Annotated in this window: 45 protein-coding genes (2 of these 45 cut by a window edge); 13 read left to right on the top strand and 32 right to left on the bottom strand. The window is 42.5% G+C overall.

What is annotated here, in order from left to right:
• Together rcsC and gyrA are read right to left on the bottom strand one after the other, a co-directional pair.
• On the bottom strand, nucleotides 1-1,947 hold the 5' portion of the coding sequence (rcsC, locus tag PR709_RS00720) for a two-component system sensor histidine kinase RcsC (RefSeq protein ID WP_404824112.1). The gene continues 834 nt to the left of window position 1, outside the view; only the first 1,947 of its 2,781 coding nucleotides appear in the window; its start codon is at nucleotides 1,945-1,947; its stop codon lies beyond the left edge, outside the window.
• A gap of 192 nt (nucleotides 1,948-2,139) precedes the next feature.
• On the bottom strand, nucleotides 2,140-4,743 hold the full coding sequence (gene gyrA / locus PR709_RS00715; protein WP_040133282.1) for a DNA topoisomerase (ATP-hydrolyzing) subunit A: 2,604 nt from the start codon (nucleotides 4,741-4,743) through the stop codon (nucleotides 2,140-2,142).
• 243 nt (nucleotides 4,744-4,986) lie between these two features.
• Between gyrA and ubiG the strand changes: the two genes are divergently transcribed.
• The 4 genes from ubiG (at nucleotide 4,987) to yfaE (ending at nucleotide 9,750) form a co-directional block, all read left to right on the top strand.
• Nucleotides 4,987-5,709 carry a bifunctional 2-polyprenyl-6-hydroxyphenol methylase/3-demethylubiquinol 3-O-methyltransferase UbiG gene (ubiG, locus tag PR709_RS00710; RefSeq protein WP_004921073.1) on the top strand — a complete coding sequence of 241 codons (723 nt, stop codon included), beginning with the start codon at nucleotides 4,987-4,989 and terminating at the stop codon, nucleotides 5,707-5,709.
• A gap of 335 nt (nucleotides 5,710-6,044) precedes the next feature.
• Nucleotides 6,045-8,336, top strand: a complete 2,292-nt coding sequence (gene nrdA, locus PR709_RS00705) for a class 1a ribonucleoside-diphosphate reductase subunit alpha (RefSeq protein ID WP_004921074.1) — start codon at nucleotides 6,045-6,047, stop codon at nucleotides 8,334-8,336.
• A gap of 11 nt (nucleotides 8,337-8,347) precedes the next feature.
• Nucleotides 8,348-9,484: a class Ia ribonucleoside-diphosphate reductase subunit beta gene (gene nrdB / locus PR709_RS00700; protein WP_004921075.1), complete on the top strand. Its 1,137-nt coding sequence runs from the start codon at nucleotides 8,348-8,350 to the stop codon at nucleotides 9,482-9,484.
• Between the two features lie 2 nt (nucleotides 9,485-9,486).
• Complete coding sequence (gene yfaE / locus PR709_RS00695) at nucleotides 9,487-9,750, top strand: class I ribonucleotide reductase maintenance protein YfaE (protein WP_014656251.1); 264 nt, start codon at nucleotides 9,487-9,489, stop codon at nucleotides 9,748-9,750.
• Nucleotides 9,751-9,812: 62 nt separating this feature from the next.
• Here the strand turns inward: yfaE and PR709_RS00690 are convergent, their stop codons facing one another.
• Nucleotides 9,813-11,153, bottom strand: a complete 1,341-nt coding sequence (locus PR709_RS00690) for an anaerobic C4-dicarboxylate transporter (protein WP_004921077.1) — start codon at nucleotides 11,151-11,153, stop codon at nucleotides 9,813-9,815.
• Between the two features lie 486 nt (nucleotides 11,154-11,639).
• On the opposite strand from PR709_RS00690, the gene tyrP reads away from it, so the two are divergent.
• Nucleotides 11,640-12,800: a tyrosine transporter TyrP gene (gene tyrP, locus PR709_RS00685; RefSeq protein WP_230084765.1), complete on the top strand. Its 1,161-nt coding sequence runs from the start codon at nucleotides 11,640-11,642 to the stop codon at nucleotides 12,798-12,800.
• 141 nt (nucleotides 12,801-12,941) lie between these two features.
• On the opposite strand, the gene PR709_RS00680 is transcribed toward tyrP, so the two are convergent.
• The gene (locus tag PR709_RS00680; protein ID WP_004921080.1) at nucleotides 12,942-13,490 is read right to left on the bottom strand and encodes a YfaZ family outer membrane protein; all 549 of its coding nucleotides are present in this window, start codon (nucleotides 13,488-13,490) and stop codon (nucleotides 12,942-12,944) included.
• 298 nt (nucleotides 13,491-13,788) lie between these two features.
• On the opposite strand from PR709_RS00680, the gene PR709_RS00675 reads away from it, so the two are divergent.
• On the top strand, nucleotides 13,789-15,228 hold the full coding sequence (locus PR709_RS00675; protein ID WP_004921082.1) for a catalase: 1,440 nt from the start codon (nucleotides 13,789-13,791) through the stop codon (nucleotides 15,226-15,228).
• 153 nt (nucleotides 15,229-15,381) lie between these two features.
• On the opposite strand, the gene menE is transcribed toward PR709_RS00675, so the two are convergent.
• The 6 genes from menE to PR709_RS00645 all read right to left on the bottom strand — a co-directional run bounded on the left by menE (nucleotide 15,382) and on the right by PR709_RS00645 (nucleotide 22,535).
• Nucleotides 15,382-16,818: an o-succinylbenzoate--CoA ligase gene (menE, locus tag PR709_RS00670; protein ID WP_004921083.1), complete on the bottom strand. Its 1,437-nt coding sequence runs from the start codon at nucleotides 16,816-16,818 to the stop codon at nucleotides 15,382-15,384.
• The gene (gene menC / locus PR709_RS00665) at nucleotides 16,806-17,777 is read right to left on the bottom strand and encodes an o-succinylbenzoate synthase (protein WP_004921085.1); all 972 of its coding nucleotides are present in this window, start codon (nucleotides 17,775-17,777) and stop codon (nucleotides 16,806-16,808) included. The genes menE and menC overlap by 13 nt, the downstream gene beginning before the upstream one ends.
• Nucleotides 17,777-18,634 (bottom strand): 1,4-dihydroxy-2-naphthoyl-CoA synthase, encoded by an 858-nt coding sequence (menB, locus tag PR709_RS00660; RefSeq protein WP_004921088.1) that lies wholly within the window; start codon nucleotides 18,632-18,634, stop codon nucleotides 17,777-17,779. Before menB ends, menC begins: the two co-directional genes overlap by 1 nt.
• 12 nt (nucleotides 18,635-18,646) lie before the next feature.
• Nucleotides 18,647-19,411, bottom strand: coding sequence for a 2-succinyl-6-hydroxy-2,4-cyclohexadiene-1-carboxylate synthase (menH, locus tag PR709_RS00655; protein WP_004921090.1), 765 nt, complete (start codon nucleotides 19,409-19,411; stop codon nucleotides 18,647-18,649).
• Nucleotides 19,411-21,084: a 2-succinyl-5-enolpyruvyl-6-hydroxy-3-cyclohexene-1-carboxylic-acid synthase gene (gene menD / locus PR709_RS00650; protein WP_040133287.1), complete on the bottom strand. Its 1,674-nt coding sequence runs from the start codon at nucleotides 21,082-21,084 to the stop codon at nucleotides 19,411-19,413. Before menD ends, menH begins: the two co-directional genes overlap by 1 nt.
• 119 nt (nucleotides 21,085-21,203) lie before the next feature.
• Entirely contained in the window at nucleotides 21,204-22,535 is a 1,332-nt protein-coding gene (locus tag PR709_RS00645; RefSeq protein WP_004921096.1) for an isochorismate synthase, read from the bottom strand.
• A gap of 803 nt (nucleotides 22,536-23,338) precedes the next feature.
• On the opposite strand from PR709_RS00645, the gene PR709_RS00640 reads away from it, so the two are divergent.
• Nucleotides 23,339-24,541, top strand: a complete 1,203-nt coding sequence (locus PR709_RS00640) for an alpha-xenorhabdolysin family binary toxin subunit A (RefSeq protein WP_249890811.1) — start codon at nucleotides 23,339-23,341, stop codon at nucleotides 24,539-24,541.
• Complete coding sequence (locus PR709_RS00635; RefSeq protein WP_004921101.1) at nucleotides 24,534-25,562, top strand: alpha-xenorhabdolysin family binary toxin subunit B; 1,029 nt, start codon at nucleotides 24,534-24,536, stop codon at nucleotides 25,560-25,562. Before PR709_RS00640 ends, PR709_RS00635 begins: the two co-directional genes overlap by 8 nt.
• A 54-nt stretch (nucleotides 25,563-25,616) precedes the next feature.
• Here PR709_RS00635 and nuoN read toward each other — a convergent pair whose 3' ends face one another.
• The 14 genes from nuoN to PR709_RS00565 form a co-directional block, all read right to left on the bottom strand.
• The gene (nuoN, locus tag PR709_RS00630; protein WP_004921103.1) at nucleotides 25,617-27,080 is read right to left on the bottom strand and encodes an NADH-quinone oxidoreductase subunit NuoN; all 1,464 of its coding nucleotides are present in this window, start codon (nucleotides 27,078-27,080) and stop codon (nucleotides 25,617-25,619) included.
• 6 nt (nucleotides 27,081-27,086) lie between these two features.
• On the bottom strand, nucleotides 27,087-28,607 hold the full coding sequence (gene nuoM / locus PR709_RS00625) for an NADH-quinone oxidoreductase subunit M (RefSeq protein WP_004921104.1): 1,521 nt from the start codon (nucleotides 28,605-28,607) through the stop codon (nucleotides 27,087-27,089).
• Nucleotides 28,608-28,626: 19 nt separating this feature from the next.
• Nucleotides 28,627-30,483: an NADH-quinone oxidoreductase subunit L gene (gene nuoL, locus PR709_RS00620; protein ID WP_272570686.1), complete on the bottom strand. Its 1,857-nt coding sequence runs from the start codon at nucleotides 30,481-30,483 to the stop codon at nucleotides 28,627-28,629.
• Nucleotides 30,480-30,782, bottom strand: coding sequence for an NADH-quinone oxidoreductase subunit NuoK (gene nuoK / locus PR709_RS00615; RefSeq protein WP_004921109.1), 303 nt, complete (start codon nucleotides 30,780-30,782; stop codon nucleotides 30,480-30,482). Before nuoK ends, nuoL begins: the two co-directional genes overlap by 4 nt.
• Nucleotides 30,782-31,327 (bottom strand): NADH-quinone oxidoreductase subunit J, encoded by a 546-nt coding sequence (nuoJ, locus tag PR709_RS00610; RefSeq protein WP_004921110.1) that lies wholly within the window; start codon nucleotides 31,325-31,327, stop codon nucleotides 30,782-30,784. The genes nuoK and nuoJ overlap by 1 nt, the downstream gene beginning before the upstream one ends.
• 12 nt (nucleotides 31,328-31,339) lie before the next feature.
• Entirely contained in the window at nucleotides 31,340-31,882 is a 543-nt protein-coding gene (gene nuoI, locus PR709_RS00605) for an NADH-quinone oxidoreductase subunit NuoI (protein WP_004921112.1), read from the bottom strand.
• A 14-nt stretch (nucleotides 31,883-31,896) separates the two neighbouring features.
• Complete coding sequence (gene nuoH / locus PR709_RS00600) at nucleotides 31,897-32,874, bottom strand: NADH-quinone oxidoreductase subunit NuoH (RefSeq protein WP_014656260.1); 978 nt, start codon at nucleotides 32,872-32,874, stop codon at nucleotides 31,897-31,899.
• Nucleotides 32,874-35,606, bottom strand: a complete 2,733-nt coding sequence (gene nuoG / locus PR709_RS00595) for an NADH-quinone oxidoreductase subunit NuoG (RefSeq protein WP_004921119.1) — start codon at nucleotides 35,604-35,606, stop codon at nucleotides 32,874-32,876. The genes nuoH and nuoG overlap by 1 nt, the downstream gene beginning before the upstream one ends.
• Nucleotides 35,607-35,696: 90 nt before the next feature.
• On the bottom strand, nucleotides 35,697-37,055 hold the full coding sequence (gene nuoF / locus PR709_RS00590) for an NADH-quinone oxidoreductase subunit NuoF (protein ID WP_004921121.1): 1,359 nt from the start codon (nucleotides 37,053-37,055) through the stop codon (nucleotides 35,697-35,699).
• A complete protein-coding gene (gene nuoE / locus PR709_RS00585) occupies nucleotides 37,052-37,594 on the bottom strand; it encodes an NADH-quinone oxidoreductase subunit NuoE (RefSeq protein ID WP_004921124.1) in 543 nt (180 codons plus the stop codon). Before nuoE ends, nuoF begins: the two co-directional genes overlap by 4 nt.
• A 2-nt stretch (nucleotides 37,595-37,596) precedes the next feature.
• Complete coding sequence (nuoC, locus tag PR709_RS00580; protein WP_004921126.1) at nucleotides 37,597-39,396, bottom strand: NADH-quinone oxidoreductase subunit C/D; 1,800 nt, start codon at nucleotides 39,394-39,396, stop codon at nucleotides 37,597-37,599.
• Between the two features lie 73 nt (nucleotides 39,397-39,469).
• Entirely contained in the window at nucleotides 39,470-40,144 is a 675-nt protein-coding gene (locus PR709_RS00575) for a NuoB/complex I 20 kDa subunit family protein (protein ID WP_004921127.1), read from the bottom strand.
• A gap of 18 nt (nucleotides 40,145-40,162) precedes the next feature.
• On the bottom strand, nucleotides 40,163-40,606 hold the full coding sequence (locus tag PR709_RS00570; RefSeq protein ID WP_004921129.1) for an NADH-quinone oxidoreductase subunit A: 444 nt from the start codon (nucleotides 40,604-40,606) through the stop codon (nucleotides 40,163-40,165).
• A 746-nt stretch (nucleotides 40,607-41,352) separates the two neighbouring features.
• Nucleotides 41,353-42,282 (bottom strand): LysR family transcriptional regulator, encoded by a 930-nt coding sequence (locus PR709_RS00565; protein WP_014656264.1) that lies wholly within the window; start codon nucleotides 42,280-42,282, stop codon nucleotides 41,353-41,355.
• Nucleotides 42,283-43,054: 772 nt separating this feature from the next.
• Between PR709_RS00565 and PR709_RS00560 the strand changes: the two genes are divergently transcribed.
• Nucleotides 43,055-44,269, top strand: a complete 1,215-nt coding sequence (locus PR709_RS00560) for a pyridoxal phosphate-dependent aminotransferase (RefSeq protein WP_014656265.1) — start codon at nucleotides 43,055-43,057, stop codon at nucleotides 44,267-44,269.
• A gap of 527 nt (nucleotides 44,270-44,796) precedes the next feature.
• On the opposite strand, the gene PR709_RS00555 is transcribed toward PR709_RS00560, so the two are convergent.
• Nucleotides 44,797-45,156: a hypothetical protein gene (locus PR709_RS00555; protein WP_004921139.1), complete on the bottom strand. Its 360-nt coding sequence runs from the start codon at nucleotides 45,154-45,156 to the stop codon at nucleotides 44,797-44,799.
• Between the two features lie 212 nt (nucleotides 45,157-45,368).
• Between PR709_RS00555 and yfbR the strand changes: the two genes are divergently transcribed.
• Complete coding sequence (yfbR, locus tag PR709_RS00550; protein WP_004921141.1) at nucleotides 45,369-45,950, top strand: 5'-deoxynucleotidase; 582 nt, start codon at nucleotides 45,369-45,371, stop codon at nucleotides 45,948-45,950.
• Between the two features lie 337 nt (nucleotides 45,951-46,287).
• On the opposite strand, the gene PR709_RS00545 is transcribed toward yfbR, so the two are convergent.
• The 4 genes from PR709_RS00545 to yfbV form a co-directional block, all read right to left on the bottom strand.
• Nucleotides 46,288-48,117, bottom strand: coding sequence for an SLC13 family permease (locus tag PR709_RS00545; RefSeq protein WP_014656267.1), 1,830 nt, complete (start codon nucleotides 48,115-48,117; stop codon nucleotides 46,288-46,290).
• 87 nt (nucleotides 48,118-48,204) lie between these two features.
• A complete protein-coding gene (locus tag PR709_RS00540) occupies nucleotides 48,205-48,879 on the bottom strand; it encodes a sugar phosphatase (protein WP_004921145.1) in 675 nt (224 codons plus the stop codon).
• Nucleotides 48,880-48,899: 20 nt separating this feature from the next.
• Nucleotides 48,900-49,394 (bottom strand): YfbU family protein, encoded by a 495-nt coding sequence (locus PR709_RS00535; RefSeq protein ID WP_014656269.1) that lies wholly within the window; start codon nucleotides 49,392-49,394, stop codon nucleotides 48,900-48,902.
• 127 nt (nucleotides 49,395-49,521) lie between these two features.
• Nucleotides 49,522-49,977, bottom strand: coding sequence for a terminus macrodomain insulation protein YfbV (yfbV, locus tag PR709_RS00530; RefSeq protein ID WP_004921149.1), 456 nt, complete (start codon nucleotides 49,975-49,977; stop codon nucleotides 49,522-49,524).
• Between the two features lie 603 nt (nucleotides 49,978-50,580).
• On the opposite strand from yfbV, the gene ackA reads away from it, so the two are divergent.
• The 3 genes from ackA (at nucleotide 50,581) to PR709_RS00515 (ending at nucleotide 55,364) form a co-directional block, all read left to right on the top strand.
• The gene (ackA, locus tag PR709_RS00525) at nucleotides 50,581-51,783 is read left to right on the top strand and encodes an acetate kinase (RefSeq protein WP_004921151.1); all 1,203 of its coding nucleotides are present in this window, start codon (nucleotides 50,581-50,583) and stop codon (nucleotides 51,781-51,783) included.
• Between the two features lie 82 nt (nucleotides 51,784-51,865).
• On the top strand, nucleotides 51,866-54,010 hold the full coding sequence (gene pta / locus PR709_RS00520; protein WP_014656270.1) for a phosphate acetyltransferase: 2,145 nt from the start codon (nucleotides 51,866-51,868) through the stop codon (nucleotides 54,008-54,010).
• 190 nt (nucleotides 54,011-54,200) lie between these two features.
• Complete coding sequence (locus tag PR709_RS00515; RefSeq protein ID WP_004921155.1) at nucleotides 54,201-55,364, top strand: YopT-type cysteine protease domain-containing protein; 1,164 nt, start codon at nucleotides 54,201-54,203, stop codon at nucleotides 55,362-55,364.
• 119 nt (nucleotides 55,365-55,483) lie between these two features.
• On the opposite strand, the gene PR709_RS00510 is transcribed toward PR709_RS00515, so the two are convergent.
• The 3 genes in view from PR709_RS00510 to PR709_RS00500 are tightly spaced (at most 18 nt apart) and all read right to left on the bottom strand, a layout consistent with a single transcriptional unit that may run on beyond the window.
• The gene (locus PR709_RS00510) at nucleotides 55,484-56,938 is read right to left on the bottom strand and encodes a sodium:solute symporter family protein (RefSeq protein WP_004921157.1); all 1,455 of its coding nucleotides are present in this window, start codon (nucleotides 56,936-56,938) and stop codon (nucleotides 55,484-55,486) included.
• The gene (locus PR709_RS00505; protein WP_004921159.1) at nucleotides 56,935-57,132 is read right to left on the bottom strand and encodes a DUF3311 domain-containing protein; all 198 of its coding nucleotides are present in this window, start codon (nucleotides 57,130-57,132) and stop codon (nucleotides 56,935-56,937) included. Before PR709_RS00505 ends, PR709_RS00510 begins: the two co-directional genes overlap by 4 nt.
• Before the next feature lie 18 nt (nucleotides 57,133-57,150).
• Nucleotides 57,151-57,671, bottom strand: the final stretch of a protein-coding gene (locus PR709_RS00500) for a M24 family metallopeptidase (protein ID WP_272570685.1). Its footprint extends 715 nt past the window's final position; 521 of the gene's 1,236 nt are visible here — the last part of the coding sequence; its start codon lies beyond the right edge, outside the window; the stop codon is at nucleotides 57,151-57,153.

Genomic DNA, 57,671 nt, shown 5'->3' with positions numbered 1-57,671 from the left:
ATCCATCAAGTTAATCAACTTTTCACAGATTGCTAACCCTAAACCTGTACCTTTATGCCCCAAATTATTTTGGTCATGCACTTGGAAGAAGGGATCAAAAAGTTGTAACACAACCGCTTGCGGCATGCCTATCCCTGAGTCTTTAATTTCAATCTTTAAATAGTTTTCGTCACGCCAAACATAGAAAAAGACAAAACCAGAATCTGTGAATTTAATACTATTATTGATGATATTCGATATCACCTGCTGTAGCCTTACCGCATCACTCAATAGCAAATCAGGCACATTAGGTTCAATAAAGGAATAAAGCGCTATCTGTTTTTTCGCGACTAAAGGCAAGTAGTTAGCTAAGACAAAAGCAAAAACATCACGGCAATTAAATAGTTTATATTCAATGTTTAGTTGATTAGATTCAATTTTTGAAAAATCCAATATATCACTGATAATTTGCAGCAACAGTGAGGATGAATTATCCATCGTGGTTACAAGACGATTCGCTTTATCGGATAACTCAAGCCGCTGTAATAATTCAATATTACCGATAATACCATATAGTGGCGTACGTAATTCATGACTCACCGTTGCCAAGAACATGGATTTAGCATGGTTAGCCTGTTCCGCAGCATCAGCCACATCTTGTAAGGATTTCTCCATCTGAACACGGATACTAATATCAATCAGTACGCATATAGCAACATCTTCGTTTTGATAACGCGAATTAACAAAGCTTATTTGTAGATGCGTACTACTACTAGTCACAACATCAATGTAATTACTCGATTTTTGGCGAATAATTGTCAGTATGCGCTGTTTATCATCTTCACTTAATAAGCGGAAATAATCGTGAGCTAATTCATTACTCAGAATGTTGCCACCATCGCTTAACCTTAGAATGATGATGCCGACAGGCGCCGATGCTACAATTTTATGGTTAAACTGTTCATGCTCTTCAAGGCGAATAGCGGTATTCGCGGCTGGCACTAGCATTTTGCGCTCTAACAACCAAATGAGGAAAAAGATCAGGCAGCCAGAGGTGATATTAATAACGATACTATAAAAAATGGACGCTCTATGCTCTGCAAATATCTCGCTGGTGGGAACAGCATACACCACTGTCATTAATGATGGCGATAAGCGCTTTTTAAAAATCAGTTTTGAATAATCGGAGCTAAAGCCAAAAAAACTAGGCTCAGAAATAGAGAGTAAATTGGAATTTTTAGGATTCAAGTCCGTTGGGTAATATAAAACCGGTTGGTTATACGAATTAAGGACGACCACTTCAAAGGATTTATTCGAACGTTGTATAAATTGATTTAAGCTGATTGTTCTCTCTAAACCAATAAACCCATACAGAAGGCTACTCACATAAATAGGTTGGATCAGATACAACTGCCCTGAATCGGTTTGAGCACCATGAACAATCGTATATAAGTTACGCTCTTGCCCTTGTAATCTTAGGCTTTGATAGGAACGTATATTTTCGTAGCCAACCTTTTTTAAGATCTCAATGTCAGATACGGTCGTACGGATTGGAAAATCCATCATGCAGTAACTCTTAGAGCCTATTACAAAGACATGATTTAACCCTTGCGGAGCAGCAATACTGTCTTTCCAAAAATAAATGAGTTGTTCGAATGCGTTTAGGTAATCACTGGTTCTATTTTTAAAATAGGTACAATCCGCCTCGGGTGATAATGGGTACAGGCTATAGGATCCCGTGGCAGGTAATGTGACGTAATTTGGTTCATTTTCCAGTCGCTCTTCATGTTGTTCAGTCATAAACTGGATAGAGCGCAATGTGGTACCGGTTTGCAAAATGAACGCCTGCATATTTTCAAACCCTGAATAAAACTGCTGGCGTATATCTGACTTGCTTTCATTAAATTGGGTATAAAGGAAGAATAAGGTAATAAAAACCCCCATTCCCCATAGCATTAAGCCGAGGATACGGAATAAATCACGGGATAATCGTAATGATGTTCTAAATGACGGTAAATATCTCAAGATCTATCCTACACAGGCTATGTTACTGTGACTGAGTATACTCGATAAAAGTTGTAAAAAGCGATAGTTGTTAAACTGGATGGTTAGATAGCAAAACGGGCGGTAAACCGCCCGTCGAATCAATGACCCATACATTTATTCAGGCGTATTGGTTCCCATGTCTGTGCTAGGTATATCCTCTGCACCTGCTTCATCAGAATTTTCATCTTCCTCTGTTTCAGCGACACGTTGTAAACCAACAACTTTTTCTTCTTCCGCTGTTCTAATCAGCGTCACACCTTGTGTATTACGGCCAACAACACTAACTTCCGAAACGCGTGTACGCACTAAAGTACCAGCATTCGTGATCATCATAATCTGATCGGTTTCATCCACTTGGATAGCCCCAACCACATTACCATTACGCTCACTGACTTTAATTGAAATCACACCTTGAGTTGCCCGCGATTTCGTTGGGTACTCTTGCTCAGCTGTCCGTTTACCATAACCGTTTTCAGTCACAGTTAAGATATGGCCTTCGCCGCGAGGGATAATCAGTGAAACCACTTTGTCTTCATCGGCTAGACGAATACCACGTACCCCAGTTGCAGTACGTCCCATCGGGCGAACCGCATCTTCAGCAAAACGAACAACCTTACCTTGAGCAGAGAACAGCATGACTTCATTTGAACCATTGGTTAAATCAACACCAATCAATTCATCGCCTTCATTGAGGTTAACGGCAATAATACCGGCACTTCTTGGGCGGCTAAAGTCTTGCAATGCCGTTTTCTTCACCGTACCACTCGCCGTTGCCATAAAGACATAGTAGCCTTCTTCGTATTCACGAACTGGCAAGATAGCGGTAATACGCTCATCTTGTTCAAGTGGCAACAGATTCACAATTGGACGACCCCGTGCTCCACGGCTGGCCTCTGGTAATTGGTAAACTTTCATCCAATATAGGCGACCACGGCTAGAGAAGCATAGGATGGTGTCGTGGGTATTCGCCACCAGCAAGCGCTCAATAAAGTCTTCTTCTTTAATGCGTGCTGCCGATTTACCTTTACCGCCACGGCGTTGCGCTTCGTAATCAGACAGTGGTTGATATTTCACATAGCCTTGGTGAGACAGTGTTACCACCACATCTTCTTGGCTAATCAAATCTTCAATGTTGATATCCGCTGTATTTTCGGTGATCTCAGTACGACGAGCATCATTATACAGTTCACGGATAGCTTCTAACTCTTCGCGAATAACTTCCATTAAACGCTCAGGGCTACGTAGAATATACAACAGTTCTTCGATTTGCTTCAGAAGATCACGGTATTCTTCCAGCAGTTTCTCATGCTCAAGCCCGGTCAGTTTTTGCAGACGCAAATCCAAAATCGCTTGGGCTTGTTGCTCAGTCAGATAGTATTGACCGTCGTGTACGCCATATTGTTCTTCAAGCCATTCTGGGCGTGCTGCATCATCACCGGCACGCTCAAGCATCGCTGCCACATTACCAAGATCCCAAGGGCGTGCGATCAACCCTGCCTTCGCTTCTGCTGGCGTCGGTGCACGACGAATTAACTCGATAATAGGATCAATGTTAGCTAATGCAACGGCTAATGCTTCAAGAATATGTGCTCGTTCACGTGCTTTACGCAATTCAAAAATAGTGCGGCGAGTCACCACTTCACGGCGGTGGCGAACGAACGCAGCAATAATATCTTTTAAATTAAGGATTTTCGGTTGGCCTTGATGCAAGGCTACCATATTAATGCCGAACGAGACTTGAAGCTGAGTCAGCGAGTAAAGATTGTTAAGGACAACCTCTCCTACCGCATCACGTTTCACTTCAATCACGATACGCATGCCGTCTTTATCAGACTCATCGCGTAATGCACTAATTCCTTCAACACGTTTTTCTTTAACGAGTTCAGCTATTTTCTCAATAAGACGAGCTTTGTTTACCTGATAAGGAATTTCGCTGACAATAATCGTTTCGCGGCCATTTTTTTCGTCAACTTCGACCTCAGCACGCGCACGAATATAGACCTTACCACGGCCAGTACGGTACGCATCGATAATTCCACGGCGACCATTAATGATAGCGGCAGTCGGGAAATCAGGCCCTGGGATGTGCTCCATCAGACCTTCAATGCTAATATCTTCATCATCTATATAAGCAAGGCAACCGCTGATCACTTCCCCTAGGTTGTGTGGAGGAATGTTCGTTGCCATCCCAACAGCAATACCTGACGAACCATTAACCAATAGGTTAGGGATTTTCGTAGGCATAACTTCAGGGATTTGCTCTGTACCATCATAGTTTGGGACGAAATCAACGGTCTCTTTTTCAAGATCCGCTAACATTTCATGGGCAATTTTCGCCATACGGATTTCCGTATAACGCATTGCAGCTGCGGAATCTCCGTCAACTGAACCAAAGTTCCCCTGACCATCTACCAGCATATAACGCATAGAAAAAGGCTGAGCAAGACGAACGATTGTCTCATAAACAGCGCTATCACCATGTGGATGGTATTTACCGATAACGTCCCCGACTATACGGGCAGATTTTTTATAGGGTTTATTCCAATCATTTCCCAATACATTCATCGCAAACAGTACTCTGCGGTGTACTGGCTTCAGTCCATCTCGAACATCTGGAAGCGCGCGCCCGACAATAACGGACATCGCATAATCCAAATACGAACTTTTGAGTTCTTCTTCGATATTGACCGGTGTGATTTCTCTGGCAATGTCGCTCATGGAACCACTGTCCCTCATAACTTCGGATTCAAAGGTTTAGAACTATACCACAATTCGCCAATTTAATAAAAAAAATGAGAAGTGAGTATTTGTCTTTCAAGCTATGTATAATAGCGGAAAAATGTCTTTATGTGTCCGTATACTTTGAGTTTATTGCGTAAGAGCAACAAAAAAACGTTTTATGGCCTCAATAAATTCGCGTATTAACGTTTGGACACCTATCTAGGAACAGGAGCTCCACTCATGAATGATACTTCAACCCCCGCGTATCAGAACGTCGATAAGCATGAAATTGAGAAGTTTGAAGCTATTGCTTCTCGCTGGTGGGATCTCGAAGGTGAATTTGCCCCACTTCATCGCATTAATCCGCTTCGCCTTGGCTATATTATGCAACGGGTTGATGGTTTATTTGGTAAGAAAGTACTTGATGTGGGCTGTGGTGGCGGAATTTTATCTGAAAGTATGGCACGTGAAGGTGCCGATGTGACGGGACTTGATATGGGGGCGGACCCACTGATGGTCGCACGCCTGCACTCATTAGAGTCAGGGATCCCTGTTGAATACGTACAAGAAACAGTAGAGCAGCACGCAGACAAATATCCACAAGCTTATGATGTCGTGACCTGCATGGAGATGTTGGAGCATGTGCCTGATCCACAGTCGGTCGTACGTGCGTGTGCTAAATTGGTCAAGCCCGGTGGGCATGTTATTTTTTCGACGATCAACCGCAATAAAAAAGCGTGGTTAATGGCGGTCGTTGCAGCGGAATATGTGATGAAAATGGTTCCGAAAGGCACCCACGATGCGAAAAAATTTATTCGCCCTTCTGAACTGATTTCGTGGGCAAACGAGGCTCAGCTAAAAGATAGGCATATCATGGGTTTACATTATAATCCACTCAAAGATAAATTCTATTTAGGCCCGAATGTGGACGTTAATTATATGCTCCATACTGTCAACGAATAAATAGCAAGCGTTACGTTCAAGAAAACAGCAAACGATCGCATTTTGCAAAATTTATTTTCGTCACCCTGTTGCGAGTTTCCACTTATAGAATTCCTTTTCTAGTGCAGCTTACCGACAAGGTGACGTTTTTTATCCCTACAGTTATCCACAGAAGACTCAGATTTGTGCACTTGATAAAACCGCTTATTAACATTATCTTGTTATAGTAAAATCAACAAACCACTACATATAGTATGTAATTTGAATCTAACACTACAAGTCTCATAGAGTTAATCTATGAGCTTTTTTGCGTTAGCAATATGCTATTTTGTAGGTCAACCAAGGTGTACTTGCTCATGAACCAGAGTCTGTTAGTCACAAAACGTGATGGACATAAAGAACGCATTGATCTCGATAAAATCCACAAGGTAATCACTTGGGCTGCTGAAGGCCTGAATAATGTATCTGTTTCTCAGGTGGAGTTACGTTCACAGATTCAGTTTTATGATGGGATCAGAACGTCTGATATTCATGAAACCATGATCAAAGCGGCTGCTGACCTTATTACTGGCGATACGCCTGACTATCAATATCTTGCGGCGCGTCTTGCAATATTCCATCTACGTAAAAAAGCGTATGGTCAATTTGAGCCACCCGCGCTGTACAAGCACGTCACTCGCCTTGTTGAAATGGGCAAATATGATAAGCATTTGCTGGAAGACTACTCACAAGAAGAGTTCGAGCAAATGGATAGTTTCATTGACCATTGGCGTGACATGAATTTCTCCTATGCTGCCGTCAAACAACTTGAAGGTAAGTATTTAGTACAAAACCGTGTTACGGGCGAGATTTATGAGAGTGCACAGTTCCTCTATATTCTCGTTGCTGCATGCTTGTTCTCTCATTATCCAAAAGAGACTCGCTTAGACTACATCCGTCGTTTCTATGATGCGGCTTCCACATTTAAGATTTCGCTACCAACACCAATCATGGCTGGTGTTCGTACACCAACTCGTCAATTCAGCTCTTGCGTATTGATTGAGTGTGGCGATAGCTTAGATTCTATCAACGCAACATCCAGTGCGATTGTTAAGTATGTGTCTCAACGTGCAGGTATCGGTGTAAACGCAGGCCGTATCCGTGCTTTAGGTAGCCCGATTCGTGGCGGTGAAGCATTCCATACTGGTTGTATCCCTTTTTATAAGCACTTCCAAACCGCCGTTAAGTCTTGTTCACAAGGCGGTGTGCGCGGTGGTGCAGCGACACTTTTCTACCCTTTATGGCATTTAGAAGTTGAAAGCCTATTAGTGCTGAAAAATAACCGTGGGGTTGAAGGTAACCGTGTTCGCCATATGGATTATGGTGTCCAAGTCAACAAATTGATGTATGAGCGTTTGATCAAAAACCAAGATATTACGCTGTTCAGCCCTTCTGATGTGCCTGGTTTATATGATGCTTTCTTTGCTGATCAGGATGAATTTGAGCGCCTGTATCTGGCTTATGAACAAGACGACAGCATCCGTAAATCCAGTGTTAAAGCGGTTGACCTCTTTTCATTAATGATGCAAGAGCGTGCATCAACAGGTCGTATCTATATTCAGAACGTTGACCACTGTAATACTCACAGCCCATTTGATCCTTTAGTTGCACCAGTGCGTCAATCAAACCTGTGTTTAGAGATTGCACTGCCGACAAAACCATTGAATAACATCAATGATGAAGAAGGTGAAATTGCGCTTTGTACGCTGTCAGCCTTTAACTTGGGTGCGATTGAAAACCTTGATGAATTAGAAGAGTTGGCCGTGCTTGCTGTACGTGCATTGGATGCCCTTCTCGATTATCAAGACTACCCGATTATTGCCGCGAAGAAAGGGGCAATGGGTCGCCGTACTTTAGGTATTGGCGTCATTAACTATGCTTATTATTTAGCCAAGCATGGTGTTCGCTATTCCGATGGCAGCGCCAACAATTTGACTCACAAAACCTTTGAAGCAATTCAATACTATCTATTGAAAGCCTCTAACGAATTGGCTAAAGAGCAAGGCGCTTGCCCTTGGTTCAATGAAACCACTTATTCAAAAGGTATTCTACCAATTGATACCTATAAGAAAGAGTTGGATAAATTGACTGATGAGCCTCTGCATTATGATTGGGAAACGTTACGTAAAGATATCCAACAATATGGTCTGCGTAACTCAACCTTATCAGCGTTGATGCCATCGGAAACATCATCACAGATCTCTAACGCAACCAATGGTATCGAGCCACCTCGTGGTTATATCAGCATTAAAGCATCTAAAGATGGTATTTTACGCCAAGTTGTACCTGATTATGAGAATCTTAAAGGTGCCTATGAGTTGTTATGGCAAATGCCTTCAAACAGTGGCTATTTGCAATTAGTCGGTATTATGCAGAAGTTTGTTGATCAGTCTATTTCTGCAAACACCAACTATGACCCAACGCGCTTTGCAACAGGCAAAGTACCAATGAATCAATTGCTAAAAGATTTATTGCTCGCCTATAAGTTTGGTGTGAAAACACTTTACTACCACAACACCCGCGATGGTGCGGAAGATGTTCAAGGTGATCTGGAAGAAGTTGTTGAGTCAGCGGATTCAGATTGTGAAGGCGGCGCGTGTAAAATTTAATAGGAATTGTCATGTCACATACTTACACCATTTTCTCACAAAAGAGAAATGACCAGTTACTTGAGCCGATGTTTTTCGGTCAACCTGTTAACGTTGCTCGTTACGACCAACAAAAGTATCCGATTTTCGAAAAGTTAATCGAGAAACAGCTTTCATTTTTCTGGCGTCCAGAAGAAGTTGACGTTTCCCGTGACCGCATTGACTATAATGGCTTGCCTGATCATGAGAAACACATATTTATTAGTAACCTGAAATACCAAACGCTGCTGGACTCTATTCAGGGTCGCAGCCCGAACGTGGCGTTATTGCCACTGATTTCAATTCCTGAATTAGAAACTTGGGTTGAAACTTGGTCATTTTCAGAGACGATCCATTCACGCTCTTACACTCATATTATCCGTAATATCGTGAATGATCCGGCAATCATCTTTGATGATATCGTTGAAAACGAAGAGATCTTAAAACGCGCTCGTGACATTTCTGCTTACTATGACACGCTGATTGAGATGACCAACTATTACCATATGTTTGGTGAAGGTACTCACACCTGCAATGGTAAACAAATCACAGTATCACTACGTGCACTGAAAAAACAGTTGTACCTGTGCCTAATGAGCGTAAATGCCTTAGAAGCTATCCGTTTCTATGTCAGTTTTGCTTGCTCATTTGCCTTTGCAGAGCGTGAGCTAATGGAAGGGAACGCAAAAATTATTAAACTGATTGCGCGTGATGAAGCCCTTCACTTAACAGGAACCCAGCATATGCTGAACTTGTTACGTTCTGGGCAGGATGATCCTGAAATGGCAGAGATTGCTGCTGAGTGCGAAGACGAGTGCTATAAACTGTTCGTGGATGCAGCTGAACAAGAAAAAGAGTGGGCTGAATATCTGTTCAGTGAAGGTTCTATGATTGGCCTAAATAAAGATATTCTGTGCCAATACGTGGAATATATCACCAATATCCGTATGCAAGCTGTTGGGTTAAAATTACCTTTTGAGGCACGCTCAAACCCAATCCCTTGGATCAACGCATGGTTGGTGTCTGACAACGTTCAAGTTGCGCCGCAAGAAGTCGAAGTTAGCTCTTATCTGGTTGGTCAGATTGACTCTGAAGTCAACACTGATGACCTGAGTGATTTCGAACTCTAATCATGGCTAGCCATAAAGTCACCCTGCGGCTCTCGCAGGGTGTGCAAGTACCTTACCACACCGAGATCCACACAAGCCTGCTTGAAGCACTTGAAGACAGCCGTATTCCTGTTGAATATCAGTGCCGAGAAGGCTATTGTGGCTCATGTCGAGTCATGCTATTAAAAGGGAAAGTGGGCTATAAACAAAAACCGCTTGCCTTTGTACAAGACGGTGAGATTTTACCTTGTTGTTGCCATCCCCTTTCTGACATCGAAATCGGTTAAAACCTCACAGCGATGACGCTCTCTTTACGCCATCGCTGTTAATTAAACACGTCACTTACAGATTATAGATAACCATATAATCCTGCAAATACCCATCCAAACACACAAGAGACACCAACACCAATGAGGCCGGGTAGAATGAAGCTGTGGTTAATCACAAATTTACCTATCCGAGTCGTACCGGAACGGTCAAATTGAATAGCGGCTAAATCACTTGGATAAGTCGGAAGAATATAATAACCATAGCAAGCAGGCGCAGATGCGATGATATAGGCAGGATCAACACCAATGCCGAGCGCTATCGGAACGACCGCAGCTAAAGCGGCTGCTTGTGAGTTCACAAATTTAGAGACCAATAAGAGGATCACGGCATAAGCCCATGGATAGTCTTTGACTAATGCCCCAAGCGTGCCTTTGATTTGATCCATATGCGCGCCAAACATTGTTTCTGCCATCCAAGCGATACCATATACGGCAACAATGGCAATCATTCCTGAACGAAAAACCTCATTTTTCGAAATCTGTGCCGGATTTGTTTTACAAATAATGATGATCAGCGCACCAGCGAGCAGCATAAACATCTGTATCACAAGTACCATTGACAGTGGTTTGCCATTAACCAATGGCCTTAATTCAGAAACTGCCCCCAAAATCGCAACAACCCCAATAGAAGCGAGGAAAATCCACATAGCAACCCAATTGATTTTCGGTAACTTTTTATCGAGTAGTGTCGCGCTGTCGCCATACACATATTCGTAATTTTCATGTACCGAAATAAACTTTTGGAATTCCGGATCTTTATCGAGATCTTTCCCTCTGAACCAACTGAAAATACCGATTGCCAGTATCCCGATTAGGGTCGATGGAATGGTAATCGCCAAGAGATCTAAAAATTCGAGCGATTTACCATTAATGGTGATGCCATTTAACATCGCCACTAAGGACACCACTGCAACAGAGACAGGGCTGGCAATAATCCCCATTTGTGCACCAATACTACTGGCCGCCATCGGTCTTTCAGGACGAATATTATTTTTTATCGCCGCGTCATAGATAATAGGAAGGATGGTATACACCACATGCCCTGTACCACACAAAATGGTTAAAATACAGGTAACAAAAGGTGCCACAATAGAGATGTATTTTGGATTTTTACGTAGTAGTCGTTCTGCAATTTGTAGCATGACATCCAAACCGCCTGATGCCTGTAGAGTCGCTGATGCTGCAACAACAGCGATGATCACAAGCATAACATCAACAGGCGGTTTTCCAGGAGGTAAACCAAAACCAAAAACGAGTATCACTAAGCCAACGCCGCCTAGCAGCCCGAGAGCCATTCCCCCTTTTCTTGCTCCGTAGAACAAGCAGACGAGGATAATGGCAAGTTGTATCAAAAAGTCCATAAGTTCATCCTTTCAATTAATGTTTCCTTACATTATCGGGATGAAAGATTGACACAGATTTGATTTATATTAACTGGTTAAAGAATTTAATCTTATTTTTCAATTCGATTTTCCCACCCCGTCACAAAATTTATCTTAGGTTCCTGAGATACTGTCCTGTTAATCTAAAACATCATATATATCAATCAATTAATTAACATCCGTTAACATTTAAAATCCGATGTATTTACCTTTAATCACCATATCAATAACGATTATTCATTAACTAGGACGAATAATTCGTTGCTATTTTCACCATTCCTTTATAAGAAATACGCGCGTGTGTAATTTTATGTTTACACTCATTGTAATTTAGATTTGACAGAAAAACTGTGATCGCATAATCTGCTCAGCTAATAAATCCACGACTTTTAATCAGAGGAATTTGTGAAAAATCGCACGCTAGGTAGCGTTTTAATCGTTGCAGGAACAACAATAGGTGCAGGGATGCTGGCTATGCCACTTGCCGCTGCGGGTGTCGGTTTCACAGGTATTGCATGCCTACTTGTCGGCCTATGGATGTTAATGAGTTATACCTCATTACTGCTCGTTGAGGTTTATCAATACAATCCACCAGATATGGGCTTGGGATCAATCGCGAAAAAATACCTTGGGCCTATTGGACAAATCGTCACAGGCTTAAGTATGTTACTTCTGATGTACGCGCTGACTACCGCTTATATTGGTGGCGCGGGTGTCCTGATCTCCAACAGCCTACTCTCGTGGTGGGATATTCATCTGTCGACCAAAACATCAATTATCTTATTTACGCTTATCGGTGGTGCTGTTGTTTGTATTGGTACGCACTCTGTCGATTTTATTAACCGCCTACTATTTACAGCTAAAATTATCTTTTTAGTCATTATGTTGGCTGTTATGTTACCCCACGTTGAAACCGTCAACTTAGGCAGTATGCCTGCTGAAAAAGGGCTACTGCTGGCGGCAGTGCCAGTCATCTTCACCTCATTTGGTTTCCATGGTAGCGTGCCTAGCCTTGTGAATTACATGAATGGCGATGTGCGTAAACTTCGTATCATTTTCATTACAGGGAGTGCGATCCCTTTAGTTGCCTATATCTTGTGGCAGATAGCCACTTTAGGGTCGATCCCTTCTAACACATTTTTAGGGATTTTGGCGCAAAAGTCTGGCCTAGATGGCTTACTCACCGCCATTCGTGATGTCGTTACGGCTCCACGCGTTAATATTGCCGTTAATCTGTTTATGGATTTAGCGCTAGCCACATCGTTTTTAGGGGTTGCTCTTGGTTTATTCGATTACCTTGCTGATTTATTTAAACGGAATGATAGCCTCATTGGGCGTATTCAGACAGGCTTGTTAACTTTTTTACCTCCGTTATTAGCAGCGTTATTTTTTAGTAGTTTCGTACAGGCGTTAACTTATGCGGCGGTTGCATTGTCTGTATTAGCCCTGATCATCCCCGCATTATTGACAATGCAAGTTAGAGCCGTTGAAAAACCTATCGATAAGCAAGCTCATTACCGAGTTAAAGGCGGCTCTACTCTGCTCCGTCTGGTTTTATTATGCGGTTTTGCAGTGATCATTATTCAATTTGCTATCGTTGCAGGCTACCTACCTAATGTAGGCTAAATTTAGCGTCAAAAACAAAGCTCGTACCGTTCACTAAACGGAAAAGCCCCCCAATAGCAACCAACTATTGGGGGGCTTTTGATATCCGATTTTATAGCGTCACTCCAAACTGTACGGGTTCCGCTATATTACAACCAGTAATTAGAAGCTTAGACCTGCTCCCACATACCAACCGTCAGCAATTTTGTTGCTTGGGTTGTCATGCGTACCTTTAATATCGATGACACGGTAGCCTGCATCAACTGAAAGCGGTTTAAATACAGTATAGCGTGCGCCGACTTTTGCTTCGGTATAAGATTGACTTCCCGATGTTAATGATGCCGGAGCACCATAAGCTTCACCATAAATATTCAAAGAAGGCATCACTTGCCATCCAAGACCGGCTCCACCTGCTAGCGCCATACCATCTTTATTGTCTTCAGGTGATAAATATAAGGCTTTACCACCAACATAGGCTGAAAATGGACCTAGAGGCAAACCAAAGGTTGCGCCTAAGCTACCCATTTGACCATCATGATCACTACGCGCCCATGAGCCATCAAATGCAAGGCCTGCGCCTTTAGTACCAATGCCTGCATTGAGTTCAGTATAATGCTTACCCACATTCGCATTAACAGAAACAGCTTGTGCAGCCCCGACGAACATCATTGATGATGCTGCCGCTGCAACGAGAAATAATCCTTTACGCATATCATTGCCCCATTAATAGAAGTTATTTAGTCATACTACAATATATAAATCCAATTCTCAGTAGTTATTACTGTTTTTTACTTTTCAGTCATTAAAACAACACCATTCACAACGACGCTGAGTATTCCTATTGATTTTTAATCAGTTATCACAGTAATTGGTACTATGTATTAGTTATACTTTAACTAATCAACTATAATCCAATGATAATAAGGCATTATGCATGGAAAGCATTATATTTCGAACGAAATAAATGCATTTTTTAGTTTTATTGTCTATAACTTACTGGAGTATTGTGATGAAAAAGAAAGGTCTCACGACTGCATCTGGCGCACCTGTTGTTGATAATAATAATGTGATGACGGCAGGCCCTCGCGGCCCTATGCTATTACAGGATGTTTGGTTTTTAGAAAAATTAGCCCATTTTGACCGTGAAGTTATTCCTGAGCGCCGTATGCATGCTAAAGGTTCAGGCGCATTCGGTACTTTTACTGTTACACATGATATTACCCGTTATACCCGTGCAAATATCTTTTCTGCTGTCGGTAAACAAACGGATATGTTCGCACGCTTTTCAACGGTTGCCGGTGAACGTGGTGCGGCAGACGCTGAGCGTGACATCCGTGGTTTTGCATTAAAATTTTACACAGAAGAAGGTAACTGGGATCTGGTTGGTAATAACACCCCTGTGTTCTATCTGCGTGACCCGCTGAAATTTCCGGATTTGAACCACGTGGTTAAACGCTGCCCATACAGTAATATGCGTTCAATGGCTTATAAATGGGATTTCTTCTCTCATTTACCAGAATCACTTCATCAATTGACCATTGACGTGAGTGACCGAGGTATACCTCGTAGCTACCGTCATATGCACGGTTTTGGTAGCCATACTTATAGCTTTATCAATGATAAAAATGAACGTTTCTGGGTTAAATTCCACTTCCGTAGTCAGCAAGGCATTGAGAACTTGATGGATGATGAAGCAGAAGCGATCATCGGTAAAGATCGTGAAAGTTCTCAGCGTGACCTGTTTGATGCCATTAATAAAGGTGACTACCCACGCTGGAAGCTACAAATTCAAGTGATGCCAGAAGCCGAAGCGTCAAAAGTGCCTTATAATCCCTTTGATCTGACTAAAGTATGGCCTCACAAAGACTATCCATTAATTGATGTCGGTTACTTTGAATTAAATCGTAACCCTGCTAACTATTTCTCCGATGTTGAGCAAGCTGCCTTTAACCCAGCAAATATTGTTCCAGGTATCGGTTTCTCTCCGGATAAAATGTTGCAAGGTCGTTTGTTCTCGTATGGCGACACTCAGCGTTATCGTTTAGGTGTTAACCACTACCAGATCCCTGTTAACGCACCACGTTGCCCATTCCATAACTATCATCGTGATGGTGCAATGCGTGTTGATGGTAACAGTGGTAATGGTGTGACCTATGAACCAAACAGTGCAGGTATGTTCCAAGAGCAGCCTAATTTCAGTGAACCACCATTGACGCTTGAAGGTGCAGCTGATCATTGGAACCATCGCGAAGATGAAGACTATTTCAGCCAGCCGCGTGCATTATATGAACTGCTTGATGATGCAGAGCATCAACGCATGTTCAAACGTCTTGCAGGAGAGTTGATTGAGGCTTCTGAAGAGACACAAAAACGCCAAATTGACCTGTTCAAAAAAGTTCACCCTGAATATGGTGCGGGCGTAGAAAAAGCGTTAAATGCCCTTAAATAATCACGCTTAGTTAAACGTCAGGCTCTTATCTTGAGCCTGATGTTTATTATGAGCCATGCCGGAAATTAGTGATTAGTTTGCACTATTGACGAAACAAGCCCATCTAACTCTGACGATGCTTTATCACCCCTGTTTTCATCAAAAATAGATAAACTACAGTCCTGAATTCTCTTTTGACTGAATAAGGTCGGGTTGCTGTAACACCCAATTTTTCACTTGCTGGCGCGATACCTTAATACCGCTTCCTTTTAAGCTATTCTCTAATAGAAAAAAATGAGCAGGATATTGAAAAGGCGCTAGTTTGCCTTTTAGCCAACCTTGAATGGTGTCTAATTCACATTTATCGCTGAACTCAATCACGGCAACAGGCCTTTGACCAAACTCCACATCATCAATTGGAATAATAAAGCTTTGACTCACCGCTGGATGGTTATTAATCACCGCTTCAATATCTTCCGGTTGAACACACTCTCCACCACTAATAAATAAGTTATCCAGCCGCCCGATCACATGATACTCATCGTCGATATATGCGCCTCTATCATTGGTTTTGAACCAACCTTCGATAGTTTTTAATGGCATCATTTTTCCATCAAACCAATATCCCATCGCTTGGCTCTGTGAACGAACCTGAATTTCTCCCTCGACTAAGCGCAACTGTTTCCCTTTAAGTGGAAGGCCAACCCCTTTCTTACCATCTGCACGTTTTGCACAGACGGTCGAAGCCATTTCTGTCATACCATAACCACTCCAGCAATCAATGCCTCTATGTGAGGCAAGATCAGTCAATGCAGTCGGGATCGTCGCGCCACCAAGTAAAACCTGTTTTAAAGATAGTGATAATGCTTCCGTTTGATTGAGTAACCGCCACAATTGTGTCGGAACCAAAGACGCATGGGTAACCGTTTGTAATGCTTCGATAAGCGGTGTTGAGCGTATTGCTAATTGCGCTCCGCGCAGCAACCAACGCCATAAAATACCTTGCCCTGAAACATGAAATAACGGTAAAGAAAGCAGCCAGCAATCATGCTGTTGGTAATCCATCGCCTGTAACACACCATTTGCACTATCGAGGTGAGCAAGCACATTATGCACTGCCGCCTTTGGTAACCCCGTAGAGCCAGATGTTAAGATCAAAGTGGCGGGTTGGGTCTTCGCATGAGAAAAGTGAGGCAGATGGTGTTCCCACTCATGCGCCGTTACCGCTCGCTCTGACACGGCTAAAATTGGGTAAGTAAACTTAGCCAGTAAACCATCATCAAAGTCGATAGCAAAATCAATATTCAGATGTGGTAACAGTTCTGCCAGTAAAGACTCAGGTAAACGAGGGTTAAGAGGCAAAACTTTCGCCCCACAATACAATGTTGCAAGTTGGCTCAATAACAGTTCTACACTATTTTTACCTCGCAACACTACGGTTTGTCCGTCACGTAAACCCTGTTGAGTAAAGTGATAAGCGAGCCTCATCACTCGTTGATTCAGTTGTTCCCATGTCAATGGCTCAATATCGGTAATTAATGCCACTGCTTCAGGTCGATGACTGGCCCAATGTTGCCAAGGCCAGTCTTGGAAAAATACTAACTCTGCCATTCGATAGTCAATTCATCTAATTGCTTCACTGGAAGTGAACTATTTGGCCACGTGCGTATCAGTTGAGACTGGATCAAATCTAATGTGTCCAACCCCGGTAGCGTATTAGGCGTTAATGCATTAACAATGCGCGCTAACTGAGTCAAACCAAAACTACTTTCAATCGATGAGCTGATCACCGCTTGCAGACCGTGATGATGAGCCTCTGTGACTAATTGGCGGCAATAAGCAAGGCTACCGGTTAACATCGGCTTGATCACAATCGCCGCAACTCCCGGTTGAGGCTCCACCCTAAAACCAGCCTCACGCACACTTTCATCCCATGCAATGGCAATGCCAGTATCTGCGGCATATTGCAGTGATTCTTCCCGTGTTTTACAAGGCTCTTCAAGGAAGTCAATACGATCGCGATAAGCAGGGTTAACATATTTCGCAAAGCCATCTGCTTTTGCACGCGTCCAACTGCGATTAGCATCAAGACGTAATTTTAGGTCAGGCACCGCTTCCAGTAATAGGTTCGCCACCATGCCATCACGTACCGCCTCATACAAGCCGACTTTGACCTTAGCGATTTTTTCGCCTTCCATTGCACTTAGACGCAAAATCAGGTCATCAGGATCACCACTACACAATGGTGCTTTGCGGTAGTCGGCTTGCTCAGGAAGTTCCCCCGATAATTCGGCCAATGCACAACTACAACCAAAAGCTACCGACGGTAACAGGCTTTCCGCTAGTGGCTTACCACTTACCCACTCGGCAAGCCGATGTTTGGCTTCTTCTGTTGCCTCCGCCAGCGTTTCTTGGCTAAATTCGGGGAGCGGTGATATTTCCCCCCACCCTTCGTTATCCCCTTCTTGTAAGCGAACCAGCAACCCATCGCGAGTTTTCAGGCGTTGGTAGCGCAAGATAACGCCTGCCTCCATCGGCAGGCTAAACGCGTAAAGTGTTGCCTTACGCATTATGGATTACGCTTATATTTAGAGAAATCTGGCGCACGTTTTTCATTAAACGCATTGCGTCCTTCTTGACCTTCTTCTGTCATATAGAACAGCATAGTTGCATTGCCAGCCAACTCTTGTAGGCCTGCCTGACCGTCACAATCTGCATTGAGTGCCGCTTTCAAACAACGTAGTGCCATTGGGCTATTTTCAAGCATTTCACGACACCAGCGTACGGTCTCTTTTTCAAGAGAGGCATATGGTACAACCGTATTCACTAAGCCCATTTCCAATGCTTCTTGAGCGTTATACTGGCGGCACAGGAACCAAATTTCACGCGCTTTTTTCTGACCAACAATGCGTGCCATATAGGATGCACCCCAGCCACCATCAAAAGAGCCTACTTTAGGACCTGTTTGACCAAAAATCGCGTTATCCGCGGCAATCGTTAGGTCACACATCATATGTAATACGTGCCCACCCCCAATAGCAAAGCCAGCCACCATCGCCACAACAGGTTTTGGACAAGTACGAATTTGGCGTTGGAAATCTAGGACGTTGAGATGGTGAGTACCACTTTCATCACGATACCCGCCGTAATCCCCACGAATTTTTTGGTCTCCCCCTGCACAGAATGCTTTTTCGCCTTCACCCGTCAAGATAATAGTACCGATTTTATCGTCATAACGCGCATCAGCTAACGCTTGGATCATCTCTTTTACGGTCTGTGGTCGAAATGCGTTACGCACCTGTGGACGGTTAATCGTAATCTTTGCAATCCCTTCTGACGACTTGTGATAGAGAATGTCGTCAAACCCTTCTGAGCAATCTTGCCATTCGATTGGGGCATAGAGTTTTTCTTCGCTAGGATAAATCATTATCAAGTTCCTTTAACCACAGTGTGATAAAAAATGATGAAGTGCAGTGGCATAGCCATACGGATTTTCCCGATGAGCATTATGCCCTGCATTATTAATTAGCGTAATCGGCAAAGCATATTGTTGCGAAACGCTTCGAAATTTTTGATCTTGTTCACCACAAAAGTAGCGAAATGGCATCGTAAGCTGATACAGTTTGTCCACCAAAAAAGGCTGTTTAGACAAAGAGGTACTTTCTAACATATCAGCGACAGCTAAGGGGTTATTGTGCTGTCTTAACAAGATTAATTGTTGGCGTTGGCTCGCAGTTAAATGTGCAAATACAGGTTGTTGATACCAATCATTTAACACTTGGCAAATCGGCTCGTGGCGAAAACGTTGCGCCCAATGGTGGTCGTTGGTGTAACGAGACTCCCGCTCCGATGGGCTATTTAGCCCAACATTTCCCCCTTCAATTACCAACCCACTTAAACCTGTAGGTTGGCGATAACAAGCCGTATGCATGGCAAGGCGTGCACCCAACGAATACCCAATAAGGTAATAATGTTGAATACCATGATGTTGTAAAAGTTGAACTAACTGCTCATCAAAATCAGCAAAACTTTGGCAGCTTATAGACTGAGATAATCCATGACCGGGCAAATCAACACGCAATGACGGGAAGTTAGGGCACAATTCCACCATCGGCAGCCATTCATCGGCGCTACCGAGCAGCCCGTGTAACCACACTAACCAAGGCCCCGAATGATGTTCATTGTGTCGATAAGCCGCTAACATCAGAAACTGCCTACCTCATCAAGTAACTGTTTTAAAGTTCGCGCACCTTCGTCACTCTCGGTGTTTAATTCAATCAACAATGTCCCTTGTTGGTTATACCAAAATTGTTCAACTGTGGTTTTTAGAGAGAGCCAATCTTTAGGTGCTGCGTACTGCAAGCCAAACATCAGTGCCGCATGCTGAAAGTGAATATTTTGTGGCATACAATAATATTGCTGCCTTGCCGCTTCAGGCGTAGGTAGCATAGAAAATATCTGCCCACCGTTATTATTCACCACAATTAAAATCGTTGGCGCTGAAGGTGCTCGCAATAAAGCGAGGCTATTGAGGTCATACAGTGCCGAAAGGTCACCAACAATCCCCAAGGTCGGCTTGGTGGTTGCCCGCTGGACACCAGACATTGTTGAAATTAGACCATCGATACCACTGGCCCCCCGATTACTATAAACCGGATAACCCACGGGTAATTGCGCCAAAGCATCAATTAGCCGAACAATTAAACTATTACCCACAAATAACTGCCCTTTTGGCGGCAGTAGCGCTGGTAATTGATGCGCAATCGCGGCTTCAGAAAAGTGATTGCGTAACTTTGTACTCACATGCCGTTGTGTCTGCTCAGCCAACGAGTAAAGATCTTCACACCAAGCCCCTCTTGGTTGAGCGGGATGAGCATCAAGCCACCCTTTAATTGAGCATGTTAATTTACGTCCGTAGTGATGAGCGGGGTCAAGGCGTTCTGGGATCGTATCAATGATCCAGTATTCTTGTGGATGGCACTGCGCTTGCCATTGAAGTAGGCGTTTTCCTGTTAAGCTCGAGCCGAATTGTACCACCAGTTCAGCTTCATTAAGTCGCGCTTTGGCCTGTGGATGAGCTAACCATAAATCTGCACAAGGATAAGGTTGCCCTGTTTGTGACAACACATCGCTAATTAACGGCCAGCCAAGTTCCTTCGCCCAGTTTGCAACACGCTCACCATCTTGACTATTCATACGACCCGCAATAACAACCCCTTTTTTCTGACGCCAAAAATACCAGTCAGAAATATGGGCAACGGTGTTGGTTAAAGGCTCGCTTAACCAAGGTAAATTAGAATGCCACCAATCGCCAAGTTGTTGCTGCCATTCATAATCTCCTTCCGTTTCACCATACAGCGGCTCAGCAAATGGGCAGTTAATATGGAAAGCGCCGTGGTGTAGTTGATTCATCCCATTATCAATGGCACTGACTAACCATTTCGCCGAAATATCACGCGTTGGTCGGGGTAACATCAAACTTTGTGATGGGTGTGACGCAAAGATATGTGTTTGGCGAATAGCCTGATTCGCGCCACAATCGATAAGCTCCGGCGGTCTATCTGCCGTCAAAAAAATGACTTTTTCGCCAGTCAGTCCGGCTTCAATTAGGGCAGGATAGAGGTTAGCCACTGCGGTTCCTGAAGTGACGATCACGCCGACAGGCTCAAGGCTTGCTTTTGCTAAACCTAAAGCTAGATGCCCCAAGCCTCTTTCATCAAAATGAGTATGGCAGTGAAGCTTATTGTTATTCGCTGCTGCTAACGTCAAAGGTGTAGAGCGAGAACCAGGCGCAATACAAATATGTTTCATACCGTGGCGGGTGAGTGCTTCGATAATAATCTCAGCCCAACGCATATTAAAAACAGAATTCGACATAATGAGCTCAATAAGTTGTTTATTATCAGTAAGTGTAATGCGCTTGATATAAATTTCTTGATCTTAGAACAATTTTTAGTGAACTAATTGAAACCAAAAGAAAAATAACCATATTATATTTATGGTTTTTCAGGGGGTTCAAGTAGAGATTTAAGCCCCGCAGCTTTATTTTCAATTTCAATCCATTCTTGCTCCGGATCAGAATCACTGACAATCCCAGCCCCCGAGAACAATGACAACCGTTGATGTTCAATTTGAGCACAGCGTAAGGACACGGCGAACTCACTTTTATTTAAGCTAACGAAACCTCCCGTTCCAGCGTACCAGCGGCGCGAGAAAGGCTCATGTTCCGTTAAAAATTGACGAGCAACCGTTCTCGGCAACCCACATACCGCAGCAGTAGGTTGTAAACGCTGTAAACATTCACTGTCTGAAGGTGACACTAAAGTTGCGGCAATCGAACGATAGAGGTGTTGGATCTTGCGTAGGCGAATCACTTTCGCGGGTGAAACATCAATACCCGTTACAATACCTTGTAACTGCTGGCAAATATCGTCCACGACCACTAAGTTTTCGTGTTGGTTCTTACTGTCTTCCATCAACCATTTTGCTTTTTCAGCAGCAATCGCGTCATCAGGATGATTCGCGACTGTACCTGCAAGTGCCTCCGAATTGAGTTGTGTACCTTGTCGTAGATACAAACGCTCCGGTGTTGAGGACAGAAAACCTGTTTCTTGGCTTAATGCCATCATAAAATGGTAGCATTGAAAATTAACTCGTTGGCTTGCCGCTAAAAATTCCGCCACAGAAACGGGTTGTGACAACGTCAATTTCGTTTCACGCGCCATCACAACTTTTTCCATCTCCCCCGCTCTCATTTTCGTGATAGCTTTATTTAATAGGTGGCACCACTGCGCCTTTTCAGGGAAATGTTCATGACCGATAATTTGTGTATTTAAAGGTGGCAATGTTGCCGCTGGCTTGAGCTGCTTTAAAAATGCGATTGCGGCTAAACGGTCATCTTCACCTTTGATATTAAGATAGACTGATATTGATGAACGAACGCGAAAAATTTCTAAACGCGGTAAAAAGTAAAACGTTGCCTGTTGTTTATCGGCCAATGAAATTCCTTCACCAACCGCGTTCCAGCCATTTAAGCCCCATAAACGCATATCGGGATACTGGGCATGTAAAGACAAAAACTGTTCGGCCTCAGTGATTGCGTTAAATTCATATACGGTTCCCAGAGCGCTACACTCATCCGTTCCCGTGCGCTGATACCAATAGAACTGCGGATAACAGGATTGAGCCGATAGCCAAGCTAACCCAGGAAATGTAGAGTGACCATCCAATTGCCAATGTAGACGTATGAATTCTTGATTGCCCAATGCCAATGTTGACAGTTGATGAAGAATTTCAGTTATTAAATTATCTATTTTTTTATATACCACTTTAGATCCCTACTGCCACACTCAACAAAGACTATCGATAATTATATAGTGCAATATAATTTATTAATACATTGATTATTTCTGACAATAGGTGTTACGCCTCGTAAAATCAAATATGTATTAGTAATTTTTTATTACATCACCAATAAATCACTACGCATCTTATTGTATAGATTAAAAAATTTAACTTTAATTATTTACTTGACTTATATCAATCTTTATCTTCAAGATCACACAAAAACACCATTTTGTTTTTTTACTTGATGGTTATTTGTTAATCATATTTGTACAAAGTAAAATAATCATCATCGGGTAACAATACGGTAAGTATTCAAATACGTCACATCACACTAAAAAAACATTAATTATAATTACGATATTAAAAAATAAAAAAATGATATGACAAAAACAATGCTCGCAGAGTTAATATTTATTATTCACTCTCTTAACGCGTCAAAGAGTGACATAATATTTTTATCTTAGAACATTTAATATAACTTCCTGCACTTTTATGATTAGACATTTCAACATTTAATCATAATGAATTTATTATCGATTATATTAGGTCGTCAATTTATAATATATATTTTCATATTTTAGTATCTACTTTTAGGCGATCCTTAAAGTAATTTATTCTTAACTATACGGGGTAAATGCGAATCTAATGTTTTATCATGGGTGATAAATTGCTTAGAGGTAATACTATTTTTAGCTCTATCATTTTTATCGCATCACTCATATTTGTGATTTTCTGTTGTCTACCTTTTATTTCAACCACAATACTTAATTGGAAATGAACCATTATGAGTGAAATAACTTATGACAAAATAATTGAAAAAGAGAATATAGGAGCGGCAACTCTTGCATTATTAACCAACCAAGACCCTCACTCTGCTCGCCCCGCCGGCATTTTTACTTACCAAGATTTAGTGAATATTCATCGATATACCCATTTTGCCCTTTCATTACCAACATCAACATTAGAAATCCATTCATGGCTAAAAATTAATGAATCAACTGATTTACCCATAAAAATTAGCGCACTGACTGAGGTTATTCAATTAATTCACACCCATGCCAGCGGTTGGGATGGTGTCGAACAAGAAGTTAAACAACAATCTATTAATTTATCACTGATTAGTCGAAATATTGTTCAGACTGGAAATCAAATCATTGAATACATTAATGATATGCCTATTATACAGCAAATAGCCAATAGCATTGACGACTTGTCAGCCGAGGCGCTAGATGGGCTTACTTACCAAAATGATGACCAGCAAATTGCCACAGAATTATTAAGCATACTGAATCTCATCCAAGATGATATTAAAATGCAAGCCAATAAAACTTCTAGGATTAAAAATACTATTTCTGACTTTCGAGCACATATTATTGGAGGTGCTTTATCTAATAATCAACATGTTGATTCTTTATTATTTAAAGTTAAGTCAATTTATTTGCAATTAGATTCTATTGATGATATTAATTCTGAATCACATCTTTTTGAGAAAGTCACTTTACTCAAAAAAGAGGTATTAACACTCGAAAAAGAATATGACCATTTTGTTAAGTTAAGCTTTACAGGCCTTGCTGGTGGTTTAATTGGATTACTGATTACAGGAGGGATATTCGGCAGCAAAGCTGAAAAAGTCCGCCATCGAAAAAACGCATTACTTAAAGAAATTGTTGAAATCAATAACAAACTCAATAAAGATCGCTTTATTAAAAAAGTTATTTTTGATATTCAAGTACATTTACAGAAGATTGAAGGCTATTTTAAAGATGCAAGATTAGCAGTTGACCATTTAGACTATATGTGGCTTGTTATTTTGACCGAAATTAAGCAGTCAATAGAAACTTTTGCGCGTATTGATAATGCTGCCAACCTTTTAAAGTTTATTGCTCGTTTCAAAAAAATTATCACCGCATGGGCGTCTGTGCAAACTTACTCAGAACAACTCATTGAACTATTTGATATTAAAATGACACATTACTCTCATGCTTAATAAAGGTAATACTATGCACCAAACCGTAAATTTCCCAGTTTTACCTGCTATTGAGTTTTATCAGGTAAGAATGCTCATTAATAAAATTAATAATTTTAATCATAACATTCTAAGTTACGATCCGAGCATTTTTAATCGAATAAAACGGATTGCTACTCAGGCAGAAAGTCTCAATGAGCAAATCAGAAACTCATTGCCAATAATGAAATTAAAAACTCGTTATATCATTGATAGTACGATTAGTGAGCGATTTTCAAGTCAGGATGTTGATGACTTAAAGGGAGGTCAACAGGATTTAGAGTTAACAGAATTTATCGATGACTTTACTGAGCTTAAAAATGAGCTAGAGAAGCTAACGGCACCTTTACGTACCACAAGCGATTATCTATTGGCATTACAATTAGAAGAAGCAAACCACCTTAAAAGTGAGAGCTATCGTAACCTACAAAATCGCCTTTTATTACTGGCTAACAATAATCAAAAGACATTGGATGAGTTTAACCAAGAGTTAATTGCTATTGTTAAAGCTGAAGAAGTTATCTTAAATTACAAGCTAGCGGATTTATTTGATCATGTTTTTCCTGATATATCGCTCATTGAATCATTAAATATCCCTCCTTCTAAAAAAGATCTGCTAAAAATTGCGATTGCCTGTGCCAAGCGCTTACTCACTATCCTTGACAATGGCTTAGATTTTATAAAATTGGTCAATGTTCGACTCTATTTGGTCGATCAAATCGCTGTTTTAAATGAGAAAGACCAGCAGTTTAAAAAGCGCATTGATAAGCTGACACACCTACTTATGCTCACTAAAGATATTTCAAAAATAGATGAGCAACGACAAGATGTGGCTGCCCATTTTCAGCAGTTACAATCTTATTTAACGCAATGGATTGACTATATGCAGACATGTTTAGACGAGCAGACGTTTAATATCCATAATGCTATCAAATCTTGTGAAGCCTTTATGGACTTTATTAATGAAGCCGAATATCAATATCAGCGCCAATTAGCTGATTAAAAAAAACGGCTACTGAAAAGTAGCCGTTTATTTTTACTGTGATGGCGGTGAAGATTAAAGCGGGCTCACAGCCAATACCATATAGGAGAGATTGATAAGCGGTTGCGGCCATACCCCTAGCAGGATCACGATAATTGCACAGATAGCAGCAACAACTGTCCCGAAAGTGGCTTTTTCTGGCCCAGTATAACGATCTGCATGTTCTGCATCACGGCTATACAAGCTTGCCATAAAGCGTAGATAGTAGAATAGACCAATCGCACTACCTAAGACCACGGCACCAGTTAACCACCATAGCTCTGCCTTCACTGCGGAAATAATCACATAGAATTTACCAATAAACCCTAATGTAATCGGTATACCAGCCAGAGAAAGCATCATCACGGTAAGCACTGTCGCAAGTACAGGCTTATGCCAGAACAGCCCGCGAAATGCACTCAAGTCATCTTGGTCATCGCCACGATATGGGCTAGAAATAATGCTGATCACACCAAAGGCGCCCAAACTTGCAAACAGATAGCCGACTAAATAGATAGCGACAGTGACTTGGGAATCTGTTGGGGCGGCGCGTAATGCAACTAAGGCAACCAGCAGGTATCCCATGTGAGAAATGGACGAATAACCAAGTAGGCGTTTGGCACTTTTCTGAGTGATAGCCATCAGGTTACCAAACAGAATCGAAGCAATAGCGATGACGCTAACAACAATCGCCAATGTATTACTTTGAGCAGCAGGCGCTTCCATAAAGATACGCATTAATACTGCAAAGATACCAATTTTACTTCCCGTTGCTAAGAACGCGGATACCGGAGCTGGAGCACCTTGGTAAACGTCTGGAGTCCATAATTGGAATGGGAACAGTGATAATTTAAAACCGAAGCCTACAATCAACATCCCCAAGCCAATCAACACCAATGGCGCATGGATTTGGCTATCAGAAAGACTCTGACCCACAGCCGCAAAGCTTAAGCTGCCTGATTCTGCATACAGTAAGGCGATACCAAAGAGCAAGAAAGAAGAGGCAGCGGCAGATAACAGCATGTATTTGATACCTGCTTCCAGCGAACGTTTACGTTCAAAGGTGTAAGCCACAAGACCGAACAAGGGTAAAGAGATCAATTCAATACCAATGAACATGGATGCCATGTGGTTAGCCATTGAAAGTAAGACGCCCCCTGTTACCGCAATCGCCAGTAACAGATGGAATTCTTCTTTATTATCATTAAAGCCTTCCAACCAATGGAAAGCAAAAATGCTGGTTGCCATACCCGCAATCAGGACCAATGCGCTGTAGAACATCGCATAGCCGTCAACACGAATAAGCGGAGTGACTTCTATTGGCAGACCCTCTGCAATAAAGAACAGAGATAGCAGCGCAACGGCGAAGCCGAATACTGTCAGTGTGGCACTTGTTAGGTGATCGCGTCGCCACGCAATGGACAGCATCACAACCACCGCCGTCAATCCGACGATCAATAGCGGGAGTATTGCGATCAATTGTTGAAGTGTTATTGTCATGGCGAATTACGGCCTTAATGTTGTAAGTGAAGCAGTGTACAAGTTATGTAATGTTTCCATCGCACCCTCTGAAGTATCCAGAATTGGTTGTGGATAGAAGCCAATAATAACCAGTAAAACAGCCAGAGCCAGCAGCACACCAAATTCACGTGCTGTTAACCCTTTCATTTCGCTCTCGGATTTTGGTGTACCGTAGTAGGTTTGTTGCATCATCCACAATGAGTAGACAGATGCGAACACCACACCAAAGACCATGATGCAAGTCACCAGCGTAAATTGGCTGAATGTACCAAACAGGATCATGAATTCACCGATAAAGTTACCTGTGCCCGGCATACCTAAAGTTGCAGCGGCAAAGAACAGTGATAAACCCGGTAACCATTTAATACGTTTCCATAATCCACCCATCATGCGCATATCACGGGTTTGTGTACGCTCATACAACTGCCCGCTGATGATAATTAATGCTGCACCTGACAAGCCATTTGTGATCATTTGGATCACTGCACCTTGGTATGCAAGAACAGAGCTAGCGTAGATTGCCACCGTCACAAATCCCATGTGAGACAAGCTACTGTATGCAGCAAGACGCTTAATGTCTGTTTGTTTAAATGCAAGCCATGCACCGTAGAAAATGCTGATCACACCAAGTGTCATCGCAATAGGTGTAAACTCGATCGATGCTTCAGGGAACAGAGGTAGTGTAAAACGCAACAGGCCGTAAGCCGCTGTTTTCAACATGATACCTGAGATATCCACAGAGCCTGCTGTTGGCGATTGCTCTTGAGTATCCGCCATCCAACCGTGGAATGGCACTAATGGCATCTTAACCGCAAAGGCAATAAAGAAGCCTAACATTAGCATAAAGCCAACGGTGCTAGACATCTGAGTACCAAGCAACTCATTGTAGTTAAATGTCCACACAGAGGTGTCGCCGAAGTGGACTAATGCTAATCCAACAATCGACACCAACATAATCAAGCCACTCGCTTGTGTGTAGATAAAGAACTTAGTTGCAGCGTTAATATGCTGTCTGTTTTCTGCTCCTTTGTGCCCCCAGTTAGCAATCAGGAAGTACATTGGGATTAACATCATTTCCCAGAAGAAGAAGAACAAGAACAGGTCAACCGCCGTAAAAATCCCCATCACACCTGCAATAATCCACAGCAGGTTAAAGTGATAAGCACCTTGGTTGGCTTGGTTTTCACTCCACGAACTGAGGACTGAGAAAGCCCCCATGATCGCGGTTAGTACCACCATTAACAGTGATAAGCCATCAATCGCCAGATGGAAATTAATACCCAGCATTGGGATCCACGGCATTGAGTATTCCACTTGCCATTGTGGAACACCTTGTGGATTTACCAGAGAGTAATCTCCCTGTAGCCATAACAAGATTGATAATATTAATGTTATTCCCATTGAAGCCAGCGCAACCCAGCGTGGTGCGCGGTGGCTAAACCGGTCAGCCTGCCAGCTTAGCAGGCCACCGATGAAGGGAATGAGTATTAGCCAGGGTAATAGCATGGCGCAATGTGTCCCTTAATTAAACCAAAAGCAGCAGAGCAAGAATCAGCACTGCACCCAGCCCCAATGAGGCAACATACCAACGGACCTGACCGTTCTCACTAATTGCCAACCCTTTGTTTGCCCAACGAGACAAGCAGGCAGGTAGGTTCATCAATGAGTTCACAGGATCGCTTTCCAGTAGCCATGCAACACCCTTGAAAGGTTTTACAAAGACAACGTCATACAGCCAGTCGAATCCCCACGCATGATACCACCATGTTGAGAAGAAACGGCCTGGTGCACTTTTCGCGATAACTGTGGCGATAGAGCGTCTGTACAGATAAATGAATGCCACAATCAACAGTCCGATAACAGCAAGGCTACCTGAAAGCATCTCCAACTGTAGCTTACCAGCTTCATGCTCCAGTGGATTAACAGGGAATACGCCTTCTAACGGCTGGTGAATCTGCGCACCAATAAATGTCGCTAAAATTGCCAAAATGCCCAATGGTATGGAGTGAGTAAATCCTTTGACCTTGTGCGCTTTAATTTTCGCTTCGCCATGGAAGGCGATGAAAATCATACGGAAAGTATACATTGCTGTCAGTAGTGCACCGATGAGGCCAGCCCATAAGAGAACCGTTTGGCCATCCACTTCTGCACCCCACAAAATAGCGTCTTTACTGTAGAAACCGGCCGTGAATAGAGGTAGTGCAGCCAATGCACTTCCGCCGATTAACATCACCGTATAGACGTATGGAATTTGCTTACGCAATCCACCCATTTTGAAAATATTTTGTTCGTGATGACAAGCAATGATCACCGAACCTGCTGACAAGAACAACAGTGCTTTAAAGAAGGCGTGCGTCATCAGGTGGAAAATAGCTGCATCCCACGCCTGAACACCTAGAGCCAAGAACATATAACCAATTTGGCTCATGGTTGAGTAGGCCAATACACGTTTGATATCGGTTTGAACCAATGCTGCACAGCCTGCTAACAACAGGGTGACACCGCCCACAATGCCGACCAGATGTAAGATTTCTGGTGCCATCAAGAACAATGCATGGGTACGAGCAACAAGATAAACACCCGCGGTTACCATGGTTGCTGCGTGGATCAGAGCAGAGACCGGAGTTGGACCCGCCATCGCATCGGCTAGCCATGTCTGGAGTGGCAATTGAGCAGATTTACCTACCGCACCACCTAAGATCATTAAGGTTGCCCATGTGATTGCGTTGCCACCTTCTGCCATTTTTTGTGGTGCCATTACAGCCATTTCGCTGAAGTTCAAAGTACCGAGTTCATTCCACAGAATAAACATACCGATAGCTAAGAACACGTCACCAACACGCGTAATGAAGAAGGCTTTCATTGCCGCTTTGCCGTTATCTGGATTGGTGTAGTAGAAACCGATCAACAGGTAACTGCACAGCCCTACCCCTTCCCAACCGAGATACATCAGCATCATGTTATCGGCGAGTACTAAAACCACCATGCTCGCGATGAACAAGTTAGTGTAAGTAAAGAAGCGTGAATACCCTTCCTCACCACGCATATACCAAGAAGCATAAACGTGGATCAGGAAGCCAACGCCCGTTACAACACCTAACATCGTCAGTGAGAGGCCATCAAGGCGAATCGTAAACGGGATATTGAAATCTCCCACTGACATCCAAGTCCAAAGCAGATCGGTGTACGGAGGATATGCACCATTTGCAAGTACAGGTTGTTCTAAAAACTCAATACCCGCATACAATGCAACAACCGCTGCAAGGCCGACGACTCCAGCCCCAATAATAGCTGAAACATTTTCTGACCAACGACCGCGGGAAAATGCTAATAGCACTGACCCCAGAAGCGGAAACAGAATTGTTAAATAGAGTAAATTCATCCGCGCATCTCACTGACTTTATCAATATTCAGGTTCTGACGATGACGATGGAGTTGCAGTAACAACGCCAATCCAATACTCGCCTCCGCTGCAGCCAGTGCAATTGCCAGAATGTACATTATCTGGCCGTCTGGTTGCCCCCAAAAACTCCCAGCGACCACAAAAGCGAGCGCTGTTGAGTTAATCATGATTTCCAGTCCGATCAGCATGAAAAGCAAGTTGCGGCGGATAACAAGGCAGCTTAGCCCCATCACAAACAAAATAGCCGCTAAAATCAGACCATGTTGAAGAGGTATCATTATTGTTCCTCCGCTTTCGCTTTCGCATTGCTAACAAGATCAGCACTGTTTTCAGTACGGTCACGACCTACGTGGAACGCAACTACTAAGCCTGCTAGCAGTAACAATGATGCCAATTCAACCGCTAGGACATAAGGTCCAAACAAGCTAATTGCCACCTCTTTCGCACTAATCACCGTGCCAGTAATACCGTCTTGGTATGACAGGCTGGTAATGCCGTAAACCAGAAGTGCCAGCAATACTGCAGATAACAGTGCCGGCCCAATCCAGTTTTTCGGTGCCAGCCATTCACGCTCTTGCTCTTGAACAGAGCGCCCAAGGTTGAGCATCATCACCACGAAAACGAACAGTACCATGATGGCACCCGCGTATACGATGATCTCCAAAGCCCCCGCAAAGTATGCGCCGAGCGAGAAGAACACCATAGACAGTGCCAGCAGAGAAACAACCAGATACAACAACGCATGTACCGGGTTAGTATTGGTTATCACCCTCAAAGTCGCTAAAACAGCAACCAGACCGGCGATATAAAATGTAAATTCCATGAATATCGCTCCTTATGGCAACAGGTCTTTGACGTTAATTGGTTTGGCTTCGTTATCCGCTTCACCTTTGTCTTTACCTGCAATCGCCATACCCGATTTACGGTAAAAGTTATAATCAGGATATTTACCCGGACCTGAAATTAATAAGTGATCTTTTTCATAAACAAGATCTTGACGACGCCATTCACCCATTTCAAAGTCAGGTGTTAATTGGATTGCCGTTGTTGGGCAAGCCTCTTCACACAACCCACAGAAAATGCAGCGTGAGAAGTTAATGCGGAAAAATTCAGGATACCAACGCCCATCCTCATGCTCCGCTTTTTGCAGTGAGATACAGCCCACTGGGCAAGCAACCGCACATAAGTTACAGGCAACACAACGCTCTTCACCGTCTGGGTCACGGGTTAATACGATACGACCACGGTAACGGGGCGGCAGGTAAACTGGCTCTTCGGGATACATTTGCGTTTCACGTTTTTGGAACGCATGCAAACCGACCAACCAAATACTGCGTACTTGAGTGCCGAAACCGACCAATAAATCTTTCAATGTCATGGTTCAATCACCCCTTACTGAGCGTTGTATAAAATAACTGCTGCGGTACCCAGCAGGTTAAGCAGAGTCAGCGGCAGGCAGATTTTCCAACCGAAAGACATCACTTGGTCATAACGTGGGCGGGGTAAAGATGCACGGATCAGGATAAACATCATCATGAAGAAGGCAGTCTTAATCGCAAACCACAGGAATGACGGCAAGAAAGGTCCATGCCAGCCACCAAAGAACAGCGTTACAATCAAAGCAGAGACTGTAACAATACCGATATACTCACCAACGAAGAACAGGCCGAATTTCATACCTGAATATTCAACGTGGTAACCATCCGCAATCTCTTGTTCAGCTTCTGGTTGGTCAAACGGGTGACGGTGACATACCGCAACACCTGCAATCGCAAACGTCACAAAGCCAAAGAATTGAGGAATGATGTTCCACATACCTTTCTGAGCGTCCACAATATCAATCAAATTGAAAGAGCCTGCTTGAGCCACAACCCCCATCAATGAAAGACCTAAGAACACTTCGTAGCTCACCGTTTGTGCGGAGGCACGCATCGCACCTAGCAGTGAGTATTTGTTGTTACTTGACCAACCAGCAAACAGCACGGCATAAACCGCAAGACCTGCCATCATCAGGAAAAATAAGATCCCGATATTCAGGTCAGCGACATACCATGTTGGGCTGACAGGTACGATAGCAAAAGCGAGGAACAGCGAACAAAACGCAATCACAGGTGCTAACGTAAAGATTTTTTTGTCTGCAAACTGTGGGATCCAGTCTTCTTTGAACAACATTTTGAACATGTCGGCCATTAACTGCCCCATGCCAAATGGTCCAACGCGGTTAGGGCCATAACGATTTTGGAATAAACCGAGAATACGGCGTTCACCCAAACTCATGTATGCCCCACAGATCACAACAACCAATAGGATGACAATCGATTTAAGGACGGAAACTAAAATTTCCATCACTTCTGGGGATATCCAATCCATCATGCCCCCCTCCGCAGATTATTGACTGATACACCCGCCATGGCTGGTGCAATACCTGGCATACCCAATGGCAGACCGATTTGACCACTCGACAGATTTTTACTCACGCGCACCGTCAGATTAAAGGTTTGTCCTTCATAACTGAACTCCGCTTGAGTACCTGCTGCAAGGCCAATCGCCGCGGCATCTTTTTCATTCAACATGATATAAGGTTCCGGCATGCGCTGCTGGATCACCTCAGAGCGTTGTGACATCTCATCACTGCCGAACAAGTGATAGTAAGGCGCAACCACCCATTGAGCTTCAGTCGCCTGATAAGCCGCTGGGATCTCCGTGAAATAACCCAGTTTACCTTCTGTTGAATTAAACAAACGAATGCCCGGATCACCAAAACGCAGATGTCCACCCACTTCACTTTGGAATTTGTTCCAAGCTTGTGGTGAGTTCCAACCTGGTGCCCATGCAAATGGAATTTGCTGACGTGGTGCCGTTGGGCTGTTGTTCCCTTCCATAGAGAACGCAAACGCCGTGTCTTTATCTTGCGGTTGGCGCTGTTCATGAACCGATTGATTCGCTAGCATCGCCGTACGCCCACTATAACGGTGTGGCTCACGAGCAAGTTTCTGACCACGAATACGGAAAGATGCTTTTGGTGCCGCATCGACAATACCTTCAAACTGAGGTAACGCAGCCACACAATCCGCAATAACATGATCAAGCTGAGACCAATCTGCATCACGTGCTTGCGCTTCTGTTTGCAGTGAATGCAACCAGCGCCAGCTTTCGTTCATGACGATAGATTTATCGTAGAAAGATGGGTCAAAGACTTGGAAGAAGCGTTGAGCGCGACCTTCTTGGTTGATCAAGGTTCCATCTGCTTCCGCAAAACTTGCCGCAGGTAATACCAAGGTGGCTTTATCCATAATGGCAGTATGTTGATGATCCGCCACAATGAGGTGCTTCAGTTTCGCCAATGCACTATCGACAGCGTTAACACTGCTATGACGGTAAAGGTCATTTTCCATCACAATAGCGACATCGACTTCATTTGCATTAATGCGCTCAAATGCACTATCCAACGGCTGTGCTTTCATCATTGCGAGACCAAAACTATTCGCGTGGGAAGCAAGGTAAGATAGCCCCACTTGAGCACCTTTTGCTTTGAGTGCAAACGCAACGTTAGCAGCCGCTTGGATCATCGCATCGCTTGCTGAGTGGCTACCACTGATAATCAATGGTTTTTTCGCACTGGCCAGCGCTTGAGCAATGGTTTCAACTTTAGCTCGTAAATCAGCAGGTAAATCTGTTACAGCCGGTGCATCACCATTAATCATGTTCGCAATAGCGAAACCAAAACGCGCTTGGTCTGCAACAGGAGCACGGTAGTTAAATGCCGCGATATCATCTAAACGCGTATCGTCAACGTTAGTGATAAACAGAGGGTATTTCGCGTGTTGGCCGATATTCATGATCGCCGCTATTTGCCAGTCTGCCACTTTTTGGGCCGCTGCCATTTCACGAGCTTTACCTTTAACGGCTTGGCGAACCGAGAGTGCCATACGAGCACCCGTCTGAGTTAAATCTTCACCCAGAACCAATACTGCATCGTAATCTTCCACTTCGCGTAAGCTTGGTGTATAGATCCCCCCGTTTTGCAGAATGTTGTGCATCAATTCAAGGCGACGCTGTTCATCTGCCGAAACACCTGAGTAGAAGTTTTCCGCGCCAACTAATGCACGGAGTGCATAGTTACTTTCGACACTGGCACGTGGAGAGCCGATACCAATCACTTTTTTCGCTTGATTGATGATCTGTGCACCACTTTGCATCGCTTCAATGGCTGAAATCACTTGTTTCACGCCATCTTTATTTAGCAGTGGCTGGCGAGGTCTATCTTTACGGTTAACATAACCATAGCCAAAGCGCCCACGGTCACACAGGAAATAGTGGTTTACTGAGCCGTTGTAGCGGTTTTCAATACGGCGTAATTCACCATAACGTTCACCTGGGCTAGTGTTACAACCGATGCTGCACTGTTGGCAGATCCCCGGTGCAAACTGCATATCCCATTTACGGTTATAGCGTTCTGAATGTGTTTTATCGGTAAATACACCCGTTGGACACACTTCAACTAAGTTACCGGAGAATTCACTCTCCAGTGTGCCATCTTCAGTACGACCGAAGTAGACATAGTTGTGTGCGCCATACACGCCTAAATCCGTACCATCTGCGTAATCTTTGTAATAACGCACACAACGATAGCAGGCAATACAGCGGTTCATTTCATGGTTAATGAAAGGCCCCAGATCCTGATTGATGTGAGTACGCTTGGTAAAACGGTATTTACGCATATTATGACCGGTCATTACCGTCATATCTTGTAAATGACAGTTGCCCCCTTCCTCACAGACTGGACAGTCGTGTGGGTGGTTGGTCATTAGCCATTCCACAACACTTTCACGGAATTGTTTGGCCTCTTCATCATCGATAGAGATGTAAGTCCCTTCCGTTGCCGGTGTCATACAAGACATCACGAGACGACCACGAGTGTCATCCGCGTTTTGATATTGCTTAACCGCACACTGGCGGCAAGCGCCAACGCTTCCCAGCGCCGGATGCCAGCAAAAATAAGGAATATCTAGCCCCAGAGAAAGGCAGGCTTGTAACAGGTTTTCAGACCCGTTTACATCATATTCTTTGCCGTCTACATATATTGTAGCCATAGTCAGCATGCTTCCCAAAGGCCCGCTCAACAGCAGGCGTTAATCAAAAATACGTTCTTCGTGAAAATCGATTTTTGCGGTTGCTCATTCGCAAAAATATTACCAACGCTGTTTTAATAGGTTGGGCTGGATACCGGCTATCTGAGCAATATTGCGCAGATCTTTTTGCGAGATACCCGCTTCGAATTCTTCACGGAAATATTTGATGGCGCTCTGTAATGGCTCTACCGCACCCGGTGCGTGAGCGCAGAAAGTTTTACCCGGACCTAAGAAACGGCAAAGTTGCTCTAATGTTTCAATATCGCCCGGCTGCCCTTCCCCTTTTTCTAACGCCTGCAAAATTTTCACGCTCCATGGCAAGCCATCACGGCAAGGCGTACACCAGCCACAGGATTCACGAGCGAAGAAAGTTTCAAGGTTACGAACCAGAGACACCATGTTGATTTCGTTATCCACGGCCATCGCTAACGCAGTACCTAAACGGCTCCCTGCTTTACCGATAGATTCAAAATCCATTGGTAAATCAAGATGATCGCCAGTTAAAAAGTCAGTACCCGCGCCGCCGGGTTGCCATGCTTTTAATGTCAGTCCATCACGCATCCCACCTGCATAATCTTCCAACACTTCGCGTGCTGTTGTGCCAAATGGCAATTCCCATAAGCCTGGATTTTTCACTCTGCCTGAAAAGCCCATCAGCTTGGTGCCCGCATCTTTACTCTTGCCAGCACTGAGGTTGATATACCATTGCTCACCATGCTCTAAGATGGCAGGAACGTTACAGATAGTTTCAACGTTGTTTACGCAAGTAGGTTTACCCCATGCACCTGACGTTGCAGGGAATGGTGGTTTTGAACGTGGGTTCGCGCGACGCCCTTCAAGGGAGTTAATTAATGCCGTTTCTTCACCACAGATATAACGACCAGCACCGGTATGCACGAACAGTTCAAAGTCAAAGCCTGAACCTAAAATATTTTTACCGAGTAACCCAGCCGCTTTCGCTTCTTCGATGGCACGACGTAGGTGTTTGGCCGCCTCAACATATTCACCGCGTAGGAAGATATAACCACGATAAGCTTTTAGCGCATAAGCCCCGATGATCATGCCTTCAACTAAAAGGTGAGGCAGTTGCTCCATCAAAAGACGGTCTTTATAGGTGCCTGGCTCCATTTCATCCGCATTACATAAAAAGTAACGCAGTTTCATGTTTTCGTCTTTTGGCATCAGGCTCCATTTCAGACCAGTGGAGAAACCTGCACCGCCGCGGCCTTTTAGCCCAGCGTCTTTGACAAGGCTAACCACCTCGTCGGGTGCCATGCCCTTAAGTGCACGTTCAACACCTTTATATCCATTCTTACTACGATACTCATCCAGCCAAACAGGTTGTTTGTCATCACGCAAACGCCATGTCAACGGATGTGTTTCCGCAGTACGGATCACTTGTTTAAAGGAGTTTGTCATGGATACTGCTCCAGTAACTTTTTAATATCTTCAGGCTGTACGTAGCTGTGAGTGTCCTCATCAATCATCATAGTAGGACCCTTATCACAGTTACCCAAACAACAGGTTGGTAGCAGCGTAAAGCGGCCATCTGCCGTTGTTTGCCCTGGACGAATATTTAACTGATTGATAATTTCAGCTTCTAATCCTTGGTATCCCGTAATATGGCAAACCACACTATCGCAATAACGAATAATGTGGCGTCCTACAGGTTGACGGAAGATTTGGCTATAGAATGTCGCCACACCTTCGACATCACTCGCGGGGATACCTAGTACTTCGGCAATCGCGTAAATAGCACCGTCTTCAACCCAGCCACGGTTTTTTTGCACAATTTTTAGTGCTTCAATTGAGGCAGCACGCGGGTCTTCATAGTGGTGTTTTTCACCTTCGATTTCAGCACGCTCGGCTTCCGTTAAAACGAAACCGTGCTGTGTTTCTTGCGGTTCAAAAACATTTACGCCATCAAGACTGGTCTGCTTATTATGTTCATTATGCATGGTTAGCGATCCACATCCGACATTACAAAATCGATACTACCCAGATAGACAATCAAGTCGGAAACCAGACTACCTTTGATCACCGCTGGAATTTGCTGCAAATGCGCATAGCTCGGTGTACGAATACGAGTACGGTAGCTCATTGTGCTGCCATCACTCGTTAGGTAGTAACTGTTAATCCCTTTAGTTGCTTCGATCATCTGGAATGATTCATTCGCAGGCATAACTGGACCCCAAGACACTTGTAAGAAGTGGTTGATCAGGGTTTCAATATGCTGCAACGTCCGCTCTTTCGGTGGCGGCGTCGTCAATGGGTGATCGGCTTTGAAAGGCCCTTCTGGCATATTCTTCAAACATTGTTCAAGAATACGCATACTTTGGCGGATCTCTTCCACTTTGATCATCACACGGTCATAACAGTCACCGTTGTGAGCAATAGGAATATCAAACTCAAAGTTTTCGTAGCCTGAATACGGACGCCATTTACGCACGTCAAAATCAAGACCTGTCGCACGTAAACCAGCACCAGTAACCCCCCAAGCCAAGGCTTCTTCTTTTGTATAAGCAGCAACCCCGATTGAACGGCCTTTCAAAATGGTGTTTTTCAGTGCTGTCGTGACATAAGAGTCGAGGCGTTTTGGCAGCCAATCTAATAATTCACGTAGTAATTTATCCCAACCGCGTGGTAGGTCATGCGCAACACCACCGATACGGAACCAAGCTGGGTGCATACGGAAACCGGTAATGGCTTCAACGACGTTGTAAACTTTTTGGCGGTCTGTAAACGCAAAAAACACAGGGGTCATTGCGCCGGAGTCTTGAATATAGGTACTGATATAGAGTAAATGGCTGTTAATGCGGAACAGCTCAGATAGCATCACTCGGATCGTTTTCACGCGATCAGGAACTTCAATGCCCGCTAGCTTTTCAACGGCTAACACATAAGGCATTTCATTCACACAACCGCCAAGGTATTCAATACGGTCAGTATAAGGAATGTAGCTATGCCAAGACTGACGCTCACCCATTTTTTCAGCACCACGATGGTGGTAACCGATATCTGGTACGCAGTTTACGATTTCTTCACCATCTAGCTGCAACACAATACGGAAGGCACCGTGTGAAGAGGGATGGTTAGGTCCTAAGTTAAGGAACATGAAGTCTTCGTTTTCATTACCACGCGCCATGCCCCACTCTTCTGGTTTGAAAGTTAGTGCTTCCATTTCCAGATCTTGTTTTTGCTTAGTTAGCTCAAATGGGTCAAATTCTGTAGCGCGCGCTGGGTAGTCTTTACGTAATGGGTGACCTTCCCAGCTTGGTGACATTAGCAGGCGGCGTAAGTTTGGGTGACCTTGGAAGGTAATACCAAACATATCCCACACTTCTCGCTCGTACCAGTTAGCATTTGGGAACAGTGACACGATAGAAGGTACATTCAGGTCTTTCTCATTTAATGCGACCTTCAACATGATATCGCGGTTGCGATCAATCGAGATGAGGTGATAGAAAACACTAAAGTCTGCCTCTGGCAAACCTTGTCTATGTATTCTCTGACGCTCATCCACCCCATGCAAGTCAAATAACATGACATAAGGTTTTGGCAATTTTTTCAAAAAGTCTACGACTTCCAGTAACTGCTCACGTCTTACCCAAATAACTGGCATTCCAGTACGGGTAGCTTGAACAGAAAAGGCATCCGGGCCAAATTGGTTGCGCAGTTCCAGAAGCACAGGATCATTTAAATGTTCCTGTGTCTGCCATCCTGGCAGGGTACTCTCTTGCGCTATCTGATCTGTCATCATTCTTCACCATAACGCTTGATCAGGTTTATCATTTCGCAACACATTGCTCTGTTACGCTGTATGGCTTTAAGCCTTAAATTTCGTCTGGGGTTCGCAAGTTAGTCACTGCGATACGTTCACCGTGCTTTCTTTCTCTTTCTGATTGCATATTGGCACGATAAACCCCCTGATCACCAACAACCCACGATAGCGGACGACGCTCTTTACCGATGGATTCCTGTAACAGAAGCAGAGCTTGCATATAAGCTTCAGGACGTGGTGGGCAACCGGGAATATAAACATCCACAGGAATAAATTTATCTACACCTTGGACGACAGAATAAATGTCATACATACCGCCAGAGTTAGCACATGAACCCATGGAGATGACCCATTTTGGTTCAAGCATCTGGTCATAGAGACGTTGAATGACGGGAGCCATTTTCGTAAAGCAGGTTCCTGCAACGACCATAAAGTCGGCTTGACGAGGTGAAGCACGGAGAACCTCTGCCCCAAAGCGGGCTACGTCATGAACTGCTGTGAACGACGTCACCATTTCAACATAGCAACATGAGAGACCAAAGTTATATGGCCAAAGAGAATTTTTGCGCCCCCAGTTAACGACATCGTGTAAGGCATGAGAAAGTTTTCCCATGTAAACACTGTTTTTAACTTGCTGCTCAAGTGGATCGGTAACGATTTCTTGAGTTTGCAGGGGATAACGGTCGTTCTCACCGTTCGGATCTATGCGGGTGAGCGTATAATCCATTGTATAATGCCTCGCTTGTTACTGCGGATGACGATTGCTGATTTTAATAACTTCACTAGGACCTTTAACTGCGCGACGTGAACGGACAGGAGTCCAATCCAATGCACCAACGCGAACCAGATAAAACAGTCCAGCCAACAATACCAAAATGAAAATTGCTGCTTCGATAAAGCCTAACCAACCGACTTCACGGACGGCTACAGCCCATGCAAACAGGAACATGGCTTCCACATCGAAGACAACGAAGAACATGGCAACCAAGTAGAATTTCGCCGACATCCGAAGACGGGCACTCCCTACTGAATCAATACCTGATTCATAAGGTACGTGTTTTGTTCTGGCTTTGGCACGGCTGCCGAGGAAATGACCAGCGACCAACATAAACGAACAAAGGGCGATGGCGCCGACAAAGAATATCGTAAAGGCCCAGTTATGGGCTAACGCTAGGATAGATTCAGACATACTCGTTGCTTACTCATTACACATGGTGCGTGAATCTGCTCTTAACGGCAGTATTACACCATAATTGCCCAGTTAACCGAGAAGAAAGACCAAAAATCATCACCAAACATAAAAAAGCAGTCTGAAGACCGTGTTTGGTTTGTCCTCTCTCCGACTATTTATTTTGCTCAACTTAAGCAAAATAACCCGTACTTGCTACAATTCGTTGACCTACCAAAAACAAGATTGCAACAAAAAGTACTCAAAATCAGCTAAAACGTGTCAGTGTGTAAATACACACAATAAACGCAATGACTAGTCTAACTGATTATTCGCTTTTACTACACTATTATCTCAGGAAAAACCTGTCTTACCAGATGAAAACTTGCTCTTTTTATTTGATCTAGCGCACAGTTTTATTGAAAATTTGCTCATACTGTTTACAGAATATTCAAATTTAGTCTAAGTCACATTAACTGTTTTTTATTCACTAAATCAAGTAACTGTCTGACTAAGCAGTCCTATTTTATCAATTCAGCAAAATATGATTGTTAACAAGATAACAATTTTGTAACTAAAAAATGAAATTCATGTTCTGCCATCTACATCACAATTATTTCACGTAATATTATTTTAAACCATACTTATTAAGTGGTTACTTTGTCCTTTTTTGCCCCGTTTTGCTCAAAAAAAACCGCGAAGTTATCGCGGTTTTTTCCATTGAGTTTGTACTAATCAATTAATAATCATCAAATAATTATTGGTGCTTAAAATGACCCTTCACTTTCGTTAACAATGACATCGTCACTGGTAGGTGCAACAGCATAAGGGATCTTTTTGTTTTCAATTGCACTAAATACTGTTAACACTGAATCCTTTTGTTCATCAGCATTTTTATACAGCCAATATTGGATATCAGGCAAACGAGGCAGACCATCCGTTTCATTTAAAATGCGCAGATCCGCATTTTGCATTTCCATCGGTCGCGCTGTCACGCCGACTTCTGCATTTACAGCCGCTCTGACAGCAGGAAGTGATGCTGCTTCATACGCAATATGCCATGCAAGCCCCGCATTATCTAAAGCATCAGTACTCAGTTTGCGGTATGGGTTTGTTTCATCCATAACTACTAATGGAATCGGCTCATTAGCGCGCAACTGGAAATCAGGGGCACTGTGCCATAACACGGGTACTGTTCTTAATGCTGTTTTTGGATGATGGCTAATACGCGCCGTCGTCAAAGCTAAATCAATCTCATGATTATCTAGCATCGACTCAATAAATTGTGCGCGTTTGATCCTGACTTCAACAGCAAGACGCGGGAAAATAGACGCAATACGGTTGAGTAAAAATGGGAGTAAGATATCAACCGTATCATCGGATGCACCTATTCTCAATTCACCTTCAGCGTCGTTATACGTCAATGATGCTGTTGCGTCATCATTTGCACGCAAAATTTGTCTTGCGTAGCCGAGTAATTGTAAACCATGTGCGGTGAGTAATTTATTCCTCCCGTGGCGAGCAAATAACTCACGACCGACTAATTGTTCTAAGCGTTGCATTTGCTGACTGACAGCAGACTGGGTTCGACATACTGCAGCAGCAGCGGCAGCAAATGTATTTAGATCGGCAACTGCGACAAATGTCCTCAGTAGGTCCAGATCAAGGTTCATTATTGGACGATTGGAATTTATCATCTTTAATTCTCTTATATAATTTTATGTTACCTGGTGTTCCTGCTCTCCTCCTTGAGATCAGCTTGTTTAATTACTGAAATAACTTGCTTGATGTTTATCTAATCCTTAGACTCACATTTATTACACTTTATCCGAGTGGGACAATCTTAAAATGAACGTTCCACCGAACGACAAAGAAGCATGTTAACCAATCGATTTAATTTAAATCGTAAAAACAACCTTCTTATTTGCCGTCCTCTAAATACTAACATATTTAATGTAATTGCAATTATTTTAATGTAAATGCCTTTAAACATGTACTCACGCCTTAACTCAAACGTTTATTTTTCAGTTAGTTATAGTTTTATCATTCATTTTTATTCATTATTTTCTCACTAGAACAATCAATATTACTAACAAAAAGAGCTAATTTCTGTTGAAATTCCACGGAAATTTATGAATTTTTATTTCTATACATCCAATTTCGTCATCAATCTTACAATTTGATACAATCTTTTTGTTTCTAGCCATTATTTGCCCATAATTTCTATTTTTTCCTCCAAAACAGCCAGAATTGACAACAGATAACTTCAAATTAATTAATATTATTGGCATCTACATTCAACTTAAGTGGCATGTTTAGTTATCAACAGTCACATCACAGCATAAACCAACCTTTTTCACCAAAAATTATCTCCTATCTTCAAAAGCTTCCGTGGTAAGAGTAGAGTAGTAACAGATAAGCCGGAATCCCCCTACTTAAGTCTTCCCAAATAGGGTAATGAGAGAACGAATGAATAACATTAAAAAATCTAACAAGCTTGATAATGTCTGTTACGACATTCGCGGGCCTGTATTAAAAGAAGCAAAGCGCTTAGAAGAAGAAGGTAACAAAGTCCTCAAGCTAAATATCGGTAATCCGGCACCGTTTGGCTTCGAAGCCCCAGATGAAATTCTGGTCGATGTATTGCGTAATCTACCGAGCTCGCAAGGTTATTGTGATTCAAAAGGATTATATTCCGCACGTAAAGCCATTGTTCAGCACTATCAGGCTCGCAATATTCGTGAAATGACGGTTGAAGACGTTTATATTGGTAATGGTGTTTCTGAACTGATTGTGCAAGCAATGCAAGCGCTGCTCAATAATGGTGATGAGATGCTAGTACCTGCCCCTGATTACCCGTTGTGGACTGCGGCAGTTTCTTTATCCGGTGGTAATGCAGTTCATTATATGTGTGATGAACAGCAAGGTTGGATGCCTGATATTGATGATATTCGTAAAAAAGTTACGCCTCGCACTCGCGGAATTGTCATCATTAACCCAAATAACCCAACCGGCGCGGTTTACAGTAAAGAGTTATTGTTAGAAATCGTTGAGCTTGCACGCCAACACAACCTTATTATTTTTGCCGATGAGATTTACGATAAAATCCTGTATGACGGTGCCGTGCATCACTCAATTGCGGCATTAGCGCCAGATTTACTGACCGTCACTTTTAACGGATTGTCAAAAACCTATCGTGTGGCAGGTTTCCGCCAAGGTTGGATGGTATTAAACGGGCCGAAACAACAAGCTAAGAGCTATATTGAAGGTCTCGAAATGTTAGCATCAATGCGCCTGTGTGCTAACGTTCCTATGCAGCATGCTATCCAAACAGCACTCGGCGGCTATCAAAGCATCAGCGAATTTATTCAACCCGGTGGTAGGTTATATGAGCAACGTGAACGTGCTTGGCAACTAATTAACCAAATCCCAGGGGTTTCTTGTGTAAAACCACAAGGCGCGCTGTATATGTTCCCTAAAATCGATATTAAGCGTTTCAATATCCATGATGACCAGAAAATGATCCTTGATTTATTACTACAAGAAAAAGTGCTTCTTGTACAAGGTACTGCATTTAACTGGCCAGAGCCGGATCACTTCCGCATCGTGACCCTGCCTTATGCAGATGATCTTGAAATGGCAATTAATAAATTTGGTCGTTTTATCGAAAATTATCGCCAATAATGCTTCATTAATCGTTAAGACAGAAACACTCCCTCAAAAAAGGGAGTGTTTTTTATGAATCGTCTGTTACGGCTTAACATTTATTACTTTTCCAATTTAAGCTAGAAAATAAAAAAGCCCTGCTGTCTTATTGAGACAATAGAGCTAAGCATTCAGCAAACACAATAGACGGCCTATCACCTCTTTATTGAACAACGTTTTGTTAATACTCTTAAAAAGATGATTCAGACTTATTTATTATCGTTTATCAATAATCATATAATAGAAATAAAATAAACTGCTGCTAAAAAGAATAGCAATAATATAATTGGAAAGTATTTCATATTATCCCCTACCATTATTTATTAAGAATGTTATTCCTGATTATAGATTTTTATCACCGCAGATCAAACAATAATTAAAAACAAATAAAACAACAATAAAAGAACATCATAAACAGACGTTCTATAAAAGTATATTGGCCTAATAAAATTAAAGCTACTATCTTATTATGATAGCATTATCTCTTCTCTTTTAAATTAGCTTTACTAGGCTCTTAGTAGTTTAGTTTTGCAACCACTTGAGTGAGAAAATGCAATATACATGGTTCTTGCATCACCATTAACACCAACAATAACTGTTGGGTCATCATCTTCAGTAATAGAACAGTAAAAATTATTTTTTGTAATAAATCTTTCTCCTCGCTCTGTTATTATTTCTAGTCGCCAATAATCTTCATAGCCAGAATACTCAAATGAACCTGCTTTTTTTATAATCTTCCCATGCTCAATATTATAAAGTGTCATATCTGTTGGCTTACCATGAGCGGCCGTATGATGTAATCTGACATATTTTAATTTTTCATGCCAAAAATTTTCAAATGTAATAAACCCCAAATTCCAAGGCATAAACCCTCCATATAGTTTCTCATGCTATCAATAGAAATAAATTTAATTAATGCTGTTTTACAGCAGATATAAAATAAATGAATGATTAGCGATATAAAACCACTTAAATTATTAATTTACTTCTATTTTAATTTCCTTAACCTTTGACAAACCAATATCTATTTTAAATAGACTATAATATAATCGTTTCTTTGCCCATTTAATGAGGTTTTATGAGCTACTTTTTTGCCCACCTTGCACGAATGAAACTCATCTATCGCTGGCCGCTAATGCGTAATGTCCGTACTGAGAATGTCTCAGAGCATAGCTTACAAGTTGCCATGGTCGCTCACGCGCTGGCGATTATCAAAAACCGCAAATTCGCTGGTCACGTTAACGCTGAACGCATTGCTTTATTAGCAATGTACCATGATGCCAGTGAAGTGATTACGGGTGACCTTCCCACCCCGATTAAGTATCACAATTCACAGATTGCGCATGAATATAAAAAGATAGAACAATTTGCCCAGCAAAAATTGCTAGATATGCTTCCAGAAGAGCTACAAGAGGATTTCAAGCCACTTCTCATTGAAGAGTTGCAATCGGATGAAGAGCACAGCATTGTTAAACAGGCTGACTCGCTGTGCGCTTATTTAAAATGTTTAGAAGAGTTATCTGCCGGAAATAGTGAATTTAAATTAGCCAAAAAACGCCTTGAAAAAATCCTTGCTGAGCGACAAAGCCCCGAGATGGATTATTTTATCGAGATTTTTGTACCTGGTTTTAAACTATCTCTTGATGAAATTAGCCATTAATCTTCAAAACTGGAATGGTACTTTTCATTCCAGTTTAATCAATAACACTCACTCTCATTCTTTTAATACTGTCGGGAAATCGGTATTCAGTCGTCTTGAATCACCATTAATACCTAATATAACTTTTCCATGATCACTCTCTATGAGAACAATAGAAATTGTTTTTTGTTTGCTATTTTTTTGCCACTTTTAATCATGTATTTTACAGGCCAATTATCATAAGCGTTAATCTGAAGTCGGCTTAAGCCGATCTCAAGTTATTTAAGCTATTAACGGTTACGTTTTTTAATGAATACAAAAAGAAGTAGAAGCCCTCTGATAAAGGGCTTCATTCTCATTAGAAAGGAAAAAGAATAGGTACTAATAATACGCTTATAATCATCACGATGATGGTAAATGGCACACCAATTTTGACAAAATCACCAAACTTATAGCCCCCAGGGCCTAGCACTAATGTGTTCACTGGTGACGAGACTGGCGTCATAAATGCCGCAGAAGCTGCAATCCCAACAATCATCGCAAACGGTAATGGTGAAACCTCCATCTGACGTGCCGCAGCAATCGCGATAGGCGCCATTAAAACGGCCGTAGCGGTATTAGAAATAAATAAACCTATTGTGGCACAAAGTATAAATAGACATAGCAGCATGACATGTGGCCCCAAATTACCCGCAACCTCCATGAGGGCATCAACCGCCAATGAGATCCCGCCCGTTTTTTGAAGCGCCAATGCAAACGGCATCATCCCAACAATTAAAATGATACTGGGCCAGTGAATAGACTTATAGGCGCTCTCCATATCAATGCAACGGAATTTCCCCATTAATAAACACGCAATCAACGCTGCAACAAAGTTAGGAATTTCATTTGTTACCATCATAGCGACCATCAATGCCAGACAAAACAGCGCATGAGGAGCTTGTGAGGCGGCTGGAGCGACTGCCTCTACTTCAGCAGCAAGGTTTAACACAATAAAATTGCGCGGTTTTGTCGACAAAATGCGGATCAGTTTCCAATCCCCAATGACCAAGAGAATATCACCGAGCCTCAATGGTTCATCAACTAATTTACCATCCATGGCCTTACCATCTCTGCGGATCCCCACAACATTCAGGCCATAACGAGTACGAAACTTAATATCGCGAAGACTTTTACCCAATAATTCAGAATCTGGGTTCATAGACACTTCCGCCATACCAACATCTCGAGATTGATCAGAAAAATAGTCACCGCGTAAAATCATCGGTTCCAGTTTCTGTTCAAAACAGAATTGGCGTAACTCATCATCACTGACAGAAATATCTACCAGCAATACATCTTGCTCTCTAAGTTCTGTTCCCCCTGTTGCACTGACCATAACACGGCGAAATTTCCGCCAGCGCTCAATGCCTACCACGTTAGCTTCATAGCGAGAGCGTAAATGCAATTCATCAAGGGAATGACCAATTAATGGCGAGCCTTTACGGATGGCAAGACGGCGCGCTCTACCGGTTAATTTATAGTCACGAATGAGGTCACGAAAGGTACGTTGATAACGTTCGGGGAGCTTATCGGGTTCACTACTTCCTAACCAGCGGCGGGCAACCCACATATAGGCGATACCCGCCAATAAAATCACAATACCAATTGGTGTAATGGAGAAGAATTGAAACCCTTTGATGCCTTCCCTGACCAATTCACTATTGACCACCATGTTCGGTGGTGTCGCAACTAATGTCATCATGCCACTAATTAAGCCCGCAAAGCCTAATGGCATCATCATGCGACCTGGAGAGATTTTCATGCGGGCGGCAACACTCAGTACAACAGGGATGAAAATAGCAACCACCCCTGTAGAACTCATAAAAGCGCCTAGCCCAGCAACCGTTAGCATTAAAAATACTAACATCTTGCTTTCACTACTACCTGCAACACGAACCAGCCAATCGCCCATTTGATAGGCGATCCCTGTTCGAACCAAGCCATCACCAATCACAAATAACGCCGCTATCAATAATACGTTAGGATCGGCGAAACCCGCAGTGGCTTGCTCTAAAGTTAAAGTATCACTTAGAACAAATGCAACGATAACCAATAACGCGACCACATCCATCCGAATTTTGTTTGTGGTAAACAGTACGATAGCTATCAGTAGCAGGGTTAACACCCACAGCAATTCTCCGTTCAAAGCATCCCCTTTCGACGAAAAAAACAGTGCTAATCAATTCCTTTAGTTAACCATGTTTAGCGGAGAATTTCTTTGATTAATTCGGTATTAAACATTTTTTGATACAGATAGTGTGAAAACACCATTTTTGTCTGGGCCAGATACCGAAATTTGCGTTAATGAACTGATTATTGCATGAATTTGTTCTCTTCTTGGCATACTCTCTGGGGCATGAACAGCGACCACTTGGCAGCCTGCATCAAGGGCTGAGTGAATGCCTGCTTGTGCATCTTCAAATGCAATACACGCTTGTGGATCTAAATTTAGGCATTTTGCCCCTAATAGGAAAGGTTCAGGATCAGGCTTACCTTTTGTCACTTTTTCAAATGTGACCCAATGTTTGGGTTCAGGTAATCCTGCTGCTCGTTGACGACCATGCGCTATCGGTACGGTTCCTGAGGTTACGATAGCCCAAGGCACCCCTAACTCCTCTAAACGGGTGAGCAGTGCTACGGCGCCTGATAACGCAATAACACCTTCAGTGTCGGAAGCTTCCATTTCTTCTAACCAGCGAAAACGAGCATTAATTTCGTCTTCACTGGCATCAGGCATAAAGTGGCGTAAACTGGTTAGCGCTGGTTTCCCATGGATAAAACGAATGATTTCTTCTGGCGCTACCCCTATCTCTTTACCAAATAAGCACCAGCAGCGCTCAACAACAGCTAATGAATCGACAAGTGTACCATCAAGATCAAATAGAAAACCTTTTGCTTTTAACTCCACTTTTACCCCTTACAAACGCATTATGCGTTAATAATTTGACTAATCTCTACCGCAGATAGGTGGTATTGGCGAGGACATGCACGCCAGATCCCCAGCATCCGCACATATTTATCCCACATTGGTGTTTGTGAGTTGAAACCATGAGTTCCGCTATCGAAATGCGTATAGCGACCTTCCGTATTAACCATAAAGCGAACATAACTCAAATAACGCGCCTCTGTTGCTGCATCAAAACCTAAAAATTGTACTCGACGCGCGTCAATGCCTTGTGGGTCACTCATATTGCCATATGAGACCTGTAAAGCATGATACATTTCCATAATATCAATGACGGTACGGCAAGTGCTTTCACTTAATTCACCAAAATCTCTATCAAGCTCACGCATTTGCAAACCAAAACCCCGCTCTACAATCGTTTGTAGACGGCGATAACGATCCGCATTTTCAGGATCGAGCATAGTCATCATTTTATATTGGTTAGATAAAATTAGGCGTTGTGCGTTGGTCATTTCCATCATGCTTCTCCTCGGAAAATTTTTAGCTCATCTTCGCATTCAAATTTCATGATGGACAGTGAAAACATCACTTTTATTGATCTAGACAGGCTTTTTGCGTTACTTGTTGTTAAATCGGACTTTTAATTTAAATATCGTCCATAAATGACTTATCTAATTGCTTAAATGCTCGTTGTAACAATTGTGCTAATGCCAAGTAATCAGGCTGCCCTTCTACAGGTGCCATCGCAATCCCTGCTTGTACAAATTTTTCTCGAATTTCGTAGAACCAACTCAACAAACTGGCGGGAAGTGGAGTCGATGCTCTTTTACCAAGCCACCACAAACCCTGCATCGGTAAACTGCAAGCAAATAGTGCTGTTGCAACCGCAGGACCGAGGTCTCCCCCTAGTGCGATTTGCCAAGTCAGTGTAAAGATAGCAATAGGCGGCATATAGCGAATACCAAACCGAGTCGCCTTGATCATGCGCAATTCAGGGAAGATAGGGGTTAACTTTTTCTCCATAGGAAACGTTTTTAGGTACAGGTTCCCCAACCTAAATCGTTTAAAAAAACCCGATGGTGAGTTTTGTAATGTACTCATACATTCCTTCCTATGACTCGCAAACCTATATAAAGAAATAACACATTTAATACTTACCTTACGCCATTTTAACAGCAATGCCTATGAATAAGCACAAATAGATAATTTTCAATTATTGCCGCACAAATCTGATCATTTTTGGCGAAATCAGCTATCCTGATTGATAGGTAAATTTGCATAAAATGCGTATTTTTTACGGTGCTTATGATTTTAATCAATCAAACCGGCCATTTCTAAAAAAAACATACAAAATATAAAATAATTTTAGTAGAATTGGCCGCATTTAGCATCGCTGTAGAAGTCTGTTAATTTATGCTTGATTTCAATTGTTCTACAGCTTTGATATATATTGGGGTTTTTGCGTGTTATTTCAACGCCAGTCATTAAGTTCACTCATCATGCGCTTAATGCAATTAAAAACACGGCTTTTTTAACCCTTTATTAGGCACCGATACATGTAGTTTTGACATTATCATTGATATCAATCATGAAATATCAGGTGTCAAATGCGCTAGTCTCTAGCGATACCATACTTTTTACAAAGTCTTTTTATGCTTTTGCAACTTAAAGGCTTCACAACAACAATTAACGATAGGTATTTCCATGTCAAGTAAGCTGGTACTGGTACTAAACTGCGGTAGCTCCTCACTGAAATTCGCCATCATCGATCCAACCAATGGCGATGAATATTTATCTGGATTAGCTGAATGCTTTAATCTGCCTGAAGCTCGTATTAAGTGGAAAATGGACGGCGCTAAGCATGAAGCTGAATTAGGTGCAGGCGCGGCACACAGTGAAGCACTGAACTTCATTGTTAACACTATTCTTGCAGCAAAACCTGAGTTGTCTGCTCAAATTTCTTCTATTGGTCACCGTATTGTTCATGGTGGCGAGAAATTCACCTCATCTGTTTTGATCAATGACGACGTCGTTGAAGGCATTAAAGCAGCAGTGCCATTTGCACCTTTGCATAATCCAGCTCACTTGATTGGTATCGAGGAAGCGAGAAAGGCATTCCCTCATTTAGTACACAAAAACGTAGCGGTTTTCGACACTGCGTTCCATCAAACTATGCCTGAAGAAGCTTACCTATATGCACTACCATATGAATTATATGAAGAGCATGGTATCCGTCGTTATGGCGCTCACGGAACTAGCCACTACTATGTCTCCCGTGAAGCGGCGAAAAAATTGAATAAACCGGTTGAAGAGCTTAACGTTATTACCTGCCATTTAGGTAATGGTGGCTCGGTGACGGCGGTTGTTAACGGTCAATGTGTTGACACCTCTATGGGTCTGACGCCATTAGAAGGCTTAGTCATGGGAACGCGTAGTGGTGATATCGACCCTGCGATCATTTTCCATCTACATGACTCACTCGGCATGAGCGTTGAGCAGATCAACAAGTTGCTAACAAAAGAGTCTGGCCTTCTCGGCTTAACCGGTGTGACTAGTGACTGCCGTTATGTTGAAGATAACTATGCAACCAAAGCCGACGCTAAACGCGCTATGGACGTTTTCTGCCATCGCTTAGCGAAATATGTCGGTGCATACTGTGCATTGATGGAAGGCCGTCTTGATGCCATTATCTTTACTGGCGGTATCGGCGAAAACTCTGCGCAAGTACGTGAGTTAACGCTGAAGAAACTGGCTCTACTTGGCTTCGAGTGCGACCATGAGCGCAACTTAGCTGCACGTTTCGGTAAAGAAGGCTTAATCACCACAGATAACAGCCGCCCTGCGCTGGTTATCCCAACTAACGAAGAGTTAGTGATTGCTCAAGATTCAGCACGCTTAACCGCTTAAGATTCTCTACCGCCAGCCTAACCCGCTGGCGGTACTACTTTATGATACTGTTTTATTAGAGTAACCGATTAAAGAGGTTCCCGTGTCTCGTACAATTATGTTAATTCCTACCGGCACTAGCGTTGGTTTGACCAGCGTCAGCTTAGGTGTCGTTCGTTCAATGGAACAAAAAGGTGTCCAGTTGAGCGTATTTAAACCTATCGCTCAGCCACGTATTTCCGGTAGTAAAGATCAAACCACTGAAGTTTTACGCTCTCATTCAAGTCTCACCACTATCGTCGAACCATTAAAAATGGAATATGTAGAGTCATTACTGACCTCTTCAAAAAAAGACGTGCTTATGGAAGAGATTGTTGCCCGTTATCATGAGCAAACTAAAAATGCTGAAGTGGTATTAATCGAAGGTTTAGTGCCAACGCGTAAGCACTCTTTTGCACAGTCTCTGAACTATGACATCGCAAAAACCTTAGGTGCAGAAATTGTGTTTGTCACCGCACCGGGTAACAGCAATATAACTCAAATGAAAGAGCGCCTTGAGTTAGTACGTAACGAATTCGGCGGCCAACGCAATAAAAATATTATCGGGGTTATCGTCAATAAAGTGAATGCCCCTGTTGATGAGCAAGGTCGTACTCGCCCTGACCTCTCTGAAATCTTTGATGATTCGACCAAAGCAACCATTGCGAATATCACAGCAAAAGATTTAGAGTGCCTAAGTCTACCGGTTCTAGCATCAATCCCTTGGAACTTTGACCTGATTGCAACGCGTGCCATCGACATGGCAAGACACTTGAATGCCGACGTTGTTAATGAAGGTGAAATCAATACTCGCCGCGTGAAATCAGTGACTTTTTGTGCTCGTAGTATTCCTCATATGCTTGAGCATTTCCGCCCGGGTTCACTCTTAGTGACTTCGGCAGACCGCCCAGATGTATTAGTTTCTGCGTCTCTTGCGGCAATGAATGGCGTTGAAATTGGTGCAATCCTGCTAACTGGCGGCTACCAAATCGACGAGCCTATTCGCCAACTCTGTGAACAAGCTTTTGAAACAGGTCTACCTGTATTTATGGTGAAAAGCAATACATGGCAAACTTCACTGAATCTACAAAGTTTCAGCTTAGAAGTGCCTGCGGATGACCATGAACGTATTGAAAAAATTCAAAACTACGTTGCTCGTCATATTAGCAGTGAATGGATTGAATCACTCGTGGCTGATTCTGAGCGTCCTAACCGCCTATCACCACCTGCTTTCCGTTATCAATTAACTGAACTAGCACGTAAAGCCGGTAAGCGTATTGTTTTACCAGAAGGTGATGAGCCACGTACGGTTAAGGCTGCCTCTATCTGTGCAGAGCGTGGTATTGCAACTTGCGTACTGTTAGGTAATCCAGAAGATATTCGCCGCGTCGCTGCTGCGCAAGGTATTGAGCTTGGTACAGGCATCGAAATCGTTGATCCTGTGAAGGTACGCGAAGATTATGTTGCTCGCCTAGTTGAGCTACGCAAAAACAAAGGCATGACCGAAGTTGTTGCTCGTGAGCAACTTGAAGACAATGTTGTTTTGGGTACATTAATGCTCGAAAAAGGTGAAGTTGATGGTCTCGTATCCGGTGCCGTCCACACCACAGCAAATACTATCCGTCCACCTCTGCAATTGATCAAAACAGCGCCGGGTAGCTCATTAGTCTCTTCTGTCTTCTTTATGCTACTCCCTGAGCAAGTCTTCGTTTATGGTGACTGTGCGATCAACCCAGACCCAACCGCAGAGCAACTGTCAGAGATTGCTATCCAATCAGCAGATTCCGCGAAAGCCTTTGGTATCGAACCTCGTGTTGCAATGATCTCCTACTCTACTGGTAATTCAGGTGCAGGAAGTGACGTTGAGAAAGTGCGTGAAGCAACTCGTTTAGCACAAGAAAAACGTCCAGACTTAATGATTGATGGTCCATTGCAGTATGATGCGGCTGTGATGGCAGATGTCGCGAAATCAAAAGCACCAAACTCACCTGTTGCAGGTAAAGCTACCGTGTTTATTTTCCCTGACTTGAACACGGGTAACACGACTTATAAAGCGGTTCAGCGTTCAGCCGACCTCGTTTCTATTGGTCCAATGCTGCAAGGTATGCGTAAACCGGTTAACGACCTATCACGTGGTGCATTGGTCGATGATATTGTTTACACCGTTGCTCTGACAGCGATCCAAGCCGTACAAAATGAAAATGCCTAATATAAATTATTAGCATTTTGTCTTAATTAAAAAGCCAACTGAACAAAAACGGTTGGCTTTGTTTTATCTAACAAAAATACGCGAGACGCTTTTCCTCATCTCCTCTTAACTGCTGAAAATTGCAAGATTAATTACCATTAATAGTAATAATAAAGGAACATTTAAAATATAATTAAGCGCGGAGATGAGCATGCTAGATGCTTTTAAATATTCAGTAAAATTTGAGCAAGTTGATATTATCAACCATTTTAAAAACACCTCAAAAAATAATTTTTCTAAAAAAATAATTGGGGTAGATAATATGAAAAGTTTACAAGATGGGATCTGTTATGGGCTAACTAACTCTTTTTTATATTATGCTCATGCAAACCAAGAAGAGATCTATGTCACTGAGACATATAACGCTTATAAAAACATAAAAAAAATAAAGTTGGTTGATTTTTTAAAAGACACCTATCATTATAAAGCCTTTAAAAAACATAGTGAAGCCTTGTTAAATCAGAATTTCAATAAAGCTAGGAACATTCAAAATCATCATCACATGATTTATTTTTTAAGAGACATACTGAATAAATTCAATAAAATAAAAAAAGAATATAATGAAGATGACTGTGATTACATAAATAGGTTATTTCAAAAAAACACGTTATCAATTAAAGAGGATGAAAAACATTTATATCTAGAGCTACACGAGTTTATCAATAAAGTTTATCATGATGCACTTAATCCTCCTCTTAAGTTAGAAAAAAACCGTTATAATAACTTAGTTAGTGATGTCTCTTCAAAATGTTTTCAGAATGAAAGCGAAATAGACTCACTGCGCTTTCCACTATTTTTCTCTTTAGTGAAAGATTATTATTTAAAGCTTACAAAAGAAAGATTAACACAGCTTGAAAATATACAAAATATACATTATGACTCAATTACATCTATTGATTTCGATATCACCTTTACATCCAAAGAATTAAAAGCACACATTGAAGATTGCTTAATAAAGAAAAAGGATATTATTGGTAACCTGTGCAGTCAAACGCACTCAATGGGAATTGTCGTTAAATATAGAAATGGCAAACCTATTTTTGAATTTTTCGAACCGAATAAAGGACTATTTAAAACAACCGATAAAAGTCATTTTTTTAACTTCTTAGATGCTCTGTTTAATGATAAGTCATATAAGTTTGAAATGAGAGCCAAAACTGAAGAAAAAACTGTCAGTTTGTCTAGCTCACTGGCTGCAAATCAAACATTCAATTATATCCAAGCACCAAGAATAGATGAGCGCTTGGTAAACCAAGATGCAAAAGCATTAAGAATGAAAAGTAGCAAATTAAAACATCACAGAAAAACAATTTAACTTATGGGGTTATAAAACTAAAATATTAAAAACCATACCAGCAAATAACCGCTACACCACCTATTAGAAATAACTAACTGATTGATAGGGCAAAAACACTGCCCTATCAACGATAACATCTAAATCGCTTTTTGCTTTCTACCTATCAATAACGATACGACCGTTGCAACAATAATATTTAACACAAATGCAGCGATACCGATATTCATAAATTCAAGCCCTTTGCCTAACCAAGGGAACAGTTGCGATAACGAAATGTGCTCAATATAAGTCACTGCAAGGAAAATGACCCCTGCGATAATACCAGCCATTGCCCCCGTCGCCGTCATAGGGTTATGTTTTCTAAAGCTCATCAATAACGCGGGGAAAAATTGTGCGACAATATTAACACCTAATAACATGATAGCCACTAATGTGTCGTTGCTGTGAAAAATAAAGTACAAACTCACTAACGCAACCAAAGGCACCATAAAACGCGCATAAATCCCTGATTGACGTTTCTCTTCACTCACATTTAATGCTTTTTGCACCACTCCCGCCAACATATTAGACGTCGTCAATAATAACATTGAACCAGGTACTAATGCCGTCAGCATACCCGCGGCACCAATAAGACCAACAATAAGCGGTGAAAATGTGGTTTTAGCGATCTCAAATAACGATAAATCCACCATTGAGCCATCAAGATGCGGTATTTGTAATATTGCAGCATAACCAACAAAGAACGCGAACAGCATAATCAAGCTGTATGCAGGAATGAGAATACTATTACGCTTTAATGACTTTTCATCTTTAGCTGTAAATACGGCGGCCATATAGTGCGGCCAGCAAAAATAAGCCACTACAGATAAAAAGATAGTTGAGATATACCACGGAATATTCAATCCCTGCTCAGAAAATGTCAGAAAGCCTGGGCTAGCCGTATCGATAGCACGGAACATATCGCCAAAACTACCGTAGTAATGCAAGGGAATATAAACACCGATAAAGACAACAACAATTAAGATCATCAAATCTTTTAATGCCGATGTCCATGCTGAACCATGAATACCTGAAATCATCACAAACAAGGTCACTGCAATGATGCCTATCCAAATCGCCATATCTGCGGGAATAGCACCATAAGAGGCTTGAGAAACAATAATACCAAGCCCTTTAAGCTGCAATACGAAAAGGGGCACCATCGCCACAATGGAAATTAGGCTAATCAATAGTGCTAAGCCTTGGCTTTGATATTTTGCCCCAAAAAAGTCAGAGATGGTTCTAATATCATTCTGCTTAGCAAATCGCCATACACGAGGATGCACCCAATATAGAAATATCCCCATAAAAGCATTAACCGCCAATGTGTATAATATGGCAGGCCCTTTCCCATATGCCCAGCCACTCCCCCCTAAAAAAGTAAAGGTAGTATAAATTTCACCTGCACTGAGTAAAAAGACTAATAAAGCGCCATAACTACGTCCACCAACAGACCACCCTTCGTGATCCATGGTTTTACCTTTTTTCGACCTCAATGCAAGGTAGATACTCAATAGGAAAAACAGTGTAATGACAACTAAAGCGTAGCTCATTGTTTTTCCTTATTCTTTTTAGAGTCTAAAATATTAATTAGCAGCATAATTAAAGCGCTGATCACCACCCAAGCCACAATCCAAAACATTAAAAAAGGCAATCCCATAACAAAAGGCTCTACGCGATTGGCATAGTAAATACCCACAGTTAGAGCCAGTAGCGGGAAGATCACCAAAAAGTGATACCATTTCATACATTAATTCCTTCTTACTTAACCACCAGAAACCAAATGACGTGGCAAATGGCTGAGCATCTCAACTCCCTCTTCAGTGACTAGCAGCATGTCTTCAATCATAATGCTGCCAATGCCGATACCGTAATAAGGTGTTTCTAGGCTCATCACCATTCCCGGCTGAAACACATCAGTCGTCGCTGCACTCACAAAAGGGGCTTCTTCTAACCCGACAAATACACCATCTCCATGCCCTAAGTGACCACGGTTATAGTGTGGTAAGCCAGAACAGCGAATTAATGCCATGGTTTCATTGAACACATCACTTAAACGTACCCCGGGAGCGACACGGTTGAGCATGTATTCATGGCCTTTATGTATGGTTTGATAAATCTCTTTAACTTTATCGTTAGCATTGCCAACGACAAAGGTTCTTGCAATATCAGCCCCATATCCCGCAACATCAACACCACAATCGAATTTAATAAGATCCCCTTCTTTCGCAGGCACATTTTCCGGTAGCATTTTTGGGGAGAAATCACTGCCGACTGAAATTAAAT

The sequence above is a fragment of the Providencia sp. PROV267 genome (assembly GCF_028477825.1).
In the GTDB taxonomy this organism is placed as follows: domain Bacteria; phylum Pseudomonadota; class Gammaproteobacteria; order Enterobacterales; family Enterobacteriaceae; genus Providencia; species Providencia stuartii.
This window is presented reverse-complemented; position numbering and strand designations above follow the sequence as displayed.

Bases quoted from the DNA above. Each gene is read 5' to 3' on its own strand.
- PR709_RS00640 (WP_249890811.1), top strand. From the start codon at position 23,339: ATGAGTGAAATAACTTATGACAAAATAATTGAAAAAGAGAATATAGGA.
- menH (WP_004921090.1), bottom strand. From the start codon at position 19,411: ATGTTAGCGGCTTATCGACACAATGAACATCATTCGGGGCCTTGGTTA.
- nrdB (WP_004921075.1), top strand. From the start codon at position 8,348: ATGTCACATACTTACACCATTTTCTCACAAAAGAGAAATGACCAGTTA.
- nuoG (WP_004921119.1), bottom strand. From the start codon at position 35,606: ATGCTGACTATGGCTACAATATATGTAGACGGCAAAGAATATGATGTA.
- nuoH (WP_014656260.1), bottom strand. From the start codon at position 32,874: ATGGATTGGATATCCCCAGAAGTGATGGAAATTTTAGTTTCCGTCCTT.
- nuoI (WP_004921112.1), bottom strand. From the start codon at position 31,882: ATGACATTGAAAGATTTATTGGTCGGTTTCGGCACTCAAGTACGCAGT.
- nuoE (WP_004921124.1), bottom strand. From the start codon at position 37,594: ATGCATAATGAACATAATAAGCAGACCAGTCTTGATGGCGTAAATGTT.
- nuoN (WP_004921103.1), bottom strand. From the start codon at position 27,080: ATGACAATAACACTTCAACAATTGATCGCAATACTCCCGCTATTGATC.
- nrdA (WP_004921074.1), top strand. From the start codon at position 6,045: ATGAACCAGAGTCTGTTAGTCACAAAACGTGATGGACATAAAGAACGC.
- PR709_RS00570 (WP_004921129.1), bottom strand. From the start codon at position 40,606: ATGTCTGAATCTATCCTAGCGTTAGCCCATAACTGGGCCTTTACGATA.
- PR709_RS00535 (WP_014656269.1), bottom strand. From the start codon at position 49,394: ATGGAAATGACCAACGCACAACGCCTAATTTTATCTAACCAATATAAA.
- PR709_RS00560 (WP_014656265.1), top strand. From the start codon at position 43,055: ATGAATAACATTAAAAAATCTAACAAGCTTGATAATGTCTGTTACGAC.
- PR709_RS00565 (WP_014656264.1), bottom strand. From the start codon at position 42,282: ATGATAAATTCCAATCGTCCAATAATGAACCTTGATCTGGACCTACTG.
- PR709_RS00510 (WP_004921157.1), bottom strand. From the start codon at position 56,938: ATGAGCTACGCTTTAGTTGTCATTACACTGTTTTTCCTATTGAGTATC.
- nuoL (WP_272570686.1), bottom strand. From the start codon at position 30,483: ATGAATTTACTCTATTTAACAATTCTGTTTCCGCTTCTGGGGTCAGTG.
- PR709_RS00575 (WP_004921127.1), bottom strand. From the start codon at position 40,144: ATGGATTATACGCTCACCCGCATAGATCCGAACGGTGAGAACGACCGT.
- ackA (WP_004921151.1), top strand. From the start codon at position 50,581: ATGTCAAGTAAGCTGGTACTGGTACTAAACTGCGGTAGCTCCTCACTG.
- yfbR (WP_004921141.1), top strand. From the start codon at position 45,369: ATGAGCTACTTTTTTGCCCACCTTGCACGAATGAAACTCATCTATCGC.
- PR709_RS00515 (WP_004921155.1), top strand. From the start codon at position 54,201: ATGCTAGATGCTTTTAAATATTCAGTAAAATTTGAGCAAGTTGATATT.
- nuoK (WP_004921109.1), bottom strand. From the start codon at position 30,782: ATGATACCTCTTCAACATGGTCTGATTTTAGCGGCTATTTTGTTTGTG.
- nuoM (WP_004921104.1), bottom strand. From the start codon at position 28,607: ATGCTATTACCCTGGCTAATACTCATTCCCTTCATCGGTGGCCTGCTA.
- menB (WP_004921088.1), bottom strand. From the start codon at position 18,634: ATGATTTATCCTAGCGAAGAAAAACTCTATGCCCCAATCGAATGGCAA.
- tyrP (WP_230084765.1), top strand. From the start codon at position 11,640: ATGCTGGCTATGCCACTTGCCGCTGCGGGTGTCGGTTTCACAGGTATT.
- yfaE (WP_014656251.1), top strand. From the start codon at position 9,487: ATGGCTAGCCATAAAGTCACCCTGCGGCTCTCGCAGGGTGTGCAAGTA.
- nuoF (WP_004921121.1), bottom strand. From the start codon at position 37,055: ATGACAAACTCCTTTAAACAAGTGATCCGTACTGCGGAAACACATCCG.
- nuoJ (WP_004921110.1), bottom strand. From the start codon at position 31,327: ATGGAATTTACATTTTATATCGCCGGTCTGGTTGCTGTTTTAGCGACT.
- PR709_RS00680 (WP_004921080.1), bottom strand. From the start codon at position 13,490: ATGCGTAAAGGATTATTTCTCGTTGCAGCGGCAGCATCATCAATGATG.
- menE (WP_004921083.1), bottom strand. From the start codon at position 16,818: ATGGCAGAGTTAGTATTTTTCCAAGACTGGCCTTGGCAACATTGGGCC.
- PR709_RS00690 (WP_004921077.1), bottom strand. From the start codon at position 11,153: ATGGACTTTTTGATACAACTTGCCATTATCCTCGTCTGCTTGTTCTAC.
- menD (WP_040133287.1), bottom strand. From the start codon at position 21,084: ATGTCGAATTCTGTTTTTAATATGCGTTGGGCTGAGATTATTATCGAA.
- PR709_RS00555 (WP_004921139.1), bottom strand. From the start codon at position 45,156: ATGCCTTGGAATTTGGGGTTTATTACATTTGAAAATTTTTGGCATGAA.
- ubiG (WP_004921073.1), top strand. From the start codon at position 4,987: ATGAATGATACTTCAACCCCCGCGTATCAGAACGTCGATAAGCATGAA.
- menC (WP_004921085.1), bottom strand. From the start codon at position 17,777: ATGCGTAAGGCAACACTTTACGCGTTTAGCCTGCCGATGGAGGCAGGC.
- PR709_RS00635 (WP_004921101.1), top strand. From the start codon at position 24,534: ATGCTTAATAAAGGTAATACTATGCACCAAACCGTAAATTTCCCAGTT.
- PR709_RS00675 (WP_004921082.1), top strand. From the start codon at position 13,789: ATGAAAAAGAAAGGTCTCACGACTGCATCTGGCGCACCTGTTGTTGAT.
- yfbV (WP_004921149.1), bottom strand. From the start codon at position 49,977: ATGAGTACATTACAAAACTCACCATCGGGTTTTTTTAAACGATTTAGG.
- nuoC (WP_004921126.1), bottom strand. From the start codon at position 39,396: ATGATGACAGATCAGATAGCGCAAGAGAGTACCCTGCCAGGATGGCAG.
- gyrA (WP_040133282.1), bottom strand. From the start codon at position 4,743: ATGAGCGACATTGCCAGAGAAATCACACCGGTCAATATCGAAGAAGAA.
- PR709_RS00505 (WP_004921159.1), bottom strand. From the start codon at position 57,132: ATGAAATGGTATCACTTTTTGGTGATCTTCCCGCTACTGGCTCTAACT.